This window comes from Bradyrhizobium sp. HKCCYLRH1034 (assembly GCF_051168375.1).
Taxonomy (GTDB): domain Bacteria; phylum Pseudomonadota; class Alphaproteobacteria; order Rhizobiales; family Xanthobacteraceae; genus Bradyrhizobium.
The window spans coordinates 1-54664 of the sequence record NZ_JBNPUW010000009.1 but is presented as its reverse complement, the minus strand read 5'-3'; the positions used below and the strand labels follow the sequence as shown (position 1 = coordinate 54664).

The window sequence follows — 54664 nt, the reverse complement described above, 5'->3', positions numbered from 1 at the left end:
GCTCTGGCCCCCGCAATCGGCCCCATGGGCGTTCGGTCCAGTCGCGCTCCTCCAAGCCGGTGATATCTCCGCGACAGTGTGAGATCGAGATCGCCCCACGCCGCGTCGCCGACCGGGCGCGTGCGACCGGAGCCTCAGCGCCGCGCGTGCTGCCAGCGCAGCAGCCGGCTCTCGGCCGCGCCCATCGCGAGCGCGGTCGTGTAGCCGATGATTCCGAGCAGCATCACGCCGGCAAACAGATCCGCCGAGCGGAACGAGCGCGCCGACAGCAGCACCCATTGGCCGAGGCCGTCGAGACCGGCGAGCATCTCGCAGACGACGGCGAGGATCAGCGCGACCGTGAGGCTCAGCCGCATGCCGGCGAGGATGTCGGGTGCCGCCGATGGCAGCGCGATCTTGAAGATCACGGCGAGCCGCGACATGTGCAGCACCCGCGCGACTTCGTAGAGTCGTGGTTCGACCGCGGCGAAGCCGTGGATCGTCCCGAGCAGCAGCGGCCACAGCGAGCCGAACGCGATCACGAACAGCGCCATGCCCTGGCTCAGTCCAAGAACGGCGATGGCGACAGGAATGATCGCTGAGACCGGCAGCGGCCGCAGCAGCTCCAGGGTCGGTGCGACGTAGATGCGCATCGCCTTCGAGGAGCCGATCATGGCGCCGAGCGCGATGCCGGCGGCGGAGGCGAGCAGCCAGCCATAGGCCATATGCGTGAGGGTGCCCGTGAGCTTGGTCAGGAGATCGCCGCTCGTGAAGCCGCGCAGCAGCGCCGCCCAGGCGCGGTCGGGGCTGGGAAGAAACACCGGTGATATCAGCCGCTGATCGGCGGCGCACTGCCACAGCACGATGATGCCGGCGGCGACGGCGAAGCTGGCGAGGCGCCAGGCGGCGACCGACCACTTCATGCGGGGTCTCCCATCGCGGCCGCGCGCTCGAACAAGCTTTGTTGTGCAGCCATCAGCGCGGTATTGAGCGCAAACCCGGTCACGCCGATCCATACCAGATAGGCCAGCATCAGATCGGGCCGCAACGCCTGCTGCGCGGTCATGATGGCGGCGCCGAGGCCGAGCGGGTTGATCGCGATCTCCACCGTGACCGCGACGATCAGCGCGATGCCGGCGGCGAGCCGGAACGCCAGAAAGATGCGGGGCAGGGCGGCGGGGATGACGATCTTCCTGATGCGATCGCGCTGCGTCAGCCGCAGCACGCGCGCCACCTCGATCAGCCGCGGCTCGATGCCGCCCACCGCGGCACGCGTCACGATCAGCACCGGCCAGACGCAGGCAAAGGCGACGATCGCGATCTCCATGCGATAGCCGAAGCCGAGCGCGATCAGCGCGATCGGCAGCAGCGCCACTGAAGGAATGGGCCTGATCGCCTCGATCGTGACCTCCATCAGCCGGTTGAAGACAGGCGACAGGCCGAGCGCGATGCCCAGCACGAGGCCGATGGTGCCGCCGAGCGCGAGGCCGGCGAACACCGAGGCGAGCGTGTCGCGCGTCGCCGCCAGCAGCGAGCCGTCGGTCAGCGCGCCCAGCAAGGCGAGCGCGATCGCGCTCGGCGGCGCCAGCGAGTCGCTCTGCACGCCGGCGAGCCGCATCCAAGCTTCGAACACGAGCAGTGCCGCGAACGGCAGCAGGACGGGCTTGATGCGATCCGGCATCGTCATTCGCTCGCCTTGATGAAGTCGAACAACTCGCGCCGCAGCCGCAGGAACTCCGGATGCTCGCGCGTCGCCAACTGGTCGCGCGGCCGCGGCAGGCCGATCTTCAATTCCAAGCCGACGCGGCCGGGATGCGGCAGCAGGCCGACCACGCGGTCGCCGAGATAGATCGCCTCCTCGAGATCATGCGTGACGAACACGACGGTGGCGCCGGTCGCCGCCACCAGCGCCAGCATCTCGTCCTGCAGTCCCTGGCGCGTCATCGCGTCCAGCGCGCCGAACGGCTCATCCATCAGCAGCACCTTCGGATCCTGCGCGAGGCAGCGCGCGATCTGCAGCCGCTGCTGCATGCCGCCCGACATCTCGGTCGGATATTTGGCCGCATGGCCGGCGAGCCCGACCTTGGCGAGCAACTCGGCGATGCGCGCCTCGCGCTGTGCGGAGGGCATTCCGATCGTCTCCAAGGCCAGCGAGATGTTGCCGGCGGCGGTGCGCCACGGCAGCAGCGCCTTGCCATAGTCCTGGAACACGACGGCGATCTCGCGCCGCGGCGCGCGCATCGCCTCGCCCTCGAAGCGCACGCTGCCGCCGGTCGGCTGGTACAGCCCGGCCGCCAGCCGCAGCGCCGTGGTCTTGCCGCAGCCGGAGGCGCCGACCACGCACAGGATCTCGCCAGCTCCGACCTCCAGACTGATCGTGTCGATGATCGTCTTGCCGCCGAGCACCAGCGCGACATCGTCGAAGGCGATCTGCGCGCGCGCAGGCGAGGGAGATGATTGCACCAATGCAAGGGCAGGCTCTGCCATCTCAGGCTCCCTTCGGATGCGGATAGACGATATCGACGGTCGAGCACAGATGTGCCTCAAGCCGCGCCTGGGCCGCGGCGGCATTGCGCGCGAGCACGAGGTCGGCGAGCGTCTCGTGCTCCTTGATGAATCCGCTGCCATCCTCGAAGCTGCGCATCATCACGCGGCGGTAGCGATAGGCCTGGTCGTAGAGATCCGAATGAGCGGCGAGCAGGCGCCGTGATCCGCAGGCCGCCAGCAGCGCGGTGTGAAACGCCTTGTGCAAGCGATCGAACTCCGGCGCGCCTTCGCGGAACTCGGTCTGCATGCGCTGGATGTAGCGGCGCATCTGATGGAGCGCGGCGATGATGCCGGCCTCCCATTGGTCGTCGCCGCTCTGCATCGCCAGCCGCAGCGCCTCTTTCTCCACGACAGTGCGCATGCGCGTGATGTCGACGAGATCGTCCCGGCTGACCTCGGCGACGCGAAAACCGCGCTGGCCGATGCCGACGATCAGGCCGCGCGATACCAGCCGCGACAGCCCCTCGCGCAGCGGCGTCGGCCCGATCTCGTAGCGCCTGGCGAGCTCGACGATCCCCAGACGCGAGCCGGGGGCCAGAATGCCGGCGACGATGTCGCGCTCGATCAGCGCGGCGGCGCGCTCGCTGAGCGTGTCGCCGCTCGTCGGCTCAGTCTGCAGGATCGGGTTCGTTGCCGTCATCAGTTGAGGATCAATGTCTTGAGGTCGAGCTTGGTCTGCAGCATCTTCTGCGCCGACATCACGTCGATCCACCACGCCAGCTGCTCGGGCTTCAGCACCGGCTCGGCGTAGTTCGGCGCCGTCAGCTTGACCAGCTCCAGCGGTTGCTTGGTGAACTTGGCGATGGCGGCCGAGGCCTTCTCACGATCATTGTTCACGATTGGGGCGGCCTCCGCGATGGCGGCGCGGAATTTCTTCACCGTCTCCGGGTTCTTCTCGGCCCATTCGCGCGAGGCCGCATAGAAGATGATCGGCTCGGTGCGGGCGAGTTCGGCGGCGTAGCGCGCGCCGACCGTGCCGAGGCTGGCATTGGTCATGCGCGTCACGAACGGCTCGGCCGTCAGCACCGCATCGACGCCGCCCGACTTGATGGTGTCGGCCATGGTCGGAAACGTCACCTCGACGAAGTTGACGCTTCGTGGATCGACGCCCTTCTCGACCAGCCATTTCACGAACAGCACGTGCAGGAAGGCGCCGATGCCGGGGGCGCCGACCTTCTTGCCCTTGAAGTCCTGCGGCCCAGTGATGGTGATGCCGTTGCGCACGAAGGCGGCGACCGCATCGTTCGAGGTCTTGTTCATGATCGAGGCGCCGGAGACCGCGACGAGGTCGAGCCCACCGTCGGCGGCCTGGAGGAACACGGTCGATGTCGGCCCGCCGATCTGGATCGAGTTGGAGAGGATGGCTGCGGGGATGTTCGAGTTGATCCCGATCAGCACCATCTCTGCGTCGAGCCCGTGCTTCTTGAAGAGACCCTCATCGACCGCGACCATCGCCGAGGCGCAGTCCGAGGTGGCGGTGCAGCCGATCTGGATCTTCTCGGCGCGTGTCGCAGATGTGAGCACAAGCGTGGCCAGCACCGATCCGAGCGCAGCGCTGATGATCCGATGACGCATCCTTGACTCCTCCCCGGGCGCCCGTCTCTCGGACGCCTCTTGTTTATCGATATTTTATATGTTTGTATATTTTTAGACAGAACACAAGGGGAGGCCAGCGTGAAACTTGCGACATTTCGGGCGGAAGGCGGGGAGCGGATCGGCGTCGTCCATGGCGGCGATTCCAAGCTTTTCGACCTCGCCGCGGCCGCCGACCGCGCTGGCAAGAGCAATCCGGCGTTCGGCTCGATGCTGTCGTTGATCGATGCCGGCGAAGCCGCGCTCGACGCAGCACGCGCGCTGGTCGAGCGCCATGGCAGCGACGAAAGCCTCTCGCGCGACGTCGGCGGCACCGAGCTGCTGGCCCCGGTGCCGGAGCCGCGGCAGATGCGCGACGGCATGTCGTTTCCGCTGCACATCCTGCAGGCGCCGCGCGGCCAGCGAAAGCTCGCGGCGCGGCAGCGCGGCGACGCGCAGGAGCTCGCGCGCATCGATGCCGAGCCGCTCGGCGAATTGCCCGAGGTCTATCGCAAGGTCCCGATCTTCTACATCACCAACCGCTTCAGCGTGCGTGGCCCGAACACGACGGTGAAATGGCCGCGCTACAGCAAGGTGATGGACTATGAGCTGGAGTTCGGCATCATCACCAGGGGCAAAGGCAAGGATATTCCGGCCGCGAAGGCGCGCGATCACATCTTCGGCTTCACGATCTTCAACGACTTCTCCGCGCGCGACACGCAGCGCATCGAGATGGACGGCCGGCTCGGCCCCTCCAAAGGCAAGAGCTTTGACGGCGGCAACGTGATGGGGCCGTGGATCGTGACCCCGGACGAGATCTGCGACCCCTATCGCCTGAAGATGGAGGCGCGGGTCAACGGCGAGGTCCGCTCGCGTGGCGTCAGCGAGGGCATGCTGTTTTCGTTCGAGGAGCTGATCGCCTATATCAGCAAGGACGAGACCCTGATGCCCGGCGAGTTCATCGGCTCGGGCACCGTCGGCAACGGCTGCGGTCTCGAGCTCGGCTGGTATCTCGAGCATGGCGACGTGATCGAGCTCGAGGTCGAGAAGATCGGCATCCTGAAGAACAAGGTCGAGCGGCAGGACGTCTGATCCTGCTGCCGACGACAACAACCAATAACGACAAAGCGAGAGGACCGCCCATGGCCCGCAGACTGATCGACATCTCCGTGCCCTTGCAGAACGACGTGCCCGCCGATCCGCCCGGCAATCATCCGACCATCACCTATATCGACCATCAGCAGGGCCTGCCGCGCATGCTGCAGTTCTTCGACGGGCTGAAAGCCGAGGATCTGCCGGACGGGCAGGGCTGGGCGGTCGAGCAGGTGAATCTTTCGACCCACAACGGCACGCATCTCGATGCGCCCTGGCATTTTCATCCGACGATGAATCGTGGCGAGCGCGCCTGGACCATCGACGAGGTGCCGCTGGAGTGGTGTCTGCAGCCGGGCGTGAAGCTCGACTTCCGTCGTTTCCCGGACGGCTATGTGGTGACCGCGAGGGATGTCGAGGATGAGCTCAAGCGCATCGGCCACACGCTGTCGCCGCTCGAGATCGTCGTGGTCAATACCTCGGCCGGCGCGCGCTTCGGCCAGGCCAACTACGTCAATTCCGGCTGCGGCATGGGCTATGAGGCGACGATGTATCTGCTCGAACGCGGCGTGCGCCTGACCGGCACCGACGGCTGGAGCTGGGACGCGCCGTTCGTGTTCACCGCGCAGAGATACGCCGAGACCCACGATGCCGCGCTGATCTGGGAAGGCCACAAGGCCGGACGCCACATCGGCTATTGCCACCTGGAGAAGCTGCACAATCTGGAGCAACTGCCGTCGACGGGGTTCATGGTGTCGTGTTTCCCGGTCAAGATCGAGCGCGCCTCGGCCGGATGGACGCGGGCGGTGGCGATCATCGAGGGGTGAGGCGGCTAATCTCCGATTGAAGTCACGACATGGGTTTTGGCGCGTTTGATCTCGCGTCATTCCGGGGCGGCGCGCGCCAGCGCGACGAGCCCGGAATCCATCGAGCCGCGCGACGTGCTGAAGGATGGATTCCGGGTTCGCGCTGCGCGCGCCCCGGAATGACCGAGGAGAGCACTCGGCAAAGCCAAAGAGGGAGCTCGTCGCGCGCCGTGGTGACAGTTGCGAGCCGACCTTGACTGCAAAATCAGGCCGCTCTCTCTCAGCTCGCTTTAGCAACTACACGCCAGCATGACCTCGTTCCGCCGCAGCACCGGCAGGGTCCAGGGCGGATTGTAGAACGCGAGCAGCGGCGATCCGGCGACGGTCAGCCCCTTGCGCTGTGCGTAGTCGCGCAGTGCGCGGGTCTTTTCGGCGACGATGCCGTCGGAGGTGGAGCCTGAGAAGGTGAGTGCGACCATGCGCTGAGCCGGGACGGCCGTCAGCTTGATCCGCGCGTCTTCCGGTGGAGGCAGCTTCTGCAGCGTCCAGCTCGACGGCATCACGAAGCTGACGCTCCAGCGATCGCTGGCGGTCTCGTCGCCCGCCGTCGGCAGCGCGGTCGCCTGCTGCTGCACCGGTGCCGTCATCGCAATCTTGGCTTTCGCACGGTTAGCGCCGAAAATGTAGCCGGCGATGATGCGAAAGCCTTCCTCGATCGCCGGCTTGCGCGCGCCCTGCACCTCGGCCTGCGCGATGATCATCGGTGCATAGGCGCGGATTTCGAAGTCGCCATCGCGCGAAACGACGTCGTATCTGGGATGTTCGACCCGGCTCATAAGCGGCCCTGCGGCAATGGCGGCGCCGGCGAGGACAAGCACGGTGGCGCCTGCGAGCCAGAGCAGCATGCGGCGTCTCCTCGGTGGTGTCGGCTCGGTCATGGCGGTTGCGCCGTCAGGTTTGAATAACGAGGAAACGCCAGCGAAGGTCCGGCAGATCACGTGCCGGGTGCCCGCCTGCGGTCGTCCTTCGCGACGCCTGACTGTAGCGTAGCCCGGGTGAGCGCAGCGATGTCCTGGATCGCACGAGGCGTAGGGGACCCCCAGGATGTCGCTGCGCTCATCCGGGCTACGCGCGTGCCGATGGCGGTGCGTGCCCGTCGGGCGACTCGGGCTCGGGCGCGACAAGATGCGCCGTCCCGCAACCCCTCTCATGATCCAGATCGTGCCTGCGCCGAAAACGAAAATTCCGCAGCGCGCTCAGCGCGATCACCTCTGTCCAGATCTCGGCGCAAAAATTTCCCACTTTCGTTTTATCGGAAAAGATGCTCTCATCCCTCCATCCCGCCTCATGCAGAGGGGCGTACGCGTCGTCACGATACGTTGAGGCGGGGAGCGGTGGCCGCGGGTCTGTCAGGCGCTTTTGCGCAAGACGACTGTCAGCTCGCGGACGTTCAAGCCGTGTGGTCCTGGCGCCCCGATGCTGGCGCCAAGCCTGATGCCGACCTGACGGGTTGCGCAGGTGACGGGGGCAAACAAGCCGGTCCCCGGGGAGAGCTCGGAGCAGACGTTCACCCATCGCGCAGGGAAGGCCGGGTCTGTCCGGCTGAACCTGTGGTTCCTGCCGCCTGCATTTTTTCCGCAGGCGGGCCACGGGCCTCAGTCGAGGTCCGGCCTCCCCTGCGCCCTCGCGTTTCCGGCGAGGGTCTCGAGCATCGCTTCGGGCGCGTGTTGCGCTGCGAGGGCGACGGCGCGTGCGCGCATGGTGGCGCTGGCATACTGGATATGCTTATCAGTTGAGCGGGGCGCCGATGCTGGCGCGCCACCACCAACAAATCAGCCGGCCGCAACGGCTGATCCAGGAGGAACCCCATGGCAGACACCTCACGCCGCGATCTCCTCGTCGCCGGCAGCGCCGCGGCAGCGGCTGCGATCATGACGGACACCTACCCTGCCGCTGCACAGGCCGGGCCGAAGCCGATCTTCGCCGTGCCGGCGACCACCATTCCGATCGCCGGCGAGCAGGGCGTGTTCCCCGTCCGCCGCATCTACTGCATCGGGCGCAACTACGCGGCGCATGCCATCGAGCGCGGCTCCGATCCGAACCGCGAGCCGCCGTTCTTCTTCCAGAAGCCGACCGACGCGATCCAGAACGTCGCGATCGGCGAGGTCGCCGATCATCCTTATCCGTCGCTGACCAAGAACTATCATCACGAGGTCGAACTGGTCGCGGCGCTGAAATCCGGCGGCACCAACATTCCCGCCGAGTCCGCGCTCGATCATGTCTATGGCTACGCGCTCGGCCTCGACATGACCCGCCGTGACCTGCAGAACGGCATGGCCGCCGAGAAGAAGCCATGGGAGATCGGCAAGAGTTTCGATCATGCCGCCGTGCTCGGCCCGATCCATCCGGTGGCGAAGGTCGGCCACTTCACCAAGGGCGCGATCTCGCTCGCGGTCAACGGCACGGTCCGGCAGAACTCCGACCTCACCAAGATGATCTGGAGCGTCGCCGAGCAGATCGCGAAACTGTCCGAGGCGTTCGAGCTGAAGGCCGGCGACATCATCTATTCCGGCACGCCGGAGAATGTCGGCCCGGTCGTCAAGGGCGACGTGCTCTTGTGCAAGCTCGAGGGCCTGCCGGACATGTCGATCAAGATCGTTTGAGAGAGGGGCTGGACCACACGTCGTGTGCAGCACGTTGACGCTGCCGATCGGAACGGACGTCGCCGCCGCAATGCCGGTACGCGCCTTCTCCCCGCGCGCGGGGAGAGACGAGCAGCGAGCGTCGCTACGCGCGCTATCCAACAAGCGCGGCAGCCGCAGCCATCCCTCCGGATGCTGCGACTGACGCCGTGGCGCTCGCGGCGCCGCGCCTCTCATCGCCTGTCGGACGGGAACTATCGTTGTTCCCGCGCAAACAGGCGCTGCCAGCCGTTCGCAAGTTTGTGGCCCGACAAAGAGCCGCCGGGCACCGCCGCCTATCGTTGCCCTGCATCAGCCGAGCGAACGAGGGCAGCCGTGGCCATCACCATCGAGATCGATCACGCCAAGACGCGGCGCATGGCGCAGGGCCAGGGCCCAAGCAGGGGCCAGGGTCAGGCCCGCGGCCCGGCACGGTCGTTGCGCAGCGCTGGCGGCCCGGTGGTTCCGCAGGGCGTCAAGGGGCCAATCCGGCGGCTGAAATGGCTGATTCTCGTTCTGACGCTCGCCGTCTACTACATCACGCCGTTCGTGCGCTGGAACCGCGGGCCGAATGCGCCAGGCCAGGCCGTGCTGCTCGATTTCGCCCACGGAAAGCTCTATCTTGGCCCCGCCGAGATCTGGCCGCAGGATCTCTATCTCATCACCGCGGCGATGCTGCTGGCGACGTTCATCCTCGTTCTGGTCAACGCGCTGGCCGGCCGCCTGTGGTGCGGCTTCGCCTGTCCGCAGACGGTGTGGACCGACCTTTTCCTGCTGGTCGAGCGCCTCGTCGAGGGCGACCGCCGGCAGCGGCTGAAGAATGTCGGCGCGCCGCTGACGGCGCGGCGGATCGCACAGATCGCCACCAAGCACGCGCTGTGGATGGCGATCGCGCTCGGCACCGGCGGCACCTTGATCTTCTACTTCACCGATGCGCCGGAGCTGGTGCGCGATGTCCTGCATGGCGAGATGTCGGCGACCGCGCTGACCTGGACCTTGGTGTTCGCCGGCACGACCTATGGCCTCGCCGGTTTCGCGCGCGAGCAGGTCTGCACCTTCATGTGCCCGTGGCCGCGTCTTCAAGGCGCGATCTGGGATCCGGAAGCCTTCACGGTGAACTATCGCGACTATCGCGGCGAGACCCGGATGTCGGCGAAGAAGGCCGCCGAGGCGCGGTCGCAGGGGCTGCCGGCCGGCGATTGCGTCGATTGCGGCGCCTGCGTCGCCGTCTGCCCGATCGGCATCGACATCCGCCAGGGGCCGAGCTTCGCCTGCATCAATTGCGGCCTCTGCGTCGATGCCTGCGACGGCGTGATGGCCAAGCTCGGCCGTCCGCGCGGCCTGATCGACTACGAGAGCTGGCGCAACATCGAGCGTGGGCGTGTCGGCGAGCCGCGTGTCTCACGGCTGGTGCGGCCGAAGACGATCGGGCTCGCGCTCGCCTGCGTCGCTGTGGCCGGCGTGATCGCTGTGTCGTTCGTCACGAAGACCACCGCCGTGCTGTCGGTGCAGCATGATCGCGATCCGATGTCGGTGCGGCTGTCGGATGGCTCGGTGCGCAACGGCTACACGGTGAAGCTGCTCAACAAGTCGTCCGCCGTGCAGAGCTTCAAGCTCGGCATCAGCGGCATCGATGCGGCGCTCGCCATCGTCGGCCATGCGGCGGCGGGTGCGATCGAGGTCGAGCCGGACGGCTCGGAGGCGCTGCGGGTGACGCTGACCATGCCCGAGTCTGTGGATGCCGATGTCACCTTCCAGGCGGTCGATGCCAACGGCCAGGTCGTGCTGACCGCGCACGACCGCTTCGTGAACCGGTAGAGGAGGGCCTACAGATAGGATTTCGGCAGCAGCATGTAGATGCCCTTGTTGCCGTCGACCAGCTGGGTGACGCGCAGATTGCCGGCCAGCGAGCACAGCATGTAGGCCTGGTTGCGCGACAGGTTGGTGCGGGCGCAGACGTGCTTGACCATCTCGCGCACCGCCTGCTTGGCGGCGTCATCGAGATCCTCGTCGAGGCCGATCGACATCAGGTGGGTGGCGTTCTCGGCGAACGGCCAGGTGATGTCCATGTCCTTGCGCACGGTGAGGCGGAAGGTGCCGGTGACGCCGGTCTCGAGCGCGGTGATGCAAACCTCGCCGTCCGCCGTGATCGGCCGCTATGCCTCGGTGCGCTACGGGCGCTGACTGATCCTGCTTCTTCTGGCGTGGTCATCGGCCGGATCGCTCCGGCCGATGATCTGCTGATTGCTGCAAGCTCAGGTCGCGAGCTGATTGCCGATCGGCAGCGCCCGCAGGCGCTTGCCGGTGGCGACAAAGATCGCGTTGGCGAGCGCCGGCGCGAATGGCGGCACGCCCGGCTCGCCGACGCCGCTCGGCGGCGTGTCGGCATCAACGGGCACGATGTGCACGTTGGTGACCAGCGGCGCCTCGTCGATTCGGACCACCGGATGGTCGTCGAAGTTGCGCTGCTGCACCCGGCCACTCTTGAAGCTGATCTCGCCATATTTGGCGAGGCTCAGCCCCATGATCGCGGCGCCTTCGAGCTGCGAGGCGATGCGCTCGGGGTTGACGAAGGTGCCGCAGTCGATCGCGGTGTCGACCTGATGCACCACGAGCTTGCCCTTGTCGTCGACCGACACCTCCACGATGGTGGCGATGTAGCTGACGAAGCTGCGATGCGCGGCGATGCCGAGGCCGTGGCCCTTGGGCACCGAGCGGCCCCAATTGCCCTTCTCGGCCACGAACTCGACGACGCGGCGCAGCCGGCCGGTGTCGATCGGATAGCTCTCGTAAGGCTCGCCGTAGTTCCAGAGATCCTTCACCGAGGCGAGCTTCAGGACGCGCGGAGTGCCGATCAGATCGAGCAGCATGTCCTTCTGGTCGCGGCCGGTCGCGTGGGCAATCTCGCCGACCATCGACTGCACGGCGAAGGCGCGCGGGATGTTCGAGACCGAGCGGAACCAGCCGATGCGGGTCATCGCCTTGGCGGCGGGATTCTCACATTGGATGTTGGCGATCTCGAACGGCATGTCGACGAGGCCCATGCCGAGCTCGAACGGCGCGGCATGATCGGCGCCCGCCGCGAAGGTCGACAGGATGGTCGGCGCGACGCTGCGGTGGCGCCAGGCCACCACCTTGCCGCTCTTGTCGAGCCCGGCTTCGATGCGCTCCACCGACACGGTGTGCAGGAAATCGTGATGGAGGTCGTCATCGCGTGTCCACTGCACCTTGACCGGTGCGCCCAGCGTCTTCGACAGCAGGGCAGCCTCGAGCGCGAAGTCGCATTTTGACTTCCGCCCGAACCCGCCGCCGAGCAGGGTGACGTTGACGGTGACGTTCTCCGGCGGGATCTGCAGCGTCTTGGCGACATCCTCGTGCGTGCCGCCGGGGCTCTGCACAGGCGCCCAGATCTCGGCCTTGTCGCCCTTGACGTCGGCGACCGCGACCGGCGGCTCCATGCTGGCATGGGCGAAATGCGGCAGATAGTACTCGCCGGTGATCACCTTGTCGGCCGACTTCAGCGCGGCCTCGACGTCGCCTTCCTCGCGTACGACGAGGCCCGGCTGGCGCGCGGCGGCCTCGAGCTCGGCCCGATAGGCGACAGAGTCGTAGCTCGCATTGGCGCCGTCGTCCCACTCGATCTTGAGCACGTCGCGGCCCTTGATCGCGGCGCCGGTGTTGCGCGCGATCACCGCGACGCCGCCAAGCGGCTGGAACTTCGACGGCCAGGGCCAGCCCTTGACCTCGATCACCTGCTCGACGCCGGGCACCTTCAGCGCCTCGGCCGGATCGAACGACTTGACCTTGCCGCCGGTCACCGGTGGCCGGGCGATGACCGCGTATTTCATGCCGGGCAGGCGGACATCGGCGCCGTAGCGCGCCTTGCCGACGGTGATGTCGTGCAGATCGACGATGCTGACCTGACCCTTGCCGAGATAGCGGAAGTCCTTCGGCGATTTCAGCTGCACAGTGTCAACCGCAGGCACCGGCAGACTGGCGGCATCGGCCGCGAGCTCGCCGAAGCCGAGGCGGCGGCCGCTGGCGCTGTGCACGACCTCATGATTGACGGCTTTCACTTCGCTCGGCGGCACGCCGAGGCGCTGGGCCGCCGCGGCTTCGAGCATCGCCCGCGCCATGGCGCCGATCTGTCGCATCGGCAGCAGATAATGCCGCGTGCTGCGCGAACCGTCGGTATCCTGGTTGCCGAACTTCACCTCGTCGCCGGGGGCCTGCACGACGCGCACGCGCGACCAGTCGGCTTCCATCTCCTCCGCCACGATCAGCGGCAGGCTGGTACGCACGCCTGTGCCCATCTCGGAGCGGTGGGCGAGGATCGACACGATGCCGTCGCGGGCGATCGAAACGAAAACCTTGGGATCGACCACGGTGCCGTGCGGCATCTTGCCGGCGCCGGTTTCATAGGCGGCAAACGCCGGGCGCGACAGCAAGGGAGCCGCGAGCACGAACCCGCCCGCGAGGCCCAGCGTCTGCAGGATGGTACGGCGCGAGACGTTCTCGACCTTGAGATGGCGCTCGAAGCCGCGGCGAGACGCGGACTTTGCGATGTCGGGATTTGCGATGATGTTCATGATCACACCCCCGTCGAGGCCAGATGGACCGCATTCTCGATGCGCTGATAGCAGCCGCAGCGGCAGATGTTGCCGGCCATCGCATCCCTGATCTGGTCATGCGACGGTTTGGGATTCTCGTTCAAGAGTGCGGCCGCTTGCATGATCTGCCCGGCCTGGCAGAAGCCGCATTGCGGCACGTTGACCTGCCGCCATGCCTTCTGCACCGGATGATCTCCGGTCGGATGCAGACCTTCGATGGTGGTGACCTCTCGTCCCGCGACATCCGACACTGCGGTGATGCAGGCGCGCGCCGCTTCCTTGTCGACTATCACGGTGCAGGCGCCGCACAGCGCTGCGCCGCACCCGTATTTCGTTCCGGTCAAACCCAGCTCGTCGCGCAGATACCACAGCAGCGGCAGGCTCGGATCGCCATCCCAGCTCTGCTCCTGTCCGTTGATTTTCACCTTGATCATGTTCGCCCTCGCTCTGTCGGACCAATGGTCGCTGGTTCTGATCGTTGGTGGACGCGCGCGGGACCACATGTCCTTACGTGCACGCGCCGGATCAATTGAGAGTTGTCGGAAGACTACTGATGATAGCAGACCGGGACAGGCATCGGTCTACACAGGCGCGTGTGGTGTCAGAGCAGACGAGCGCTGCGCGTGCAGCCCGCTGCAATGCAAATACGGAACAATGGGCGATGCGCCGACGACAATGGCGGCCGCCTGACCAAAGCGGCGACAAAAAAAGAATGCCTCGCCGGCGTGGGGCAGGCGAGGCACCAAGTCTTCAGGAAGGAACGCTTCAGTTGTACGCTTGGTCCGTGGCGGCCGTCAGGCCGCCTTTGCTTTCGCCACGTGGGTGGCAATCGCATCCATCAGGGCCGGCGACAGGCAGTCATAGGGCTCGAGCCCCAGCTCCTTCAATCGCGCCCGAATCTCGCCCATCTGTTCCGGCTTCACGCCCGACTCGATCACCGAGGAGACGAAGGCCGCAAAGCCCGGCGCGGCCGAACCCTGCTCCTGGAACAGCTCGGGGTGAATGAAGTCGAGGCCGTAGAACGGGTGGCCCGTGTTCTCGATGCGGCCATACATATGCGTGCCGCAGCCGGTGCAGGCATAGCGCTGGATGACGGCGGAGGGATCGACGATCTTGAGCTTGTCGCCGTTCTCCAGCACCGTGACGTTCTGCCGCGGCACCACGGCAACGACCGAGAAGGTCGCGCCGGAGGGCTTCCAGCATTTGGTGCAGCCGCACGCGTGGTTATGCGCGACATCGCCCTTGATGCCGACCTTGACCGGCCGGTCGTGGCATTTGCAGACCAGCGTGCCGCCGGCGAAATGGCCGCTTCCCTGTTTGACGCCGTTATCGACGGACGGATGGATGTGGACAGTCATGGCGCAATCCTCCTCAGTTTTGCGTGCTTGGGGTCAGAACACGACGACGGAACGGATCGATTTGCCCTCATGCATCAGGTCGAAGCCCTTGTTGATGTCTTCGAGCTTGAGCGTGTGGGTGATCATCGGGTCGATTTCGATCTTCCCGTTCATGTACCAGTCGACGATCTTGGGAACGTCGGTGCGCCCGCGCGCGCCGCCGAACGCCGTGCCCTTCCAGACGCGTCCGGTGACGAGCTGGAATGGGCGGGTCGCGATCTCCTTGCCGGCCTCGGCGACACCGATGATGATCGATTCGCCCCAGCCGCGATGGCAGGCTTCCAGCGCCTGGCGCATCACCGTGGTATTGCCGGTGCAGTCGAAGGTGTAGTCGGCACCGCCGTCGGTCAGCGCGACCAGGTGCTGGACGATGTCGCCGGTCACCTTCTTCGGGTTGACGAAATGGGTCATGCCGAAGCGGCGGCCCCATTCCTCCTTGCTGTCATTGAGGTCAACGCCGATGATCTTGTCGGCCCCCGCCATCCTGGCGCCCTGAATGACATTGAGCCCGATGCCGCCGAGGCCGAACACCACGACGTTCGAGCCGGGCGTGACCTTGGCCGTGTTGACGACCGCGCCGACGCCGGTGGTGACACCGCAGCCGATATAGCAGCTCTTGTCGAAGGGCGCGTCCTCGCGGATCTTGGCGACCGCGATCTCCGGCAACACGGTGAAGTTGGAGAAGGTCGAGCAGCCCATGTAGTGGTAGATGGCCTGGCCCTTGTAGCTGAAGCGCGACGTGCCGTCGGGCATCAGGCCCTTGCCCTGCGTGGCGCGGATCGCGGTGCAGAGATTGGTCTTGCGGCTGAGGCAGCTCTTGCACTGGCGGCATTCCGGTGTGTAGAGCGGAATGACGTGGTCGCCGGGCTTGACCGAGGTCACGCCCGGGCCGACCTCGCGCACGATGCCGGCGCCCTCATGGCCGAGGATCGAGGGGAAGATGCCCTCGCTGTCGAAACCGTCGAGCGTGTAGGCATCGGTGTGGCAGATGCCGGTGGCCTTGATCTCGACCAGTACCTCGCCGGCCTTCGGCCCTTCGAGGTCGACCTCGACGATCTCCAGCGGCTTCTTGGCTTCGAAAGCGACCGCGGCGCGCGTCTTCATGTCTCAAACTCCTCTTTCATTCTCTTGAGCCCGCGACGCTGCCCAGGGAAACTGTTCAGCCGCGGTCCCCGTCGTCAGTCATTTCTTGCCCATGCAGGAGTTCTCCGCTTCCGTATAGGCTGGCGGTTTGTCCTCGTGCTTGGCCGGGCGAACGCGTCCTACCGCGTCATTGCCGCGGGCACGCAGGTAGATGTAGAGGTCGTCCATGTAGCAGGCCACGTTCGGATTGTCGCCGAAAGCCGGCATGACGTTCTCCTGGGACGTGCTGACATTCTTGCGGCCGCTGGCGATGACACCGATGAAATCGCCGTAGCTCATGGTCTTGACCGAGTCCTTCAGCGCAGGCGCATAAGTCGATCCCATGCCGTCGGGCCCGTGGCAGACGTGGCATTCGGAATGATAGCGGCGGTATCCGGAGTAGGTGTACCAGTCGACCGATCCGTCGGCGCCCACCTTGTAGGTCGGATTGCCATCCTTATCGAAGTACTTCCCGTCCTCGGACTTGACGGCCGCAGGATCTCCCGGACTTTCCGCCCAGGCATTTTCGGCGACAGTCATCCCGCCGGTTGCCAGGAACAGAGCCGTGGCGACCGCAAAACAGATTCTACGCAAGGGCGTCTTCCCTTAATTTTCTGGGGCAGGCGAACCGGCGCATGGACGAGATCCATGCGCCGGAAGCAGGTGCCTAGCTCACTGCTGCGGGAGCGAGAACACGGTGAGCGCGCCGCCCAGGGCGGTGTAGTTGCTCAGCGCTGCGTAGCCGCCGACCGCACCGAGACCGGCGGTCGGATCCGTCAGGCCCGCCGCGAGACCGATGCCGGCCCAGCCACCGACACCCGAGAGCACGGCGACATACTGCTTGCCGCCTGCCTCGTAGGTCGTGACGTTGCCGATGATGCCGGACGGGGTCTTGAACTTGTAGAGCTCCTTGCCCGTCTTGGCATCGACCGCCTTGAGGTAGCCTTCGAGCGTTCCGTAGAACACCACGCCGCCGGCCGTCGCGAGCGCACCCGACCACACCGAGAACGGCTCCTTGTTCGACCAGGCGATCTTGCCGGTCTTGCCGTCCCAGGCGATGAAGTTGCCCATATGGGTCTCACCCGCCGGCGGATACATCGACAGGGTTGCGCCGACATAGGGCTGACCTGCGGTGTAGCTCACCTTGAAGGGCTCGTAGTCCATGCAGACATGGTTGGTGGGCACGTAGAACAGTTGCGTATCCGGCGAGTAGGCCGCCGGCTGCTCGTCCTTGGTGCCCAGCGCCGCCGGGCAGATGCCCTTGGTGTTGACGTCCTCACCCTGCTTGTCGGTCGAATACTGATCGACGACCTTGGGACGGCCGTAGGTTGCAGAGTTCTTGTCCATGTCGACGCCGGTGGTCCAGTTCACCTTCGGGTCGAACTTCTCGGCAACGAGCAACTCGCCCGTGGCACGGTCGAGCGTATAGCCGAGGCCGTTACGATCGAAGTGCGTGAGCAGCTTGCGCGGCTGGCCGTTGATGGACTGGTCGGACAGGATCATCTCGTTGACGCCGTCATAGTCCCACTCGTCGTGGGGCGTCATCTGATAGACCCACTTCGCGACGCCGGTGTCGGCATGGCGGGCGAAGATCGTCATCGACCACTTGTTGTCGCCGGGACGCTGCTTCGGATTCCAGGTCGAGGGATTGCCCGACCCGTAATAGACCATGTCGAGCTGCGGATCGTAGGAGATCCAGCCCCAGGTGCAGCCGCCGCCGGTCTTCCACTGATCGCCTTGCCAGGTCTTCAAGCTCGAGTCCTTGCCGACCGGCTTGCCGAGCGCCGTGGTGTTGGCGTCGAACAGGATCTGGTCATCCGGACCTTCGGAGTACGCCTTCCAGACCTGCTTGCCGCTCTTGATATCGTAAGCGGTCATGCTGCACTGGACGCCGAACTCGCCGCCGGACGTGCCGACCAACACCTTGTCCTTCACCACGAGCGGAGCCGAGGTTCCGGTCTGTCCCTTGCTCGGATCGCCATTGACGGCGGTCCAGACGTGCTGGCCGGTCTTGGCGTCGATCGCCACCAGCTTGTCGTCGGCCTGATGCAGGAAGATCTTGCCGTCCCCATAGGCGACGCCGCGGTTGACGGTGTCGCAGCACATCACCGGAATGACGTTCGGATCCTGCTTGGGCTCGTACTTCCAGACGATCTTGTTGTCCTGCGCGAGATCGAGCGCATACACCTTGTTCGGGAACGGCGTATGCACATACATCAAGTTGCCGATGATGAGCGGTCCGCCTTCGTGGCCGCGCAGCACGCCGGTGGAGAAGGTCCACGCGACCTGCAGCTTGCCGACGTTCTGAGCGTTGATCTGATTGAGCTTGGAGTAACGCGTATTGGCGTAGTCTCCCGCCGGCATCACCCAGTCCTTCGGGTTGGCCGACATCTTGACCAGCTCTTCACTGGCCCACGCGCCACCCGCGGCAAGCGCCGCGACTGACGTCAGACATGTTGCGAGTAGCACTCTTCGCATCGTCTTTCCTCCCGGGTTCAACTGAGGTTCCGCAGCACGCGGCCCAGTATTCGTTTTCGGCATCATTGAATATCCACTTCCCGACCGGGAAACTTGCCCAAAAGAGAAAAGAGCTTGCTCAAGAGTGAAGCGAATAGAAGTTTTTGAAGGAGATTTTGCTTTGCTGGTCCGCAACATGAGCGCCATTCTTGCTGCGGAGCATCAATTTACAGCACCGCGGTTCCACCGAAGGTTGACGTTTCCCTTGACCTTACAGAGACGAAGGCGGAGGATCATGCGAGGGAAGTTATGGAACGAAGTGCGCCGCGAAAGTCGCGGCCTTAAAATGGGAGCAATCTTGCTACAGTCTCGTTCGCCGTCCGGCGGCGGACCCGTTGCGTTTCGATCATGAATCGGTGGATGAAACATGTCCGACACGATCCGCTCGCTTAATACTTCGGGATTCTCACCGAAGAGCCAGATCCAGCGTTGGTCAGATGCACTGACCGACCTGTGCGGACGTTTCGATGTCGATCCGCTGGAGGGCGCCTCATTCGAAGGGCGCATCAATTTCACGACGGTGTCGCGCCTGAAGCTCTGCCAGATCGAGGCCAGCCAGCACCGTATTGCGCATACCTATGCGCGTGCGCAAAAGGCTGCACATCCCTACATCAAGATCTTGTTCCAGACCTATGGAACGTCCTATTTCGAGCAGGATGGCCGCCAGATCGAGATCGGCCCGGGCGATTGCCTCGCCTATGACGTCTCGTTACCGCACACCATCATCAGCCCCGCCCTGACCCGCCATGACGTCGTGATCGTGCCGAAGGAGCTATTGCAGGAACGCGGCTTCCGGTCGGAAAAGATGCCTGCATACAAGCTGTCTGCGCGGAGCGGGACCGGTCGGATTGCGCATGACGTCACCCATGCCGCGTTCGATGAGGCGACCCGGCTTTCGCCCAACTCGGCTGTCAGCGTCGCCGAATCGCTCATCGATCTGTTGCTGTTGCCGCTGCGTGAAGCCGATCGAATGCTGGATCGGGCGGGACCCGAGGCGGTCTATATCCGCGCTCAAGCCTTCATCCGCGAGCATCTGCGCGATCCCGATCTGTGCATCGATCAGATTTCGGCGGCTCTGGGGTGCACCAAGCGCTACCTTCACATGGTGTTCAGCGATCGTGGCATGACGGTCAGCGACTACATCTGGCGGGCCCGGCTTCAGCATTGCCGGCAGGAGCTGGAGACGCAGAGCGGCAAGACCATCACTGATGTCGCGTTCTCGTGGGGTTTCTCGAGTTCGTCGCACTTCAGCCGTGTCTTCCGCAAATATTTCGGCGTCGTGCCGTCGTCGGTTCATAAGACTGCGGCCCGCTGAGCGGTCGTGAGGTAGCCGCGCTAGCGTGCGCCGCTCCGGATGATCCTCTGGAATGCATCACCGAGAATCACCGGCTCGCGCGGTGGAAGATAGGTCAGTCCGGCGGACCGACCAAGATTAGGCAGGGCCCCGGAGGCGTCGAGTTCCGTCAAGGCCTTGTCGACCGATGCGATGAGTTCGGCCGAACTGGTCAGCCCGACATAACCGCGGTTCACGCCGATCGGATAGCTGTAGCCCGACCCGCCGAGCCTGGTGTCGGGATGAGCCGCCCGATACGCATCGAAACGTCTGCCATCGAGCAGGGTCGCATCGAACTTGCCCTGTTCGAGCGCCCCGAGCAGATCATCCCGCGTGGGAATCAAATGCGTGATGTCGTCGATCAGCCGTCCCTTGTCGAACGTCATCAGGATTGCATCCGCCAACGTGCCGCTCTCGATTGCCAGCCGCAGCCCTGCCAGGTCGCCGATGTCGGTAATCGGGCGCTGTTTCGCGGAAGGTCCGAGAACGACGGTCAGTGTTGAGAACATGTACGGCTTGCTCGGCATCAGCGTGCCGAGCGGAACGCGGCGGCGGCGGTCGTCGCGGGTGGCGCCATCGAAGTCCGGCAGCTTGGCTGTCTTGACGCCGGGCGCGACCAATCCGTCCTGGGTGAACGCATAGCTGCCGAGCAGCGAGCAGCGTCCGTCCGAGAGCAGTGCGTTCGCCTCCAGCGCTGGACTGGAATCTTCGTCCAATTTGCTTTCGTACCACTGGATCTCGAGCTTTCTGCCAAGGCGGTCGGCGATTGCCTGACCGAGCAGGACGTCGAAACCGTTGCCGGGCTTGCCACGATGATGGACCGAGAGCGGCGGAAGATTTTCGTCAAGGCAGATGCGCAGCACGTCGTCAGCGGCTAAGGCGGCTGACGACACTGTCGAGATCATCAAGGCAGTCAGCCAACGGCAGAGATGGCGCATCACTGCGCTCTCCGGCTCGAGACATAGGCCCACAGCGCGGTGATCTCGTCATCGCTGAGAATGTCGCCCCAGGGCGGCATGCGACCGTTCTTGCCCTGCTTCACCGTGGTGACGAAACGAGGCTGGTCATCGGGAAACCGACGCAGGTCGGGCGTCACCGTGCCGGAGTTCACCATGTTGGGGCCGTGGCAGTGCGAGCACTTCTGAGCGAACGTCGTCTTGCCGATGTCCACCTGGCTATGTGCGGCGCTGCCATCTTGTTGTTGGGCGAGGGCAGCCGTCGACAGGACGGCCGACATCGCCACGACGGCGGCGAAGGCCGCCGCCGCTTTCATGAACATGTTCTGTCTCACGGGCAATCCGCACTCAGTTCTTGACCGCGAAGACCCACAGCGAGCCGCCTGCCGGAACGTTGGCGAGGCGCTCGTCACCGGAGAACAGTGAGTAGACGCCGCCGTAGCCTGAGGTGACGGCGACATACTGCACGCCATCCTGCTGCCAAGTGACGGGCTGGCCTTCGATGCCGGAGCCGGTCTGGAACTGCCACAGCTTCTTGCCGCTGTCGGCGTCGAAAGCCTCGAACTCGCCGGTCAGCTTGCCCGAGAACACCACGCCGCCTGCCGTGGACAGCACGCCGGAGAAGCGCGGGATGTCGCTCGGCTGCTCCCACTTGGTCTTGCCGGTCATCGGATCGATGGCCTTGAGCTGACCGCGCGGCCCTTCCGGCCAATCCCACAGATCCGTCAGGTCCATGCCCAGGTACCACTCGCCGGCCTTGTAGGTCGCAGGCTCGGTCTTGTAGTGGCCGCCGAACACGAGCGTGTTGGCGTAGGCCAACCCGGTTTGCGGATTGAACGACATCGGCTCCCAGTTCTTGCCGCCGAGAATCGACGGATAGACCGTGACCTTCTTGCCCTCGCGGGCATCGCGCGTCACATCGGTCTCGACCGGCTTGCCCGTCTTCAGGTCGATGCTGGAGGCCCAGTTCACCTTCACATAGGGGTTGGCCGCGAGCAGCTTCCCATTGGTGCGATCGAGCACATAGAAGAAGCCATTGCGGTTGGCGTTCATCAGCACCTTGGTCTGCTTACCCTCGACGTTCATGTCGGCGAGCACCATCTCCGCGACCGCGTCGTAGTCGAACGGATTGTTCGGCGAGAACTGGAAGTGCCACTTCATTTTGCCGGTCTTCGGATCGAGCGCGAGCACCGAGCAGGTGTAGAGGTTGTCGCCCGGGCGCACCGCCGCGTTGAACGGTCCGGGATTACCGACGCCCCAGAACACGGTGTTCTGCTCGGGATCGTAGGAGCCGGTGATCCAGGTCGAGCCGCCGCCCAGCTTCCAGGTGTCGCCCTTCCAGGTGTCGCCGCCGGGTTCATCCGGGCTTGGGACCGTGTGTGTGCGCCACAAATGCTTGCCCGTCGCCGGATCCCAACCATCGATGAAGCCCCGGGTGCCGAACTCGGCGCCGGAGATGCCAGTCAGCACGACGCCGTCGGCGACCAGCGGCGCGACGGTCATCGAGTAGCCTTCCTTGATGTCAGCGGCCTTCTGACGCCACAGCTCCTTGCCGGTCTTGGCATCAAGCGCAATCACGTTGGCATCGAGCGTGGTCCGGAACACCTTGCCGTCGTACAGCGCGGCGCCGCGATTGATGATGCCGCAACAGACCACGCGCGGCGTCTCGGCGGGATAGTCGATCTTGCTTTTCCAGATCTGCTTGCCGGTCTTGGCGTCGACGGCCATCGTCGCGTTGTGGGTCGTGACGTAGAGCACGCCCTGGTACACCAGCGGCTGCGACTCCTCACTGCGGTCATCGGCGAAACTGTAGTTCCAGACCGGCACCAGGTTCTTGGCGGTGTCCTTGTTGATCTGGGTGAGCGGGCTGAACCGCTGCAGATTGTAGCCCATGCCGTAGTTGAGAACGTTCGCCGTATCAGTTGCACCCTTGACCAACTGATCGGCGCTCTGCGCGCTTGCACCATGTGATGCAAAAATAGCGAGGCCTGCGGCCAGCGCGATCCGCTTCATTCATTTCCTCCGAGATTTTTACGCGCGCCTATCCTGACGCTGCGGGAACAACACTCCGCTCGAAATCGGGAACCGTCAATACGAAAAGGTGGCAACCGCCCTCTGCGCATCGGGAAGCCGTCCTCGTTCGATCGGGACAGCGCAGCCGATCCGTTGTCTCTGCTCGAGGATCTGGGTCGGCATGATCGCACCGCTCCGATGTTGCGTTGCGGCACAAACATTGCTTCGCCGCATCATGCCGGGATAACAGAGGAGTAGGCGGATGAGACGAACCATCCTTTGGCTCGGCATGCTTTGTTGCCTTTGGGTGAGTGCGAGTGCGCGTGATCTCGGTCAGTGGGGAGCGGTCGATCCTGCATTGCGTCAATGGTACGAGGCGCTGATGCAGCCCGACGTGCCGACAGCATCGTGCTGCGGTGAGGCTGACGCCTATTTTGCCGATGAGATCCATGTCCGCGACGGCAAGACCTATGTCATCATTACCGATGACCGTCCCGATGAGCCGCGTGGCCGCCCGCATATCGATGTCGGTACCGAGATCGAGGTCCCCGATCACAAGCTGAAGTGGGACAGGGGAAATCCGACGGGGCACGGCATCATCTTCCTGAGCCGCAATCGGTATGTGTTCTGCTACGTGCAGCCGGGCGGTGCGTGAGCGAAGATACCGTCCCGCTCAGGGGCAACGTCCTACGAGGATTGAGGCGGAACGGCGTCCAGCCAGGCGGCTGGATTTTTGTTTCGTTCAATCGATCGACAACCGCTGGGGAAATGCTCCACGGTTGTGGAGCCTTGCGTTCCCCCTGATGCGGTCCTAGCTTCGATGTTGGCGCGAGCAATGCGTCAGTCAATGATAGTCGAACTTGGGAGCTTGAAATGGCCTGGAAGACACCGAAGATCGTCGAAGTGCCGGTTGGCATGGAAATCAACATGTACGCCTGTGCTGCGCGCAAGTAACGCGTAGCGATCTGCCAAGCCACGAGGAGCGCAATTCGCTTCTGACTGGCTTGGCGGATCCATTCGATGGACGGTCCGCGAGATCGTCCCGGCGACCGGCCTCTCGGCCGATCGGGTATGACGGGCACACCGCCGAACGTTGGTGACGATCAAACGTCCTGCGTGTCGAAGATATACAGGTCGACGCCGCCATCGGCGAAGTTGGGCAGATCGCCCGCCGCCGCCTTGCCTTCGGCAGAGCCCATTCCCGCCTGCAGCGCCTGCATCGAATCGAATATCAGGGTGGCAACGAGGTGGATGTTGGTGGCTCCCGCCGGCCCATTCACCGGGCCCCGGCTGATATCGTAGCTCTTCAGACCGGGAATCTTCTTCGCCAGCGGCACATGGACGTTCATATAGTGTTTGTCGAACGCCTCGGCGCTCTTGGGGGTCTTGTAGAGTACGAGAACCTTGGGCATCTGCTTCCTCCGCATTCGCTCTTTTGAGGTCGATCGACCGCTTCCATTGCAGCCGATCTGCCGGTTCGGATCAAGCGTCAGGGGCGGATTCGCCCAGGGATAGTCGTTCCAGCCTTGGTTCCGCTGCATAATTTGTTGCGCGAGGAGAAACTGATGCAGCCGGATGTCGTAGTTTCAGTTAAGCTGTTTCAGGCTTATCGAAGGACAACGAGCCATGAGCTCCATCGATCTCGTCATCACCGTCTGCGCAGTCCTGTCTCCGGCCACCTGCGAGGAGCAGCATCTCGTTTTCGCGGATGGCGGTGCCTCGCTGCAGCAATGCGCGATGAAGGCGCCGCCCTACATCGCCCAGTGGATCGGCGAGCACCCGAAATGGACTGCAGTGCGATGGCGCTGCGAATATCCCCACAGCAACGACAAGGCCTGAGGCCGGCTTGGCCGTCGGCACGCTGGCTGCTTACTTCGTGCACTCCTTGAGGTCCTTGTCGGCGACCGAAACCACGGCGTCGGCCTTGATCTCGAGGCCGCGAACAATGCACTGCCGCTCGCCGGCATAGCTCACCTTGGCGTCGTAGCGCCCAGGCTCGACTCCGGTGAGCTTCAGCCGTTCGTCGTGATCGAGCTCCTTGTCCTTGTCGTTCAGCGTCTGATTCGGTCCCCAATTGTTCTGGCCGGCCGGCGAGAGCTGAAAGCCGGTCATCGTTGCGGTCGTCAGATTCCAGAGCCGGATGCCCTTGCTTTGTGCGGCGGCCGCGAGCGGGATGCCGAACAGAATGATCGCCGTCACGGCGGATGCGCGTCTCATGGCGTTTTCCCTGGGGTCCGATGTCCTTTGCCATGACTATGACACGGAAAAATCCAGTCGCGCCACATCGGCCTTGATTACCGCGACCACGTCGTTGTTGCGCTGCGCGCGCGGCAGGTCGATCGGGACTGAATGAAGCAGACGGGCAGGGCGTGAGGACAGCAGGAAGATCCGGTCGCCGAGCCGTGCCGCGTCGTCCATGCTGTGCGTGACCAGCAGCGTGATCATGGGGCGCGAGGCCACGAGCGTCGCGATCTCCTCGCGCAGCCGCGCGGCGAGCGCGTCGTCGAGCGAAGCCAGCGGCTCGTCGAGAATCAGGAAATCCGGCTCGACCGCAAAGGCGCGCGCCAGCGCGACACGGCGGGCGAGGCCGAGCGACAACTCGCCTGGAAAATGGCTGCGATGTCCCTCGAGCTCGAGCACGCCGAAGATGGCGGCCAGCCTGTCCTCCGCGACACCGGGCGCTGCCAGCCGGACGTTGGCCTCGACGGATCGCCACGGCAGCAGCCGCGGCTCCTGGAACACCATTGCCAGCCGGGCTCCCTCGGGCCGCGATACATGGCCCTGATAGTCGTTGTCCAGACCGGCGAGGATCCGCAGCATCGTGCTCTTGCCGCAGCCGGAGGGGCCGACGACGACGCCGACCTCGCCCCGCTCCAGCGAAAAGGCAATGCCAGCAATCACCTCCTGGCGCTTGCCATTGGCGGCGCTGGTGTAGCTCTTGGACCTGATATCGACCTCAAGCCGCACGGAGCCGCCACCTCGATGCACGCTGCTCGAACGGCTGGACGATAACGGCCTCGATCACCAGCACCACGGCAGCAAAGCTGAGCGAGTAGGCGAGCAGCAGCGGAATGTCGAACAGCTGGAAGGCGACGCCGATCTCGAAGCCGATGCCGTTGGGCCTCCCGAGCAACTCGGCGACCAGCACGATCTTCCACACCAATGACAGGCCGGAGCGCGCGGCCGCCGCAATATAGGGCGCAAGCTGCGGCAGCAGGACGTGGCGGAGGATGCGTCCGCGCGAAAAGGCAAACACCTTGGCCATCTCGTCGAGCGATGGATCGAGCGCGCGGGCGCCTTCGCGCAAGGTGACGACGGCGGTCGGCAGCTTGTTGATCGCGATCGCCGTGATCGCAGCGACCTCGGTGAGACCGGCCCAGATATAGGCGAGCACGATCACCACCAGCGCGGGCAGATTGAGCAGCAGGATCAGCCAGGGATCGCCAAGGCGGTTGGCGAGCTGGCTGCGCCCCATCAAAAAGCCGATTGCCGAGCCGAGTGCCATTGACAGAGTGAAAGCGAGGGCGACGCGGGCGAGCGTTGCGCCGAGATGCAGAAACAGCGCGCCGGACCGCGCTTCCGTCACCGCAACCGCAAGCACGGCCGATGGCAATGGCAGCTTGGCGCTGCCGGCGACAGCCGCGGCAATCCACCAGGTGGCCAGCAGAAGCGCAAAGGACAACAAGCGCAGCACTAGTCCCTCGCATCCGCCCTGTAGTAGGTGCCGGGACTGAGCTCCGGAGACGGGCCGACCAGATCGCGGCCGCCGATCGAAGCCAGCACGCCGTAGAGGATGCGGGCGTCGGCCTCTTCCTCGGCGATCGGCCGGTGCGGAATGCCCTCGCGATAGCGGTCGCGATAGGCGCGCAAGGTGGCGTCGTCCTGTGCGCCGGTCAGCGGGGCGATCGTTTGCCAGTCGGCGTCGGAAGTCGCCAGGATCTCCTTGGCCTTGGCCGTGACGGTTAGGAAGCGTGCGACGAGATCGCGATGCTTGGCGGCCCAGTCCTCGTCGAAGACATAGCCGATCATCGCGGTGCGGCCCTTGGCGCCGAACGGCGGCAGCAGGTCCTCGACGCCGGCAAGCCGGCGGAAGCCCTTGGCTTCCAGCGCCGCGCAGAAATTCCAGTAGTTCAAGCCCGCATCCATCTCGCCGTCGGCCAGCTTGGCGGCCAGCAGCGGCGGCGCGCCGTAGGTGATCGTCGCCTGCGATTTCAGATCGACGCCGTCGCGCTTGAGCGTGGCCTGCAGCAGCAGCCAGCTCTTGTCGAGCGGGCCGCCGGCCACCGCGAGCTTGCGTCCCTTCAGATCGGCAAGCGTCTTGATCGGTGAGGTCGCCGGCACCATCACGGCGCCGAGCGCGCTCGAATAGGGATAGAAGGTGAGCTTGGCGCCGAGCGCACGCTCGCGCGACACCCATAGCCAGTCCGACACCATGATGTCGGCGTTGCCGGCCCGCAGCGCGATCTTGCCGGCCTCCGGGCTCGCGAGCTCGACCGCATCGATCGCGATATCCGCCTGCTTGTCGAGCTGGCGGGCGCGGATCACGGCCAGCTCCCAGGCGAAGGTGCCGGTCTTTTGCACCGCAACCTTGACGGTCTCGGCGGCGCAGCATGCCGTGACCGGCAGCAGGGCGCAGGCGACAATCGCCATCAACAAACGACCGATCTGCGTCATGAGCCCGTCTGCATTTCCTCGAGAGGTGTTCTTTTCAGCCTCATTCCCTTAGCATAGCTTCGGCTGCGATGCCGCGGAGGACTGTGATGCGTAGTGCTGTTCCGGTAGGACCGATTGTCGCCACCCTCATTGCCATGATTGCGCCGTGCGGGCCGGCTCGTGCCGAGGAGCTCAACGACTATCCGACCTCGGCGCGGGCCGAATATGTGTTCGGCTGCATGAAGGCGAATGGCGAGACCAGGGAGGCGATCGCGCAGTGCTCCTGCTCGATCGACGTGATCGCTTCGATCATTCCCTATGAGCGCTACGTCACGGCCGAGACCGTCCTCAGCATGTCCCAGGTGCACAGCAATCTCGGCACCCAGTTCCGCACGTCCGAGCAGGCCGCCAACGCGCTGAACGATCTCCGCCGGGCGCAGGCCGAAGCCGAAGTGAGATGCTTCTGAAGCGCTGCCGCTCTGCCGCATCAAGTTCCTGAACCGTCGGCCGGCCAATCGTGCTCGAACACGTGGCCCTGCGTATCCTTCGCCTCCGCATGGAATTGCTTGGCACCGTTCGACACGTAGGTGAAGCGGATGTTGGGATCCTCAGAGATCGAGATGCCGCCTTCGACCGACAGCACCAGACTGCCGTCCTGCGACAGTGTCAGCCGGTCGATGAAGAAGGCCGGAATGTAGAGCTGCGTCACCTGATCCATCTGGAGCCCGGAATTGTTGGGATGCCCGACCATGACCTGCGCTTCGCGGATGCCGCTCGTGGCGCCGTCGCTGCTTTGCGTGAACTGCCGGTAGCGCATCTGGCCGATGCGCGCCTTGGCCTCGTCCGGATTCTTCGCCGCCGGCGCCGAGCAGCCTCCGGACGCCTTGACGAAGGTCTTGACCACATAGAGCTGACCATCCGTCAGCTCGGCCACGGCATGCACATCCGTGTAGTTGTTGACGCGGACCCGCGTCGAGATCGCGGTCACATTGGCGTCCGCGCCAAGCGTGAACTTGGCCGCCATCGGCGCGGGATTCTGGTCGATCACCAGCGTGATGGTCTTGATACGGCGCTCGTCGGCGGGCGACAGCTTGCTGCGCAGGGTGACCGGAACGACCGAGGCATCCTCGGCGCGCGTCGGCATCTCGATCGACAGCACATTGGTGCCGTCCTGCATCGCCTTGTTGTTGAAGATGTCCTGGACCAGTCCCGGCCAGGGATCGTAACCATCAGCGGCCTTCGCAGGTGCGAACGCAAACGCGAGGCAGGCCCCGAGAAGCAGGGTGGACGGCAGGTGGAGCCGGATCATGGCGCAATCCTCCTCGGGCAGTCGGGTGAATTAACAATCATAGCGCGTTGCCGCCCTCATTCCCATTCCATTTCCGAGAATGCCGCCGTTGCGTTGCGGGCATTGTAGTCGTCGAACAGCTCCCATTTGCCGCGCTCCGATCCCGCGGCCCCAGCGGCGTCCGCGATCGGCCTGCCTGCCTTGATCAGCCCGCGAACGTCGTGGGCCAATGTATCGAGGTAGCGACGCTCGTCACTGAGCGCCAGTGGCCACGGGCTGACAGGGCCATGGCCGGGAACGACGCGCTCGGCCGGGATGGTCGCGAGCGCGGCCATGTCGGCGATCCAGCCGCGCAGGCTGCCATCCATCACCGGGATGTGACGCAGGAATACGAGATCGCCGGCGAACAAGGTCCGGCTGCGGTCATCATAGACGGACAGGTCGCAGTCGCTATGAGCGGTACTCCAGGCCTTGAGCGTGAGGGTACGGCCGCCGAGGTCGAGCATCATCTCGTCGTCCACGAGGATCGACGGGGGGACGAGACGGACCTCGTCGATCAGCTCGGCGCCCATCAGGCGCCGGAACGCCTCGATGTAGTGCGGTCCGCGCATTGCAAGCGCGCGCGGCAGGTTCTTGGCGCCGACGAAGCGCGTGCCGTCGCCCTCGAATGCCGCGTTGCCGAATGCGTGATCCGGATGGGCGTGAGTGTTGATGACGTAGCGCACGGGCTTGGCGGTACGGGCGCGGATCGCTGCCAGCAGCGCGCGGCCTTCGCGGACGCTGCCGCCGGTGTCGATCACGGCGACCGCGTCGTTGCCAACGATGAAACCGACATTGGCGATGGCGCCCTCGTTCGCCGCGTTCATCAGCGCGGTCTGGCCGATGTGAACGAACACGCCGGGCGCGATCTCGCTCACCTCGAGTTCCGGCGGCATGGCAAGAGCGGCGCTGCCGAGCGCCAGCGCCCCCCAGGCGGTGATCGCGATGATCAGTTGTCTCACCATCGGCTTGCCTTGCTCGCGTGAGAGGTGTGCGTCAGGCGATGGACGTTGCGGTGCAGCAATGGGTCAACTCTTCGCGATGACGGCGGCTGTTGCACCGGAGCGGCCGGCGGCCTAGCATTTTCAAAAATACCACGATGCGTTCGATAGGGATGAAAATACGGATGACGAAGCGTCACAACCTTGCCTGCTCGCTGGCCGTTGCCGCGGGGCTCAGTCTGCTCGGACCGGCCGCCGCTTTCGCGCAGAGCAATGATGGCCTGGACCTGTCGATCGAGCTGGTCGATCCCAAGGTGCTCAGGGTCTGCGCCGATCCGCGCAACCTGCCGTTCTCGAACGAGAAGGGCGACGGCTTCGAGAACAAGCTGGCCGAGCTCTTTGCCGCCAAGCTGCAGAAGAAGGTGGACTACACGTTCTTCCCGCAGGCCACCGGATTCGTGCGCATGACGCTCGGCTCGCACCGTTGCGACGTGATCATGGGCTTTCCCCAAGGGGACGACCTGGTGCAGAGCACCAGTCCCTATTACCGGACGGCCTATGCGATCGTGACCAAGCCGGGCTCCGATCTTGCCGATGTGACGACGCTGGAGGATGCCAAGCTCAAGGGCAAGCACATCGGCATCGTGGCGGGCACGCCGCCGGCAACCAATATGGCGCTGGCCGGGCTGATGCCGACCGCAAAGCCCTATCCGCTGATGATCGACACCCGCGTCGATTCCTCGGCAGAGGCGATGATCAACGATCTGAAGTCCGGCGAGATCGATGCCGGCGTGCTGTGGGGGCCGATGGCCGGCTACTATGCCAAGCAGGCGAGCCCGCAACTGCATGTCACGCCGCTGGTGAAGGAGACCAGCGGGCCGAAGCTGATCTATCGCATCGCCATGGGTGTCCGTGGCGCGGACCAGAACTGGCGCCGTCAGCTCAACAAGCTGATCCAGGAGAACCAAGGGGAGATCAACAAGATCCTGCTGGACTTCGGGGTGCCGCTGCTGGACGAGAGCAATCATCTGATCACCGCCGAGGCTGCGGCGAAGCCATGATCGGTCGGCTCAGCGCTGCGGCATTGGCAGGCGTGCTGCTGATCGCCGTGGCGGTGCGGGCCGATGATCTCGTGCCGGAGCCGGACAGCTATCGCACCGAGAACTATCGCGCGCCGGTGCCGACGACCCTGAGCGGGGCGCGCGTGCTGTCGACGCGGGAGACCGAGGCGATCTGGCGCGCGAAGTCCGCCGTCTTCGTCGATGTGTTGCCGCGGCCGCCCAAGCCGAAGAACCTGCCGGCCGGCACGGTGTGGCGCGAGCAGCCGCGCCTGGACATTCCCGGCAGCATCTGGCTGCCCGACACCGGCTACGGGGTGCTGGCGCCCCAGACCGAGGACTATCTGAAGCGCGGCCTTGCCCGCGCTTCCGAGGGCGATTTGAGTCGTCTGCTCGTGTTCTACTGCCTCGAGGACTGCTGGATGTCGTGGAATGCCGCCAAGCGCGCGCTGACCTATGGCTACCGCAATGTCGCGTGGTATCCGGACGGGACCGACGCCTGGAGCCGCGCCGACCTGCCGCTGCAGCAGACGCAGCCCGAGCCGCGGCCTGAGGAGTGAGCGGAGAGGGCGGCGGTAGCGCATCAAATCAGCTACTCCATGTCCTGCTGGATCTCGCGCGCCAGGGCGAACAGGCGCTGGTCGATCGCGGTCGGGACCTCGCAGACGAACTTCATCACGCGACGCCGGTCCTCGAAGATGCGCGTCTCCCAGTTCAACTGGTTGGTCATCTCCTCGACCTTGGCCTGATCCGGGTTGGGGCCGCTGTGCATCTCCTGCAGGGCGATGGTGTCGCCGCGCACCTTGTCGACGGCCTCGCGCTGCTTGCGCATGACGCGCTCGAGGCCGTTCATCACCGATGTCCGCTGCGCGTTCAGCGTGTCGAACAGCCCGGCGAACAGCAGCTTGCCCTTGCGCATCTTCTCCTCGGCCGTACCGGTGAGAAAATCGGCGATGTCCTTCTGGGCCTGCTCCAGCGGGATACGGCGCGCGGCAAGCTTGGCGACGAGCTCGGCCACCTTCGCATCCTCCTTCCAGCTCGCGCCGACATCGTCGATCGGCGGGCCGGACCACACGGCGGCGATCGAGATCTCCGGCACCTTGGCCTGCGGGCAGGGCCAATCCGGATAGCGCGGATCGGCGGCCTGCGCAGCACCTGCCGACGCAGCGATGGCGACGGCCGCCAGTGTCGTTCTGAACCTCATGCCTCGCCTCCGGGACCGCGCCTGACAAACCCCCGCGACGGATCGTAGGCCAGGATCGCGCCGATCATGAAGACGGCGGTGCAGCCGCCGACCACCGCGAGCGAAACCCAGTTCAGCTTGCCATATAGCGCGAAGCGGATGAGCTCGACCGCGTGGGTGAAGGGATTGGCTTCGCAGAGATAAGCCAGCCAGGGACTGCCTTCCTCGACCCGCCAGAGCGGGTAGAGCGCCGATGAGGCGAAGAACATCGGGAAGATCACGAAGTTCATGACGCCGGCGAAATTCTCGAGCTGCTTGATGCCGGAGGAAATCAGCATGCCCAGCGCGCCGAGCATCAGGCCGGACAGGATCAGCGCCGGCAGCACCGTCAGATAGCCCATCGGCGGCGGGGTGATGTCCCAGAACCAGGCGATGGCGAGAAACGCATAGACTTGCAGCACCGAGACGGCGGTGCCGGCGAGCAGCTTGCAGAACAGCAGATAGCCGCGCGGCAGCGGGCTCACCAGCAAGGTGCGCATGTTGCCCATCTCGCGGTCGTAGACCATCGACAGCGACGACTGCATGCCGTTGAACAACTGGATCATCGCCATCAGGCCGGGCGCGATATAGACCTCGTAGGGGATATAGGTCTCGTAGGGCGGGATGATCGAGATGCCCAGCACCTGGCGGAAGCCGGCGGCGAAGATGAACAGCCAGACCAGCGGTCGCACCAGCGCCGAGACGAAGCGCTCGCGCTGATGCAGAAAGCGCAGGCCCTCGCGCCAGACGATGCCGGTGAGGCAGGTGATGTATTCGCCGGCCGAGAAGCCGCTGCGTGTGGGTGTGGGCGCGTGCACGGTGGTGACGGTCATGGCTCGGAGCTCCGCGCCGGACTGGCCTGGGTCGTCAGCCGCGCGAACGCCGCGTTGACGTCGGTCGCACCGGCCTTGGCGATGACCTGCGGGACGGGCCCGCGCGCCAGCACGCGGCCCTGATGCAGCACGACGAGATCGTCGGTCGCGGCGATCTCATCGAACAGATGCGTCGCCCAGAGCACGCCGATGCCCTGCTCGGCGACGAGCTGACGGACGTGACCGACGATGTCGGCGCGGGCCTTGACGTCGAGGCCGACGGTGGCCTCGTCGAGCAGCAGCAGGCGCGGCCGGTGCAGCAGGGCGCGGGCGATTTCAAGGCGGCGCATCTGGCCGCCGGAGAGGTCGCGCACCTTGTTGCCGGCGCGGTCGGCGAGGCCGATCCGGGCCAGCAGCTCCTCGCTGCGGGTGCGGGCCTCGCGGCGCGAGATGCCGTGCAGCGCGGCGTGGTAGAGCAGGTTCTGCGTCAGCGACAGATCGAGGTCGAGCGTGCGCGGCTGGAACACGACGCCGAGCAGCCGCAGCGCCTCGCCCGGCGTGCGGCCGATGTCATGGCCGAAAATGCCGATCTGGCCGGTCTGCACCGCGAACAGTCGGGTGATGAGCGAGAACAGCGTGCTCTTGCCGGCGCCGTTGAGACCGAGCAGGGCGGTGAAGCTCGCAGGCTGGACGGCGAAGCTGACGTCGTTGAGCGCCTTGCGTGCACCGTAGGAATGGCTGACGCCGGCGACCGACAGCGCCGGCACCTGGTCGGAGGCCGGCTGCGGGGTGGCGCCTGTGGCGTCGAGAGCGGGTGCGTTCTGCGTCGTCATGGCTGTGCAATCGTGATGCCCCAGGGCAGCTCGCCGACCTGGATGGTCTTGATCACCTTCTGCGCGGCGACGTCGATCACCGAGACATCGTTGGAGACGCCGTTGGTGACCAGAAGATATTTCTCATCCGGCGTGAACTCCATGTGCCAGACGCGCTGGCCGACCAGGAGATATTTCTTCACCTCGTGGGTGGTGCCGTCGACGATGGCGACGCGATTGGCGGGGCCGAGCGCGACGAAGCCGGTCTTGCCGTCCTTGGTCAGGGCGATTCCGACCGGCTGGATCGCCTCGCTGCGCAGGCCGGGCACGGCGAACTTGATCTTGCCGGTGACCTCGCGCTTGGCGGGGTCGATGATCGAGACGGTGCCGCCAATCTCGGCCGAGACCCACAGCTCCGAGCCGTCGCTCTTGAACTCGGCAAAGCGCGGCCGCGCATCGACCAGCACGTTGGCGACGATCTTGCGGGTCGCCGTGTCGATGAAATGCGCCATGTTGGTGGTTTCGGAGGTGCAGATCAGGATCTTGCCGTCCGGGCTGAGCATCATGCCCTCGGGCTCGACGCCGACCTGGACGTCGCCGATGCGGACGCGCTTCTCGAGGTCGAGCACCGTGACCGTGTTGTCGTTCTCGTTGGCGACGTAGAGCGTCTTGCCGGCGGCGTCCTGCGCGAACAGCTCGGGATCGGGGCCGGAGGGCAGGGTATCCACCACCTCCATCTTCTTGGCATCGATCACCTGGATGGTGTCGTCATCGCCGACCGCCACCATCACGAACTTGCCGTCGCGGGTGAACGCGATCCCGCGCGGCCGCTGGCCGACCTTGATGGTCTTGGTCACGGTCCAGGTGTCGGTGTCGATCACGGAGACCGTGTTGCCCTTCTCGTTGGAGACGAAGGCGACGAAGGCAGAGGCGGGAGCGGCGGAGGCCAGCGACAGCGCGGCGGCGAGCAGGCCGGCTGCCAGGGCCGGGCGCTTTGGAAGCTGATCGCGCCATTTCCTCCTTCGCCCCTTTGCCCAATGGACTCGATTTGTCGCGGCGCAGACGGTGCGCTCCCTCTCCCCGTTCTTCGCGGGGAGAGGGTTGGGGTGAGGGGTTCTCTCCACGAGCACGGTGCTTGAAGAGTCCCCCTCACCCGGATTGCATCTGCGATGCAATCCGGCCTCTCCCCGCACGCGGGGAGAGGCTGGCGCCGTCTGTGTCGGACTAAACACTTTCATCAACATCATCCAATCCGACATCATTGCAGCTTGCACTTGGTTTCGGGGCGGTCGACGCCGAGCGTGTCGAGTTCGGAGACCTGGTGCAGAAAGCCCTCCTGCGGCGAGACCGAGACGATCATGCGGCCGTCGGCCAGAAGGATCGGCTGGCGCAATTGCAGGTTCCAATCGCGCAGGGAGAGGCGGGTGCCCTTGAAGGCGGCGATGGTGAAGTTCGGGCCCTTGAGGTAGTCGGCCATCGTCTTGGCGTCGCCGGAGTTGGTGCGCGAGGCGGCCTCGCCGACCATGCGCACGGCCATCCAGGCCTGCATGTCCAAGGCGTGCATGCGGCGCGAGGCGAGCTTCATGAAGCGGTTCTGCAACTGCGTCGCCCCCCACTGGTCCTGCGCCGGATCCCAACTCGTCGGCCGCAGGCCGGCGGAGCCCGCGACGGGGCGCGGATCCCAGGTGCGGTAGGGCAGATAGTTGGCGAACACCTCGCTCTCGTCGGCGGTGACCAGCACGTCATAGGCCGGCGCCTTCTGCGTGAACACCGGCATCTGGCGCTGGATCAAGGTCACGCCGCTGTCGGTGCGGCGCGCGCCGCCGGTGTCCTCGAAGGTCCGCTCCTCGACGATCTTGGCGCCGAAGCGGGTGGCGGCGCGGCGCAGCGCGTCGGCGAACAGTCTGTCGCTGTCGTGCGAGCCGGTGACGAGCAGCCAGCGCTTCCACTGCTTCCAGACCAGATATTGCGCCAGGCCGTCGGCCAGCATCGAGCGCGTCGGTGCGACATGGATGACGTTGGCGCGGCAGTCCTGCTCACGCAGGCGGTCGTCGGTGGCGCCGACATTGAGCAGGGTGACGCCGCGGCCCCGCAACGCATCTGCGACCTTCAGCACCGCATCCGCCGGCAGGTCCACGAGGACGAATCCCGTCTTGCCGGCGAGCTCATTGGCGGCCTGCGCGGCGTCCTCGTCATCCTTGACGCGGCGGTCGATCAAAGTGAAGCGCTGGTTGAGGAACTTGCCGGTGGTGTTGTTGTCCTCGATCGCGAGCTTCGCGCCGGCCACGCCATCATCGGCCGCAGGCTGGTCGAGCGGCGACAAGGTCTGCGGCAAGCTCGCGCGGCCGAGATAGCCGATCGCGATGTCGACCGGATCCGCCGCGCTGGCGGCGGTTGCGGCGGCGATGAGGCCGATCGCGCCCATCAGAGATCGGGCCAGAACTCCCAGGACCACACGTCCTCCCATTGTTCCCTCGTCCTTGTCCGGCGAGGTTTCGCCTTGCAAGATGAACGAATTGGCCTAGCTTTCAACCCCACTTTTGGCCGCTGTCGCGTCATTTCGGATCACGACCTTGAAACCTGCCGTTCTCCCCGCGTTCCTGATCCTGATGTCTGCGACATCAGTGCATGCCGAGCCGACCAAGGTGGCGGTGTTCGACTTCGAGCTGATCGACACCAGCCTGCAGGGCGAGGTGCAGGGCCCGCGCCAGGACGAGCAGAACAGGCTGGCGCATGCGGCCGAGCAACTGCGCGCGGCGCTGCAGGACTCCGGACGTTTTCGCGTGCTCGACATCGCTCCCGTCAACGATGCGGCGCACCACAGCAATCTGCAGGCTTGCGGAGGCTGCGACGTCAAGCTCGCGGGCGACATCGGCGCCGATCTCGCCATCACCGGGACGGTGCAGAAGGTCTCCAATCTCATCCTCAACATGAACATCTATCTGCGCGACGTTCACACCGGCAAGCCGGTCGCGGCGATGACTGCGGATATGCGCGGCAACACCGACGAATCCTGGACGCGCACCATGGCTTGGCTCGTCCGCAACCGCCTGCTGGCGCCGAACTACGGTGCGCCGCAGGCGCAGTAGCCGACGAGATATGACGGTGCATTCTCGCGGCGGATGACGCCCGAGCTTTGCGTGCCGGTCGCCCCTTGGAAAACAAGAGGCGCAGGGAAGGCCGGGAGCCTGCCGCCCCCATGGCCCGCCTGCGACAAGAAATGCAGGCGGCAGGTACCACAGGTTCGGCTGGGACATCCCGGCCCTCCCTGCGCGGATGGTCTTAACGGTTGCTTCGCGTTCTCCCCGGTGCGCCGGGCGTTCTGGTCACCGTGCGCGACGACACGCTGTGAGCGCGCCGCCGCGGGGGCATCGGCATCGGGATGCCAGGACCACGCGACTTGGCCGTACGCCGTGACGCGTTCGTCCGCACGCTCTCACGGGGCATGTGATGCCCTGAGCATGCTGCGCGCCGCCGGCGTCCACCGCATCCCACCTCCACGTTCGTGACGACCGCGATACGCCCTCTCGACGAGGCGGGATAGGGCTAAACAATCATGATTTCCGGAAAAACGAAAGTAAAATTTTTGTCGCCGCCGGGCTGGACACTGGAATCGCCTTGTGGCGCCGAGCGAAATCCCCGTTGTCGCGCACGTGGAATCCGGGCGCCGGGCACGACAAGATCGCCTCGACGGGCGCGTCATCGCACCCGTCGGGCAAATCACGTCCGCGGCTGATATCAGCGTGCGAGCCGCGCCGCGTGCCAGCGCAGATGATCGGCCATATAGGTCGAGATGAAGTAGTAGCTGTGGTCGTAGCCCTCCTGCTTGCGCAGCAGCAGCGGGATGTGGGCCTTGTCGCACGCCGCCTTGAGCAGCTCCGGGCGCAACTGCTGGGTCAGGAACTGATCGGCGGTGCCGACATCGACCAGCAGGTCGGAGACGCGCGCGCCGTCCTCGATCAGCGCCACCGCATCGTGCTTGCGCCACGCCGCCTTGTCGGCGCCGAGATAGCCGCCCAGGGCCTTCTCGCCCCACGGCACCTGCGAGGGCGCGACGATCGGCGAGAACGCGCTGGCCGCGCGGTAGCGGTCCGGGTTGCGCAGCGCCACCGTGAGCGCGCCATGACCACCCATCGAGTGGCCCATCACCGACTGGCGGCGCGGATCGACCGGGAAGTTCGCCGCGACCACGCTCGGCAGCTCCTCGGTGATGTAGCTCCACATCCGGTAGTTCTTCGCGAACGGCGCCTCGGTCGCGTCGACATAGAAGCCGGCGCCGAGACCGAAATCATAGGCATTGTTGGGATCGCCCGGCACGCCGTCGCCGCGCGGCGAGGTGTCGGGCGCCACGAAGACCAGGCCGAGCTCGGCGCAGGCGGCACGAAACTCGCCTTTCTCGGTGACGTTGGCGTGGGTGCAGGTCAGGCCGGAGAGATACCAGACGACCGGCAGCTTCGCGCCGTCGGCATGCGGCGGCACGAACACCGAGAACGTCATCTCGGTCTTGGTCTCCTGGCTGGCGTGGCGGTAGACGCCCTGGACGCCGCCATGGGACTTGTTCTGGGAGACGGTCGTGAGGGTCATGGGATCACCTGTTCGGCAATGATGTCGGGCCGCTGGCGCGCGTGCCGCCAACGCGTGTCAGGCTGCGTCGTTCAATCGGGACGAGTCAAGCGACGCCGTTCTCGATCGCCAAACGCACCAACTCGCCGGATGTTCGCACGCCGAGCTTCTGGCGGATGATCGAGGAGGTGTTGGCGACGGTCTTGTAGGACGAGTGGATCAGCCAGGCAATCTCCGACAGGCTCTTGCCGGCGCTGAGCAGGCGAAGGATCTCGAGCTCCCGCGAGGTCAGTTTCGCCAGCGGGCTCTGCGCGACCGCGGCGCCCGCGAAGGCGATGCTGCGCGCGATTGCAGGCGGCAGATAGCTGCCGCCGCGGGCGACCTCGCGGATCGCCTCGGCGAGATCGTTCGGATCGCCGCTCTTCGAGACGTAGCCCTTGGCGCCGATGTCGATGGCGCGCGCGGCGAACACCGGATCGTCGTTCATGCTGAACATGATCAGCCGGGCATTGGCATCATGGGCGAGGATGCGCCGCGCGAGCTCGAAGCCGGAGACGGTCGGCAGGTTGATGTCGACGACGCAGACGTCCGGCCGGCGCGCGATGAAGCTGGCTTCGCCGCTCTCGGCATCGGCGGCTTCGAGCAGCTCGAGGTCCGGATCGGTCGAGAGCAGGGCCCGGCAGCCTGATGCCACAATGGGATGGTCATCGACGATCAGTACGCGCATGGCCTTGGGGTCCCGGACTTCCAACTCGCGTCATTGTTGCGATGCACCATGGATGCATGCTGCGCGATATTGCATGATGTTGCAATTAGATCGCCGGCGGATTTGTCTGTCAATGTGAGTGCGTATGAAACACGGTGGCCGTGGGGCGGAGAGAATGTGGCAGAATTGGTCGTTGCGGACCCGCATCAACGTGCTGCTGGCGCTGCTGCTGACGCTGGGCCTCGCCATCAACATCGGCCGTCTCGTGCTGGAGGCGGCGCCGCGCGTGCTGGCGGAGGACCAGAGCGTCATCCGCCTGACGCGGGCCTTTGTCGAGACCATCATGGACGAGGTCAACGACGCGCCGGATCCGAGCGCGCGCCTCGATCGGATCGTCGGCGATCTCCGACAGCTTCGTCACGTCAGCGTGAGACGGCAGGGCATGCCGGTGCAGACCCCGCCCTCTCCGGGCGTCGGCCGCGCGGCGCCGGCATGGTTCATCGCACTGGTGCATCCCGACAAGACCTCGGTGAGCATGCCGGTCATCGTCGCGGGGCGGAGCGAAACGCTGGTGATCACGTCGCACCCCGACGATGAGATCGCGGAAATCTGGGACGGCATCGTCACCCAGCTCGTCGTCGGCTCGCTGGTCGGGCTGGCGCTGTTTGCGATCACCATGCTCGTGGTCGGTCGCGCGCTGGCGCCGCTTTCGGATCTGTCGGACGCGATGAGCCAGATCGAGGCCGGCGCCTACGATACCCGCGTCAAGCCGGGCGGCGCGCCCGAGCTCGCGGCGCTCTGCGCCAAGCTCAACCATCTCGCCGGCGCGCTCGGTGAGGCGGTGGAGGAGAAGCGCCGCCTGGCCGAGCGCACGGTGTCGCTGCAGGACCACGAGCGCAAGGAGATCGCGCGCGAGCTGCACGACGAGTTCGGGCCGCATCTGTTCGCGCTGCGCGCCCATGCCAGCGCGCTGATGCGATTGCCGGACGCTGCGACGCTCGACGTCGCGGCGATGCGCCGTCACGGCCAGGCGATCCTCGACCAGGTCAACGCCGTGCAGCAGTTCAACCGCCGCATCCTCGAGCGGCTGCGGCCCGTGGGTCTCGCCGAGCTGGGCCTGCGCGAAGCGCTCGGCGCATTGGTGCGGCTGTGGCGGGAGTCGCGGCCCGAGGTCGCGATCGAGACCAGGTTCACCGACACGGTCGCGCGCAGCAATGAGACGGCGGAGCTGACGATCTACCGGGTGGTGCAGGAAGCGCTGACCAACGTGTTCCGCCACGCCGAGGCCACCACGGTCGACGTCACCATCGAGCCGCTGCAGCAGACGACGGCCGGTCATCGCCGCAGCTACACGCGGGTGCGCGTCCGCGACGACGGCCGCGGGTTCAGCCCGGAGCACAAGCTCGGATTCGGCCTCACCGGCATGCGCGAGCGGCTGCTGGCGCTCGGCGGCACGCTGACGGTGGCTTCTACCGGCACGGGCGTCACGATCGAGGCCATGGTGCCGGCGGATGCAGCGTGAGCCGTGGGCTAGGAACCAACGATCGGACGGCGCATTCAACGAGCTACTTGCAAGGGGCGTGAGCCGCAATCCGGAGCACGCGCCGGCAGCTCGCGGTGATCAGATGTCCAGAACCTTGCCTGTGCTGAGCGGCGCAGCCCTGCTGGCCGCGCTGTCGTTCCACAATGCCGTCGCGCGTGACGACGGCCGCTACGCCGACTCGCCGCTCAAGGGCTGGTTCGACAGCCTCAAGAGTGGTCGCGGCCCGTGCTGCTCGGACGCCGACGGCTTCGCGGTGTCCGATCCGGATTGGGACCTCGAAGGCACGCATTACCTGGTGCGGCTCGACGGTCAATGGATCGTCGTGCCGGACGATGCGGTCATCACGGAGCCCAACCGTGCCGGGCGCACCATGGTGTGGCCGATCAAGGGATCGCTCGGCACTTCCATCCGCTGCTTCATGCCGGGCAATCTGAGCTGAAGAGGCGGTGCGCCGCTTTCTCTCGCGCGCCGCTGCGGCGGATCGCCCGTGCGCGCCGTGCCTTGGAACTTCGTCTCGTTCGGATGATTGCCACGCAAGGTCATGCCACCGAGGCAGCCTCATGCGAGGGAGAACCATGGACCGGACCAGCGACACTGAACTTCAGGAGAGGATTCGCAGGCGCGCTCACCAGCTCTGGGAGCAGGCCGGCCGGCCCGACGGCCGCGAGGATGAGTTCTGGTATCAGGCCGAGCGTGAGATCGGCGAGATGAGCGAGCTTCACGACGAGGCGACGGCGCCGCCGCCGACAATCCTGCCGGGGTGAGTGCGAGCAGAAAAAAGGACGAACTGATGAGCAAGGAAACGCCGAAGGACGATCCGCGCCAGGAAAGCGACTGGGGCTCGATGAAGCAGACCGACAAGCCCTGGGCCGAGAAGCCCGAGAAGGAGCAGCGCTCGGAAGCGGCGAAGGACCTCGAGAAGTGGGGCGAGAGCAAAACGCATTGAGGTGGGCGGAGGTGGGCCGCTCTCGCGCGATCGATGAACTCCGGCAGGGTTGAGGAAGGCCTCGTTCAACCCGGCCGTCGTTGCGGGCCGCAGCGCTCCCTCTCCCCCCCTTCAAGGGAAGGAGGGAGGGGCGGCCGCAGCCGGGACCATGGCCCGTATTGCCTCAGCAAGGATGAGATGAACAAGGAGGAGATGAAGGCGTCTCTCCGTTGACGGGGACCCGTGCCGTCACGCGGTGTGACCCGGATCGACATCATCCGGCGTCTTCTTGTCGCGCTGCGGTGTCATCTTCGCCGGATCCGCTGCGCCCGGCACGCCGCGCGGGCCGAGCCGATCGCGCTGGATGTCGTCCTCGGAGCGGTCGGGCTCGCGTCCGTTGATGGGGAGGTCTTTTGCCGTCGCCTGATCCTCTCGCTGTTCGCATCAGGGCAATGCGCGCGGTGTGCTCACGTTCCGCGCGATCCGCGCGCCGCGGCAGCAGGAACGCCGCCGCGGCGCTGCGATTGAAGCTGCAGCAACCTGCAGGAGATCAAGATGTCCGATCATCATCCCAAACCGCCGTTTCCGCCGCAGTCACAGGCCATGCCGGGAACGACCGCGGCGATGCAGCCGCGGCCCGACCATGGCGAGGCCAGCTACAAGGGCTCGGGAAAACTGACCGGCAAGAAGGCCGTCATCACCGGCGGCGACAGCGGCATCGGCCGTGCGGTCGCGATCGCCTATGCGCGCGAGGGCGCCGACATCCTGATCGCCTACCTGCAGGAGCACGATGATGCCAGGGAAGTGAAAGCGCTGGTCGAGAAGGAGGGCCGCAAGGCGGTGCTGATGCCCGGCGACATCCAGGACCCCGCGCATTGCAGGGCCATCATCCGGCGCGCCGTCGATGAGCTCGGTGGCGTCGACATTCTCGTCAACAACGCCGCCCATCAGGCGACGTTCAGCGACATCGGCGACATCTCGGACGAAGAATGGGAGATGACGTTCCGCACCAACATCCATGCGATGTTCTATCTCGCCAAGGCGGCCGTGCCGCACATGAAGCCGGGGAGCGCGATCGTCAACACGGCCTCGGTCAATTCCGACATGCCCAATCCGACGCTGCTCGCCTACGCCACCACCAAGGGCGCGATCCAGAACTTCACCGCGGGTCTCGCCCAGATGCTGGCCGAGAAGGGCATCCGCGCCAACGCGGTGGCGCCTGGTCCGATCTGGACGCCATTGATCCCCTCGACCATGCCGGAGGAAAAGGTGAAGACGTTCGGCCAGCAGGTGCCGATGAAGCGCCCCGGCCAGCCGGCCGAGCTGGCCACCGCCTATGTGATGCTCGCCGATCCCCTGTCGAGCTACACGTCAGGGACGACGGTCGCCGTCACCGGCGGCAAGCCGTTCATCTGAGGACCAGTGCACATCGTCTGCTGTCGCATTTGTCCGATATCCGACAAGTCCGTGCGTCGGCACGTCATACGCATGCCGGTGCTACGCGGCGGACATCATCGCGCACGGCGCGGGCTCGGCCTGCACCGGCCACACCGCCGCAGCGGCCGTATCACCCTGCCGCTCGTCGAGAATCCGCTTCACCGAGCGCGAGCAGAGGCCGCATTGGACCGTGCAGCCGAGACAATCATACACTTGCGCCGGCGAGCCGAAGACGATGTCGGCCGCCGTGACGATGTCGCGAATGGCCGTGTCGCTGATGACGTTGCAGGAACAGATGATCATGGCTGTTGCTCGCTCCTGCAAACGATAAGCAACCGGGATGCCAAGGTCGGCGCGCACGGCGCGGGCTAGTCAGAATCGTTCGAAGCGACCTGATGCGCGGGCACGCTTGCGGTCGTCCCGATGCGGTTCGCGGCGTGCAGCCGTATTGCGGCCAACGTCGCCTGGGCGAGCGCCTGTCCCTGCGCATCGATCCCGGTCCACTGCGCATGACGGCCGCGGGAATCGATCTCGGCGAGCGCGACGCCGGCCGGCACGTCGCTGCCGTCGCGGACGATGCCGCGCAGGATGCCGTCATAGGGGGCCGTGACCGGTGCGCCGGAGAGATGGCCGATCACGAAGCCCTTGTAGATGCGCGTGCCGATCTCGATCGGGGTATGCCATCGGCCCTCATGCGGCGAATGCACCAGGCGCTCGACACCGACGAGCGCGCCGACGTCATCCGTTGCCAGCGTCCAGCCCTCGCGCACGATCTGGCCGAGCCGGCCCGGCCGAGTCTCGATTGCGATATCGCAATTGGCTGATGGCGAGAAGCCCGGACCGATGCCGATCGAGAGCCGCGTCATGCCGCGCAAATTCGGGGTCACCGCGCGCCGCTGCATCCGCGCGTCGATCAGGACGTCGATGGTACGGACCGGCAGGAGATCGAGCAACCCGAGTGGAGTGACAAGGACGTGCCGGGGATTGCCGAGCGCCTTGAACACCTCCATCGTGCTCTCGATGCGCTCGCCCGTCACGTTCTCGATGCGGACCGTGTCGCCGAACAGGGCGTCGTGAAACGCCATCTTACGGCGCATGACCGGCGGATTGGGATCATGCGACAGCACCACGCAGAAGCCCGCACGATGCAGATGCACGCCGATCGCCGACGCGACATCGTTGGTCCCGAGGACCACGGCGAAGCGCACTGCATTCGTCCCCATGTCCTGGTCCATACGGTGTTGGCGTCTCGTGGCTGTCGGTCGTGCGACTGACAAGCGGTCTTCCAGTTCGAATGATCAGATCCGTGGAGCAAGAGTTGGACCATCAGGCATCGTTCTGAAAACGATCGCTCTGTGAAGGTCCTGCAAAGGACGCGGCACAAAAGCCGACGCTGGATGTGTCCAGAACCCGCCAATCTGTCGCGAACCCGACAGGAAAAGCTGCTTTGCCCGCCGTTTTCGCTGGCCCGGAATCTGCACAACCAGCGCATGGCGATACCCCTGGTATTTCCGATCGTTACGGAGCCTGCGCCCAGATCACGTCTGCGGCAAAGGCAGCAGCCGAAGCTTGGCAGCCGGCGTCCTGGTGGCGTTGCGGCGCAGGATCAGGACGGATGAGGTGAGCCTCGATCTCGACCAGGACGTCCGCGATCCCGCCATGGAGGCGGCTCAGACCATCACGGCGTGCCCGTTCCATCGAGACGTGGCGGCCGCCGAGCGGCCCGCGCGCGCCGAGCAGAAAACGCTCGTGCTGACCGGCGGCTCGCGCGGCATCGGTCATGCGACCGCAAAGCTGTTCTCCGACGCCGGCTGGCGCATCATCACCTGCTCGCGCCAGCCGTTCGACGGCGGCCGCTGTCCGTGGGACGCCGGTCCCGACAACCACGTCCAGGTCGATCTGAGCGATCGCAAGGCGATCCCGCGTGCGATTGCCGACATCAAGCAGCGGCTCGACGGCGCGCCGCTGCATGCCCTGATCAACAATGCGGCGATCTCGCCGAAGGCCGAGGACGGTGGCCGGCTGGATTCGCTCGCGACCTCGGTCGAGACCTGGATGACCGTCTTTCACGTCAACTTTCTCGGACCGATCCTGCTCGCGCGCGGGCTGTTCGAGGAGCTGAAGCGCGGGCAGGGCGCGGTCGTCAACGTGACGTCGATCGTCGGCACCCGCGTCCATCCGTTTGCGGGCACTGCCTATGCGACCTCGAAGGCGGCGCTCGCCTGCCTGACCCGCGAGATGGCGCACGATTTCGCGCCGCATGGCATCCGCGTCAACGCCATCGCCCCAGGCGAGATCAAGACCGAGATGGTGTCGCCGGAGACCGAGGCGCGGTTCTCGCCGCTGATTCCGATGCGCCGGATCGGCGCGCCGGAAGAGGTCGCCAAGGTGCTGTTCTTCCTGTGCTCGGATGCGGCGAGCTACGTGACCGGCGAGGAGATTCAGATCAATGGGGGGCAGCACCTCTAGGTTGATCACCGCCGCGCGCGGCCGACACGCGGATGTGAACGCGTCATGCCGTGGCTGGCCGCAAGGAGACGAGCGGCGGGCCGCAAGTGGAAAGTTGGTGTTCAGGTGTCGTCCGTTGCGATCCGGTCGCAAACAGGCCGGCGGATGCGCAGCTATCAGGTGTCGAGTAGACAACGCGAAATCGTCAGGCGCACCGTTTTGCCGCCCGTGCGGACGTGCAATGCACGCATCGCGACGGGTGTAAACTAATTTGTTAACATCATGAAAGCCTGCAGCTTTTCTAGCCTGTCCGTTGCACACTACTTCTGCGGCAATGCAGCAAAGTTAGGCACGACAATCATCTGCAGTTAAGGGAGGATGTTAGAACACCTACAATCACGGGCGGCTTCACCAAGGCGTTCGTGACGATCAGAGAAGCGACCATGGTCCAAACGGAAGCACGTCAGGTCGAAGCTCAGGACGTCAGGTCCAACGCCGCGCCGATCCCGCTCAGCGAGATCGCGCTGACCGGAATTTTCGAAATCTCGAAAATCCTCGCCGCGCCGACGCGGCTGGAGATCACCCTCGCCAACGTCGTCAACCTGCTGCAGTCCTTCATGCAGATGCGCCACGGCGTGGTGTCGCTGCTCGCCGATGACGGCATTCCCGATCTCGCAGTCGGGGCCGGGTGGAGCGAAGGCAGCGATCAGCGCTATCGCGAACGTCTGCCGCAGAAGGCGATCGACCAGATCGTCGCCACCGCCGTGCCGCTGATCGCGGAGAACGTCGCCGATCATCCCGCCTTCAGCGCCGCCGACGCGGTCACGCTCGGCGCCTGCGCCGACACCCGCGTCTCCTTCCTCGGCGTTCCCATCCGCATCGACCAGCGCGTCGTCGGCACGCTGACGATCGACCGTGTCTGGGACGGCCGCGCCGTGTTCCGGCTCGATTCCGACGTCCGCTTCCTGACCATGGTCGCCAACCTGATCGGCCAGACCATCAAGCTTCATCGGGTCGTCGCGCGGGACCGCGAGCGGCTGATGGCGGAAAGCCACCGGCTGCAGAAGGAGCTGTCGGAGCTGAAGCCGGCGCCGAAGGATCGCAAGAAGGTGCTGGTCGACGGCATCGTCGGCGACAGCCCGGCGCTGCGCGCGTTGTTGGAAAAGATCAACGTCGTCGCCAAGTCGAATGCGCCGGTGCTGTTGCGGGGCGAATCCGGCACCGGCAAGGAGCTGGTGGCGAAGGCGATCCATGAACTGTCCAATCGCGCGAAGCGGCCGTTCATCAAGATCAACTGCGCCGCATTGCCGGAGACGGTGCTGGAGTCGGAGCTGTTCGGCCACGAGAAGGGCGCCTTCACCGGTGCGATCAACGCGCGCAAAGGCCGCTTCGAGCTGGCCGACAAGGGCACCTTGTTCCTCGACGAGATCGGCGAGATCTCGCCGGCGTTCCAGGCCAAGCTCTTGCGGGTGTTGCAGGAGCAGGAGTTCGAGCGCGTCGGCGGCAACCAGACCATCAAGGTCGATGTCCGCATCGTCACCGCCACCAACCGCAACCTCGAGGAGGCGGTGTCGCGCAACGAGTTCCGCGCCGACCTCTACTACCGGATCAGCGTGGTGCCCATCAAACTGCCGCCGCTGCGCGAGCGTCGCAGCGACATTCCGCAGCTGGCGCGCGAGTTCCTGCGCCGCTTCAATTGCGAGAACGAGCGCGATCTGACGTTCGACGTCAGCGCGATCGAGGTGCTGATGCATTGCGGCTTCCCCGGCAACGTGCGCGAGCTGGAGAACTGCGTGCAACGGACCGCGACCATGGCGACGGGCTCGGCGATCGGTATGGACGACTTCGCCTGCAGCCGCAACGAGTGCATGTCGGCGATCCTGTGGAAGGGCAACACGGTGACCCCGCCGCCGCCGCGCGGCCAGCCGATCGTGCCGCTGCCGATCCTGCCGCGGACCTCGGCGCCGGTCGAGGCTCCCGTCGAGTTGCCGGCGATCGATGCCGATGACGGCGAGTATTCCGATAGTTCGGAGGGCGGCGCCGTGCCGGAGCGCGACCGAATCGTGCAGGCGATGGAGCGGTCCGGCTGGGTCCAGGCCAAGGCCGCCCGCCTGCTCGGCCTCACGCCGCGTCAGATCGGCTACGCGCTGAAGAAGCACAACATCGAGGTCAAGCGGTTCTGAGCGGCGCGGCTTGATGGGATCGAAGGGCGCGCAGTAGCGCGCCCTTCTTCGTTTGGACTTTGACGCTCCGGCGTTGCCCCAATCTCCTCCGTCATTCCGGGGCGACGCACGCGCGAAGCGCGACGAGCCGGAATCCATTTCGCCGCGCGATCTGCCGCACGGTGGATTCCGGGCTCGTGCTGCGCACGCCCCGGAATGACGGAGGAGCGACCTGGGTCACGACCGGCGTTCGCGCGCGAGGTGACATCGGACAATTGCGCAGTGAGACCTCGACTCCGACGACACGCTGCTCCCGCCCTGTCGCACTTGCGACATGCTGTCGGGAGAGCGACAGCTCGCCGCGACCTGCGACGTTTAGAATCCTCCTTAGAAATCAACCAAATGCTCTCTGGCACGGCGCTTGAAAGATATCGCGCGAATGACATCGCTCGATGTCGCACGGATCGCGGGGAGCTGCACATGGCCTACAAGATCATCGCCTCACAATGCACGGTCTGCGGGGCCTGCGAGTTCGAGTGCCCGAATGCGGCCATTCGGCTCAAGAACGACATGTACATCATCGATCCGAAGAAGTGCACGGAGTGCGAGGGCCACTTCGATGCGCCGCAATGCGCCGCCGTCTGTCCGGTGCCGGACACCTGCGTCCCCGCTTGACGCGGGCCGCGGCGGAAACATTGCAAGCGGAGTGAGAGATGGCAGCGGTTCAGGAGACCATTGATCGGGTCAAGGGCATCGACGTCGATCAATATCGCTACGGGTTCGAGACCGTCATCGAATCCGAGAAGGCTCCGAAGGGGCTGTCGGAAGACACCATCCGCTTCATCTCGGCCAAGAAGAACGAGCCGGCCTGGATGCTGGAATGGCGGCTGGAGGCGTATCGCCGCTGGCTGACCATGACGGAGCCGAGCTGGGCGCGTGTCGGATACCCGAAGATCGACTATCAGGATCTCTATTACTACGCGGCGCCGAAGCCGAAGAAGAAGGTGGCCTCGCTCGACGAGATCGACCCGGAGATCCTCAAGACCTACGAGAAGCTCGGCATTCCCCTGCGCGAGGTCGAGATCCTCGAAGGCGTCGAGCGCCCGGCTGGAGGCGCGGAAGCCGACGCCGATGGCGAGGCGGCCACGCCGCGCAGCAAGATCGCGGTCGATGCCGTGTTCGATTCGGTCTCGGTGGCGACGACCTTCAAGGAGGAGCTGAAGAAGGCCGGCGTGATCTTCATGCCAATCTCCGAGGCGCTGCGCGAGCATCCGGACCTGGTGCAGAAATATCTCGGAACGGTCGTGCCGACGACCGACAATTATTTCGCGACGCTCAACTCGGCGGTGTTCTCCGACGGTTCGTTCGTCTACATCCCGCCGGGCGTGCGCTGCCCGATGGAGCTGTCCACGTATTTCCGCATCAACGAGCGCAACACCGGCCAGTTCGAGCGCACGCTGATCATCGCCGACAAGGGTGCCTACGTCTCCTATCTCGAGGGCTGCACGGCACCCCAGCGCGACGAGAACCAGCTGCACGCCGCCGTGGTCGAGCTGGTCGCGCTGGATGATGCCGAGATCAAGTACTCGACGGTGCAGAACTGGTACCCTGGCAATTCGGAGGGCGTCGGCGGCATCTATAATTTCGTCACCAAGCGCGGCGACTGCCGCGGCACCAATTCCAAGATCTCCTGGACCCAGGTCGAGACGGGATCGGCGATCACGTGGAAATATCCGAGCTGCATCCTGCGCGGCGACAATTCCAGCGGCGAGTTCTACTCGATCGCGATCTCCAACGGCTTCCAGCAGGTCGACAGCGGCACCAAAATGATCCATCTCGGCAAGAACACGTCGAGCCGGATCATCTCCAAGGGCATCGCCGCCGGAAAGTCGCAGAACACCTATCGCGGCCTCGTCAGCGCCCATCGCAAGGCCTCTGGCGCCCGCAACTTCACCGCCTGCGATTCGCTGCTGATCGGCGACAAATGCGGCGCGCACACCGTACCCTACATCGAGGCCAAGAACTCGTCGGCGGTGTTCGAGCACGAGGCGACGACGTCCAAGATCTCTGAGGACGTGCTGTTCTACTGCATCCAGCGCGGTCTGTCGCAGGAAGAGGCGGTTGGGCTCGTCGTCAACGGCTTCGTCAAGGACGTGCTGCAGCAGCTGCCGATGGAGTTCGCGGTCGAGGCGCAGAAGCTGATCTCGATCTCGCTGGAAGGTTCGGTTGGATGACGGCGTCGCGCGGCGACAACATCACAAGGAGTGTTCGATGACGGCCTTGCTCGAAATCAAGGGGCTCCATGCCGAGATCGCCGGCGGACGGAAGATCATCCAGGGCCTGGACCTGACCGTGAACAAGGGCGAGATCCACGCCATCATGGGGCCGAACGGTGCCGGCAAGTCGACGCTGTCCTACGTGCTCGCCGGCAAGCCCGGCTACGAGGTCACCGCCGGTGAGGTCTATCTCAACGGCGAGGACCTCTTGGCAATGGAGGCCGATGAGCGCGCCGCCAAGGGCGTGTTCCTGGCGTTCCAATATCCGCTGGAGATCCCGGGTGTCGCGACCTTGACGTTCCTGCGGGCCGCCTTCAACGCCCAGCGGAAGGCGCGCGGCGAAGAGGAGCTGTCGTCGCCGGATCTTATCAAGCGCGTGCGCGAGATCGCCAAGACGCTCAACATCGACGCCGACATGCTGAAGCGGCCGCTCAATGTCGGCTTCTCCGGCGGCGAGAAGAAGCGCAACGAGACCCTGCAGATGGCGCTGCTGCAGCCCTCGCTCTGCGTGCTCGACGAGACTGACTCCGGTCTCGACATCGACGCGCTGAAGGTGGTCGCCAGCGGCGTCAATGCGCTGCGCTCGGCCGAGCGGGGCATGATCGTCATCACCCACTATCAGCGGCTGCTCGACTACATCGTGCCCGACATCGTTCACGTCTTCGCGGCGGGCCGCATCGTCCGCACCGGGACCGCGGACCTCGCGCGCGAGCTCGAGGCGACCGGTTACGCCCAGTATCAGAGCGAAGCGGCGTAGGGCGGAGCACGAGCATGGGCGTCGCGATCCGCAAGACCAAGGCCGAGCTCGGGCTGGCCGATCTGTACCAGGGCGCCCGCCGTTATCTGCCGGGCGGCGAGGAGATCACGGCGGTGCGCGCCGCCGCTTTTGACCGCTTCAACGCGGTCGGCCTGCCGCATCGGCGCGTCGAGGCGTGGCGCTACACCGATCTGCGCACGCAGATGAAGGAGGCCAAGCGGCTGGCCTCGCTGCCCGATGACGCCGCCAAGACCAAGGCGCGCGAGGCGAGCGACCTGTTCGCGGGCACTGGCTTCCGCAAGCTGATGATCGTTGACGGTGCCTTCGTGCCCGAGCTGTCCGACCTCGCCGATCTCGGGCCCGGCCTCACCATCCAGCCGATGGCCGACGCGCTCGCGGCCGACAAGCCGCTGCTGTCGCAGCGGCTCGGTCCGGTCGTGCCGGACGACGATCCGGCGCTGGCGCTCAACACCGCGCTGGCTGCCAATGGCGTCGTGATCCTGGTGGCGCCGGGCACGGCGCTGAGCCGGCCAATCCACGTCGCGTTCGTCACGACGAACTGGGTCGCAACCTCGATGTACACGCGGTCGCTGGTCAATATCGGAACTGGGGCCAGCGCCACCATCGTCGAGTCGCATCAGGGGCCCGACGGCAGCGAATATCAGGTCAACACCGCGATGCAGCTCGTCGTCGGCGACGAGGCGCGGATCGACCATGTCAAGGTGACCCGGGAGGGCAACAGCGCGCTGCACATCTCCTCGCTGCTCGCCAATATCGGCGCGCGCGCGACCTTCAATCAGCTCGGCTTCGTCGCCGGCGGCAGCCTGGTGCGCAACCAGCTGTTCGTGCACATCGCGGGCGAGGGCACCGTAGCCGACATCCGCGGCGGATCGCTGCTGTCCGGCGCCCAGCATGCCGACACGACCTTGGCGATCGAGCATGCCGCCGAGAACTGCCAGAGCCGCGAGACCATCAAGGCTGTCGTCGGCGACACCGCGCGCGCGGTGTTCCAGGGCAAGATCACGGTCAGCCCCGGCGCGCAGAAGACCGACGCCAAGATGATGTCACGGGCGCTGCTGTTGTCCGACGAGGCCGAAGCCGACAGCAAGCCGGAGCTCGAAATCTTCGCCGACGATGTGCAATGCGGCCACGGCACCACGACCGGCGCGATCGATGACGAGCTGCTGTTCTATCTGATGGCGCGCGGCATTCCGCCGAAGGAAGCCAAGGCGCTGCTGATCCAGGCCTTCGTCGGCGAGATCATCGAGGGCGCCGCCAATGAGAGCGTGCGGGCGGCGCTGACGGAGGCGATGCTGGGCTGGCTCGGACAACGGGAGTAGGTGATGCATGCAGCGGTGCAGGGAAGCGGCTACGACGTTGGCCGCATCCGCGCGGATTTCCCGATCCTCGGCATGCAGGTCCACGGCAAGCCGCTGGTCTATCTCGACAACGCCGCGTCAGCGCAGAAGCCGCAGGCGGTGCTTGACCGGATGAACCAGGTCTACACGTCCGAATACGCCAACGTGCATCGCGGCCTGCATTATCTCGCGAACGCCGCCACCGAGGCCTACGAGGGCGCCCGCGCCAAGGTCGCGACGTTCCTCAATGCCGAAAGTCCGGAGCAGATCATCTTCACGCGCGGCGCCACCGAGGCGGTCAATCTGGTGGCGCAGACCTTCGGGCGCGAGCGGATCGGGCCGGGCGACGAGATCGTGCTGTCGATCATGGAGCACCACGCCAACATCATCCCCTGGCATTTCCTCCGGGAGCGGCAGGGCGCCGTGATCAAATGGGCTCCCGTCGACGGCGACGGCAACTTCCTGCTCGACGAGTTCGAGAAGCTGCTGACGCCGCGCACCAGGATGGTGGCGATGACGCAGATGTCGAACGTGCTCGGCACGGTGGTCCCGGTCAAGGAGGTCATCCGCATCGCGCATGACCGCGGCATTCCGGTGCTGATCGACGGCTCCCAGGCCGCCGTGCACATGGAGGTCGACGTCAGGGATCTCGACGCGGACTTCTACTGCATCACCGGGCACAAGATCTATGGCCCGACCGGCATCGGCGCGCTCTACGGCAAGCGTGAGCTGCTGGCGGCGATGCCGCCGTTCAACGGCGGCGGCGAGATGATCCGCGAGGTGTCGCGGGACCGGGTCACCTACGGCGATCCGCCGCACCGCTTCGAGGCGGGCACGCCGCCGATCGTGGAGGCCGCCGGGCTGGGCGCCGCGATCGACTACGTTGCCTCGATCGGCAAGCAGCGCATCGCGGCGCATGAGCATGATCTCGTCACCTACGCCACCGAGCAGCTGCGCGAAATCAACTCGCTGCGCATCATCGGCAACGCCGCCGACAAGGGGGCCATCGTCTCGTTCGAGATGCAGGGCGCCCACGCCCACGACTTCGCCACCGTCATCGACCGCTCCGGCGTCGCGGTCCGCGCCGGCACCCATTGCGCCATGCCGCTGCTGGAGCGTTTTGGCGTCACCGCAACCTGCCGCGCGTCGTTCGCGATGTACAACACGCGCGACGAGGTGGATGTGCTGGTCCGTGCGCTGAAGAAGGCACAGGAGTTTTTCTCTTAAGAGCACTCGCTCCGTCCTGGCAGAGTTCCTACTGACTCGCATCTGGCGAGTTGGAATCGAGCATTCGCCAAGCTGGCGGTGCGCTCCCTCGCCCCGCTTGCGGGGAGAGGGTTGGGGTGAGGGGGACTCCCCACACGCACCAGACTCGCGGAGAGTCCCCCTCACCCGGATTGCATCTTCGATGCAATCCGGCCTCTCCCCGCACGCGGGGAGAGGCGAAGACTGAGTGTGCCGCGCTATAGCGGCTTCATCAAAGCAACAAATCAAAACCTACGCCGCCGCAGCCATCGCCGCCTGCGCATCGGCCTTGATGCGGCTGACCATCGAGCGGAAGCCGTTGGAGCGCTGGGGCGTGAGATGCTCGCGCAGGCCCAGCTTCTCGAACAGGGCGATCGGATCGGCGGCGAGAACGTCCGGCGCGGTGCGGCCGGAGACCATCGCCAGGAGGATCGCGACCAGGCCACGCACGATGTGCGCGTCGCTGTCGCCGACGAAATGCAGCACCGGCGTTGCGGCGTCGTGCCGCACGGTGGTGGCGAGCCAGACCTGGCTGGTGCAGCCTTGCACCTTGTTGCCATCATTGCGGTCGATGTCAGGCAGCGGCGGCAGGCCGCGGCCGAGCTCGATCACGTAGCGGTAGCGGTCGTCCCAGTCGTCGAGCAGCGCGAAATTCTCGACGATGTCCTCGATGTCCGGTATCCCCGGCGTCGCAGTCTGGGTCATCCTCAACATCATCCTCTCCTCGTCATCGGCCGATCTCCGTAGATGCGGGGCCAGCTATGCCGTCATGTCCGGCTCGCTGCCGCGCCGCGCCAGCACGGAATCGACCGCGTGCGTGACGCCGTCGAAGGTGATTGGCTTGGCGATGATGGCTTCCGCGCCATGCCGCAGGCCGGCCAGCGCGAGCGGCGACCGGGTCGATCCCGCGACCACGATGATGCCGGCCTGATGCATCTTCCGGGCGAGCATGCCGACCGTCTCGGCGCCGTCGTCCTCCAAGATGCTCATCCCGATGAGGACGGCGTCGGGCGAGGTCCGTGCCGCCTTGGTCAAAGCATCGGCGGTCTCCGCGAAGGTGAAGGTCTCGTGACGCTCACTGAGAATGTAGCCGAGCGCCGAGCGGATCACCTGATCGGCTTCAATGACAAAGACGCGCGCCTTGCTCGCCATCAAAAGTACTCCTGCTGGCCCGTTCGAAAGCGGGTTTGATCTGCATCAAGCAAACTCCGTACCGCCGCTCCTGACCGGCCCCCCGCGAGCGCTCCGCGGTGTTCTCTACGGAAGCGCCGCTCGGAGCCGCGGCGGCATGTGTCGTTTCGGACAGCACGGCGCGGGAGCGTCGGGTGAAAACCCCCGATGTCGGATTTGCAACAAGTCCATCCTAGCGCCGAGCTTGGCCGCATCTCTTTCAAAACATGGCCTTTTTAACGATTCCAAAGCTCTGGCACAGCCGTTGCAAAACTGGGCTCAGGCAATGGTTGAGGGCTGAGTGCACGCCGACGCTTCGGACGAGCGATGCTCTCCTTCCCAATAACCCGTCTGCCGGTTCGGACACACAGAGGACGCGGTCACGCCTCGCGAGCAGCGCGGGCGCGACATTGGCAATCGGTTGATGGAGAGCAGAATGTCATCACTTCGACAAATCGCATTCTACGGCAAGGGCGGCATCGGCAAATCGACGACGTCGCAGAACACGCTCGCGGCGCTCGCCGAGATGGGTCATCGGATCCTGATCGTCGGCTGCGACCCCAAGGCGGATTCGACCCGCCTGATCCTGCACGCCAAGGCGCAGGACACGATCCTGAGCCTGGC

Annotated in this window: 58 protein-coding genes and 1 pseudogene; 25 read left to right on the top strand and 34 right to left on the bottom strand. The window is 65.5% G+C overall.

What is annotated here, in order from left to right; all coding sequences use genetic code 11:
- Positions 1-134: 134 nt before the first annotated feature.
- From ACQR0W_RS21790 to ACQR0W_RS21770, 5 genes are read right to left on the bottom strand one after another with little or no spacing between them, the layout of a single operon-like run.
- Complete coding sequence (locus tag ACQR0W_RS21790) at positions 135-902, bottom strand: ABC transporter permease (protein WP_315752795.1); 768 nt, start codon at positions 900-902, stop codon at positions 135-137.
- Positions 899-1666: an ABC transporter permease gene (locus tag ACQR0W_RS21785; protein WP_316187019.1), complete on the bottom strand. Its 768-nt coding sequence runs from the start codon at positions 1664-1666 to the stop codon at positions 899-901. The genes ACQR0W_RS21790 and ACQR0W_RS21785 overlap by 4 nt, the downstream gene beginning before the upstream one ends.
- Positions 1663-2466, bottom strand: a complete 804-nt coding sequence (locus tag ACQR0W_RS21780; protein ID WP_315825203.1) for an ABC transporter ATP-binding protein — start codon at positions 2464-2466, stop codon at positions 1663-1665. The genes ACQR0W_RS21785 and ACQR0W_RS21780 overlap by 4 nt, the downstream gene beginning before the upstream one ends.
- A gap of 1 nt (position 2467) precedes the next feature.
- Positions 2468-3166: a GntR family transcriptional regulator gene (locus ACQR0W_RS21775; protein WP_316187018.1), complete on the bottom strand. Its 699-nt coding sequence runs from the start codon at positions 3164-3166 to the stop codon at positions 2468-2470.
- Positions 3166-4101 (bottom strand): ABC transporter substrate-binding protein, encoded by a 936-nt coding sequence (locus tag ACQR0W_RS21770; protein ID WP_315825201.1) that lies wholly within the window; start codon positions 4099-4101, stop codon positions 3166-3168. The genes ACQR0W_RS21775 and ACQR0W_RS21770 overlap by 1 nt, the downstream gene beginning before the upstream one ends.
- 99 nt (positions 4102-4200) lie before the next feature.
- Here ACQR0W_RS21770 and ACQR0W_RS21765 point away from each other — a divergent pair, with 99 nt between their 5' ends.
- Together ACQR0W_RS21765 and ACQR0W_RS21760 are read left to right on the top strand one after the other, a co-directional pair.
- Entirely contained in the window at positions 4201-5190 is a 990-nt protein-coding gene (locus tag ACQR0W_RS21765; RefSeq protein WP_316187017.1) for a fumarylacetoacetate hydrolase family protein, read from the top strand.
- A 50-nt stretch (positions 5191-5240) separates the two neighbouring features.
- A complete protein-coding gene (locus tag ACQR0W_RS21760) occupies positions 5241-6017 on the top strand; it encodes a cyclase family protein (RefSeq protein ID WP_315713232.1) in 777 nt (258 codons plus the stop codon).
- Between the two features lie 269 nt (positions 6018-6286).
- On the opposite strand, the gene ACQR0W_RS21755 is transcribed toward ACQR0W_RS21760, so the two are convergent.
- Positions 6287-6901 carry an SOUL family heme-binding protein gene (locus ACQR0W_RS21755; RefSeq protein WP_316187016.1) on the bottom strand — a complete coding sequence of 205 codons (615 nt, stop codon included), beginning with the start codon at positions 6899-6901 and terminating at the stop codon, positions 6287-6289.
- Between the two features lie 963 nt (positions 6902-7864).
- Between ACQR0W_RS21755 and ACQR0W_RS21750 the strand changes: the two genes are divergently transcribed.
- Both ACQR0W_RS21750 and ccoG read left to right on the top strand, forming a co-directional pair.
- Positions 7865-8659, top strand: a complete 795-nt coding sequence (locus ACQR0W_RS21750; RefSeq protein WP_315752802.1) for a fumarylacetoacetate hydrolase family protein — start codon at positions 7865-7867, stop codon at positions 8657-8659.
- A gap of 354 nt (positions 8660-9013) precedes the next feature.
- Positions 9014-10495, top strand: a complete 1482-nt coding sequence (gene ccoG, locus ACQR0W_RS21745) for a cytochrome c oxidase accessory protein CcoG (protein ID WP_316169759.1) — start codon at positions 9014-9016, stop codon at positions 10493-10495.
- Between the two features lie 8 nt (positions 10496-10503).
- Here ccoG and ACQR0W_RS21740 read toward each other — a convergent pair.
- The 7 genes and pseudogenes from ACQR0W_RS21740 to xoxF5 all read right to left on the bottom strand — a co-directional run.
- Positions 10504-10827: pseudogene (locus ACQR0W_RS21740) on the bottom strand (acetamidase/formamidase family protein); the annotation flags it as partial.
- A gap of 105 nt (positions 10828-10932) precedes the next feature.
- Positions 10933-13266: a xanthine dehydrogenase family protein molybdopterin-binding subunit gene (locus ACQR0W_RS21735; RefSeq protein WP_316169758.1), complete on the bottom strand. Its 2334-nt coding sequence runs from the start codon at positions 13264-13266 to the stop codon at positions 10933-10935.
- Positions 13267-13268: 2 nt separating this feature from the next.
- Entirely contained in the window at positions 13269-13721 is a 453-nt protein-coding gene (locus ACQR0W_RS21730) for a (2Fe-2S)-binding protein (RefSeq protein ID WP_315741262.1), read from the bottom strand.
- 360 nt (positions 13722-14081) lie between these two features.
- Positions 14082-14645: an S-(hydroxymethyl)glutathione synthase gene (gene gfa / locus ACQR0W_RS21725; RefSeq protein WP_315713222.1), complete on the bottom strand. Its 564-nt coding sequence runs from the start codon at positions 14643-14645 to the stop codon at positions 14082-14084.
- 33 nt (positions 14646-14678) lie between these two features.
- Entirely contained in the window at positions 14679-15788 is a 1110-nt protein-coding gene (locus ACQR0W_RS21720; protein ID WP_315752806.1) for an S-(hydroxymethyl)glutathione dehydrogenase/class III alcohol dehydrogenase, read from the bottom strand.
- 78 nt (positions 15789-15866) lie between these two features.
- Positions 15867-16346, bottom strand: a complete 480-nt coding sequence (locus tag ACQR0W_RS21715) for a c-type cytochrome, methanol metabolism-related (protein ID WP_315713645.1) — start codon at positions 16344-16346, stop codon at positions 15867-15869.
- Positions 16347-16478: 132 nt separating this feature from the next.
- Positions 16479-18284: a lanthanide-dependent methanol dehydrogenase XoxF5 gene (gene xoxF5 / locus ACQR0W_RS21710; RefSeq protein WP_315713218.1), complete on the bottom strand. Its 1806-nt coding sequence runs from the start codon at positions 18282-18284 to the stop codon at positions 16479-16481.
- A 406-nt stretch (positions 18285-18690) separates the two neighbouring features.
- Between xoxF5 and ACQR0W_RS21705 the strand changes: the two genes are divergently transcribed.
- Positions 18691-19638, top strand: a complete 948-nt coding sequence (locus ACQR0W_RS21705) for a helix-turn-helix domain-containing protein (RefSeq protein ID WP_315713217.1) — start codon at positions 18691-18693, stop codon at positions 19636-19638.
- A gap of 20 nt (positions 19639-19658) precedes the next feature.
- Here the strand turns inward: ACQR0W_RS21705 and ACQR0W_RS21700 are convergent, their stop codons facing one another.
- From ACQR0W_RS21700 to ACQR0W_RS21690, 3 genes are read right to left on the bottom strand one after another with little or no spacing between them, the layout of a single operon-like run.
- Entirely contained in the window at positions 19659-20594 is a 936-nt protein-coding gene (locus tag ACQR0W_RS21700) for a substrate-binding periplasmic protein (protein WP_316169867.1), read from the bottom strand.
- Complete coding sequence (locus tag ACQR0W_RS21695) at positions 20594-20935, bottom strand: c-type cytochrome (RefSeq protein ID WP_315713215.1); 342 nt, start codon at positions 20933-20935, stop codon at positions 20594-20596. Before ACQR0W_RS21695 ends, ACQR0W_RS21700 begins: the two co-directional genes overlap by 1 nt.
- 25 nt (positions 20936-20960) lie before the next feature.
- On the bottom strand, positions 20961-22625 hold the full coding sequence (locus ACQR0W_RS21690; protein ID WP_315825194.1) for a methanol/ethanol family PQQ-dependent dehydrogenase: 1665 nt from the start codon (positions 22623-22625) through the stop codon (positions 20961-20963).
- A 262-nt stretch (positions 22626-22887) separates the two neighbouring features.
- Here ACQR0W_RS21690 and ACQR0W_RS21685 point away from each other — a divergent pair, with 262 nt between their 5' ends.
- Together ACQR0W_RS21685 and pqqA are read left to right on the top strand one after the other, a co-directional pair.
- Positions 22888-23280: a hypothetical protein gene (locus ACQR0W_RS21685; protein WP_315713211.1), complete on the top strand. Its 393-nt coding sequence runs from the start codon at positions 22888-22890 to the stop codon at positions 23278-23280.
- Positions 23281-23498: 218 nt separating this feature from the next.
- Positions 23499-23579 (top strand): pyrroloquinoline quinone precursor peptide PqqA, encoded by an 81-nt coding sequence (gene pqqA / locus ACQR0W_RS21680; protein WP_009031067.1) that lies wholly within the window; start codon positions 23499-23501, stop codon positions 23577-23579.
- 149 nt (positions 23580-23728) lie between these two features.
- Here the strand turns inward: pqqA and ACQR0W_RS21675 are convergent, their stop codons facing one another.
- The gene (locus tag ACQR0W_RS21675; protein WP_315713209.1) at positions 23729-24037 is read right to left on the bottom strand and encodes an EthD family reductase; all 309 of its coding nucleotides are present in this window, start codon (positions 24035-24037) and stop codon (positions 23729-23731) included.
- A gap of 214 nt (positions 24038-24251) precedes the next feature.
- On the opposite strand from ACQR0W_RS21675, the gene ACQR0W_RS21670 reads away from it, so the two are divergent.
- Positions 24252-24464, top strand: a complete 213-nt coding sequence (locus tag ACQR0W_RS21670) for a hypothetical protein (protein WP_315713207.1) — start codon at positions 24252-24254, stop codon at positions 24462-24464.
- Between the two features lie 30 nt (positions 24465-24494).
- Here the strand turns inward: ACQR0W_RS21670 and ACQR0W_RS21665 are convergent, their stop codons facing one another.
- The 4 genes from ACQR0W_RS21665 to ACQR0W_RS21650 are packed head-to-tail and all read right to left on the bottom strand — an operon-like array spanning position 24495 to position 27299.
- A complete protein-coding gene (locus ACQR0W_RS21665; RefSeq protein WP_315752809.1) occupies positions 24495-24842 on the bottom strand; it encodes a hypothetical protein in 348 nt (115 codons plus the stop codon).
- Positions 24843-24878: 36 nt separating this feature from the next.
- Entirely contained in the window at positions 24879-25592 is a 714-nt protein-coding gene (locus ACQR0W_RS21660; RefSeq protein WP_315713203.1) for an ABC transporter ATP-binding protein, read from the bottom strand.
- A complete protein-coding gene (locus ACQR0W_RS21655; RefSeq protein WP_315810548.1) occupies positions 25582-26319 on the bottom strand; it encodes an ABC transporter permease in 738 nt (245 codons plus the stop codon). Before ACQR0W_RS21655 ends, ACQR0W_RS21660 begins: the two co-directional genes overlap by 11 nt.
- Positions 26319-27299: an ABC transporter substrate-binding protein gene (locus ACQR0W_RS21650; protein ID WP_316187015.1), complete on the bottom strand. Its 981-nt coding sequence runs from the start codon at positions 27297-27299 to the stop codon at positions 26319-26321. The genes ACQR0W_RS21655 and ACQR0W_RS21650 overlap by 1 nt, the downstream gene beginning before the upstream one ends.
- 86 nt (positions 27300-27385) lie before the next feature.
- Between ACQR0W_RS21650 and ACQR0W_RS21645 the strand changes: the two genes are divergently transcribed.
- A complete protein-coding gene (locus tag ACQR0W_RS21645; protein WP_316187014.1) occupies positions 27386-27745 on the top strand; it encodes a hypothetical protein in 360 nt (119 codons plus the stop codon).
- A 20-nt stretch (positions 27746-27765) separates the two neighbouring features.
- Here ACQR0W_RS21645 and ACQR0W_RS21640 read toward each other — a convergent pair whose 3' ends face one another.
- Positions 27766-28587 (bottom strand): quinoprotein dehydrogenase-associated SoxYZ-like carrier, encoded by an 822-nt coding sequence (locus tag ACQR0W_RS21640; protein ID WP_315825190.1) that lies wholly within the window; start codon positions 28585-28587, stop codon positions 27766-27768.
- Between the two features lie 56 nt (positions 28588-28643).
- Entirely contained in the window at positions 28644-29570 is a 927-nt protein-coding gene (locus ACQR0W_RS21635) for a quinoprotein relay system zinc metallohydrolase 2 (protein WP_316174172.1), read from the bottom strand.
- A gap of 161 nt (positions 29571-29731) precedes the next feature.
- Between ACQR0W_RS21635 and ACQR0W_RS21630 the strand changes: the two genes are divergently transcribed.
- Positions 29732-30607 carry a substrate-binding domain-containing protein gene (locus ACQR0W_RS21630; RefSeq protein WP_316187013.1) on the top strand — a complete coding sequence of 292 codons (876 nt, stop codon included), beginning with the start codon at positions 29732-29734 and terminating at the stop codon, positions 30605-30607.
- Positions 30604-31164: a PQQ-dependent catabolism-associated CXXCW motif protein gene (locus ACQR0W_RS21625; RefSeq protein ID WP_315713190.1), complete on the top strand. Its 561-nt coding sequence runs from the start codon at positions 30604-30606 to the stop codon at positions 31162-31164. The genes ACQR0W_RS21630 and ACQR0W_RS21625 overlap by 4 nt, the downstream gene beginning before the upstream one ends.
- Before the next feature lie 32 nt (positions 31165-31196).
- Here ACQR0W_RS21625 and ACQR0W_RS21620 read toward each other — a convergent pair whose 3' ends face one another.
- The 5 genes from ACQR0W_RS21620 to ACQR0W_RS21600 form a co-directional block, all read right to left on the bottom strand.
- Positions 31197-31808, bottom strand: coding sequence for a hypothetical protein (locus ACQR0W_RS21620; protein WP_316187012.1), 612 nt, complete (start codon positions 31806-31808; stop codon positions 31197-31199).
- Positions 31805-32659 carry an ABC transporter permease gene (locus ACQR0W_RS21615; protein WP_315825186.1) on the bottom strand — a complete coding sequence of 285 codons (855 nt, stop codon included), beginning with the start codon at positions 32657-32659 and terminating at the stop codon, positions 31805-31807. The genes ACQR0W_RS21620 and ACQR0W_RS21615 overlap by 4 nt, the downstream gene beginning before the upstream one ends.
- Positions 32656-33471: an ABC transporter ATP-binding protein gene (locus ACQR0W_RS21610; RefSeq protein ID WP_316187011.1), complete on the bottom strand. Its 816-nt coding sequence runs from the start codon at positions 33469-33471 to the stop codon at positions 32656-32658. The genes ACQR0W_RS21615 and ACQR0W_RS21610 overlap by 4 nt, the downstream gene beginning before the upstream one ends.
- Positions 33468-34433: a YVTN family beta-propeller repeat protein gene (locus tag ACQR0W_RS21605; RefSeq protein WP_316187042.1), complete on the bottom strand. Its 966-nt coding sequence runs from the start codon at positions 34431-34433 to the stop codon at positions 33468-33470. Before ACQR0W_RS21605 ends, ACQR0W_RS21610 begins: the two co-directional genes overlap by 4 nt.
- 275 nt (positions 34434-34708) lie before the next feature.
- The gene (locus ACQR0W_RS21600; protein WP_316187010.1) at positions 34709-35917 is read right to left on the bottom strand and encodes an ABC transporter substrate-binding protein; all 1209 of its coding nucleotides are present in this window, start codon (positions 35915-35917) and stop codon (positions 34709-34711) included.
- 142 nt (positions 35918-36059) lie between these two features.
- On the opposite strand from ACQR0W_RS21600, the gene ACQR0W_RS21595 reads away from it, so the two are divergent.
- Positions 36060-36539, top strand: coding sequence for a DUF3280 domain-containing protein (locus ACQR0W_RS21595; protein ID WP_315752900.1), 480 nt, complete (start codon positions 36060-36062; stop codon positions 36537-36539).
- A 649-nt stretch (positions 36540-37188) separates the two neighbouring features.
- Here the strand turns inward: ACQR0W_RS21595 and fghA are convergent.
- Positions 37189-38034 carry an S-formylglutathione hydrolase gene (gene fghA / locus ACQR0W_RS21590; protein WP_316166062.1) on the bottom strand — a complete coding sequence of 282 codons (846 nt, stop codon included), beginning with the start codon at positions 38032-38034 and terminating at the stop codon, positions 37189-37191.
- A gap of 85 nt (positions 38035-38119) precedes the next feature.
- Positions 38120-38740: a response regulator transcription factor gene (locus tag ACQR0W_RS21585; protein WP_315713180.1), complete on the bottom strand. Its 621-nt coding sequence runs from the start codon at positions 38738-38740 to the stop codon at positions 38120-38122.
- A gap of 154 nt (positions 38741-38894) precedes the next feature.
- On the opposite strand from ACQR0W_RS21585, the gene ACQR0W_RS21580 reads away from it, so the two are divergent.
- The 5 genes from ACQR0W_RS21580 to ACQR0W_RS21560 all read left to right on the top strand — a co-directional run bounded on the left by ACQR0W_RS21580 (position 38895) and on the right by ACQR0W_RS21560 (position 42603).
- A complete protein-coding gene (locus tag ACQR0W_RS21580) occupies positions 38895-40241 on the top strand; it encodes an ATP-binding protein (protein ID WP_315825182.1) in 1347 nt (448 codons plus the stop codon).
- Positions 40242-40344: 103 nt separating this feature from the next.
- Positions 40345-40701, top strand: coding sequence for a hypothetical protein (locus tag ACQR0W_RS21575; protein WP_316187009.1), 357 nt, complete (start codon positions 40345-40347; stop codon positions 40699-40701).
- Between the two features lie 136 nt (positions 40702-40837).
- Positions 40838-41026, top strand: a complete 189-nt coding sequence (locus ACQR0W_RS21570; protein WP_315713177.1) for a DUF2934 domain-containing protein — start codon at positions 40838-40840, stop codon at positions 41024-41026.
- 26 nt (positions 41027-41052) lie between these two features.
- Positions 41053-41208 (top strand): hypothetical protein, encoded by a 156-nt coding sequence (locus ACQR0W_RS21565; protein ID WP_008961662.1) that lies wholly within the window; start codon positions 41053-41055, stop codon positions 41206-41208.
- Positions 41209-41742: 534 nt separating this feature from the next.
- Complete coding sequence (locus ACQR0W_RS21560) at positions 41743-42603, top strand: SDR family oxidoreductase (protein WP_315713174.1); 861 nt, start codon at positions 41743-41745, stop codon at positions 42601-42603.
- Between the two features lie 81 nt (positions 42604-42684).
- Here ACQR0W_RS21560 and ACQR0W_RS21555 read toward each other — a convergent pair whose 3' ends face one another.
- The gene (locus ACQR0W_RS21555; RefSeq protein ID WP_315752825.1) at positions 42685-42927 is read right to left on the bottom strand and encodes a (2Fe-2S)-binding protein; all 243 of its coding nucleotides are present in this window, start codon (positions 42925-42927) and stop codon (positions 42685-42687) included.
- A gap of 65 nt (positions 42928-42992) precedes the next feature.
- Positions 42993-43847 carry a xanthine dehydrogenase gene (locus ACQR0W_RS21550; RefSeq protein WP_315752826.1) on the bottom strand — a complete coding sequence of 285 codons (855 nt, stop codon included), beginning with the start codon at positions 43845-43847 and terminating at the stop codon, positions 42993-42995.
- Positions 43848-44244: 397 nt separating this feature from the next.
- On the opposite strand from ACQR0W_RS21550, the gene ACQR0W_RS21545 reads away from it, so the two are divergent.
- The 7 genes from ACQR0W_RS21545 (at position 44245) to ACQR0W_RS21515 (ending at position 52852) form a co-directional block, all read left to right on the top strand.
- Positions 44245-45093 carry an SDR family NAD(P)-dependent oxidoreductase gene (locus ACQR0W_RS21545; RefSeq protein ID WP_315752827.1) on the top strand — a complete coding sequence of 283 codons (849 nt, stop codon included), beginning with the start codon at positions 44245-44247 and terminating at the stop codon, positions 45091-45093.
- A 422-nt stretch (positions 45094-45515) separates the two neighbouring features.
- Positions 45516-47255 (top strand): nif-specific transcriptional activator NifA, encoded by a 1740-nt coding sequence (nifA, locus tag ACQR0W_RS21540; RefSeq protein WP_316169753.1) that lies wholly within the window; start codon positions 45516-45518, stop codon positions 47253-47255.
- Positions 47256-47714: 459 nt separating this feature from the next.
- Complete coding sequence (locus tag ACQR0W_RS21535; protein WP_008961670.1) at positions 47715-47909, top strand: 4Fe-4S dicluster domain-containing protein; 195 nt, start codon at positions 47715-47717, stop codon at positions 47907-47909.
- A gap of 38 nt (positions 47910-47947) precedes the next feature.
- On the top strand, positions 47948-49468 hold the full coding sequence (gene sufB / locus ACQR0W_RS21530; RefSeq protein WP_315768880.1) for a Fe-S cluster assembly protein SufB: 1521 nt from the start codon (positions 47948-47950) through the stop codon (positions 49466-49468).
- 37 nt (positions 49469-49505) lie between these two features.
- Complete coding sequence (gene sufC / locus ACQR0W_RS21525) at positions 49506-50267, top strand: Fe-S cluster assembly ATPase SufC (RefSeq protein ID WP_315752830.1); 762 nt, start codon at positions 49506-49508, stop codon at positions 50265-50267.
- 14 nt (positions 50268-50281) lie between these two features.
- Positions 50282-51607 carry a Fe-S cluster assembly protein SufD gene (gene sufD, locus ACQR0W_RS21520; RefSeq protein WP_316169752.1) on the top strand — a complete coding sequence of 442 codons (1326 nt, stop codon included), beginning with the start codon at positions 50282-50284 and terminating at the stop codon, positions 51605-51607.
- A 3-nt stretch (positions 51608-51610) separates the two neighbouring features.
- Positions 51611-52852, top strand: coding sequence for a cysteine desulfurase (locus ACQR0W_RS21515; protein WP_316169751.1), 1242 nt, complete (start codon positions 51611-51613; stop codon positions 52850-52852).
- Between the two features lie 270 nt (positions 52853-53122).
- Here ACQR0W_RS21515 and ACQR0W_RS21510 read toward each other — a convergent pair whose 3' ends face one another.
- Both ACQR0W_RS21510 and ACQR0W_RS21505 read right to left on the bottom strand, forming a co-directional pair.
- Positions 53123-53584 (bottom strand): SufE family protein, encoded by a 462-nt coding sequence (locus ACQR0W_RS21510; RefSeq protein ID WP_316169750.1) that lies wholly within the window; start codon positions 53582-53584, stop codon positions 53123-53125.
- Between the two features lie 45 nt (positions 53585-53629).
- The gene (locus tag ACQR0W_RS21505) at positions 53630-54022 is read right to left on the bottom strand and encodes a response regulator (RefSeq protein ID WP_316169749.1); all 393 of its coding nucleotides are present in this window, start codon (positions 54020-54022) and stop codon (positions 53630-53632) included.
- A gap of 454 nt (positions 54023-54476) precedes the next feature.
- Here ACQR0W_RS21505 and ACQR0W_RS21500 point away from each other — a divergent pair.
- Positions 54477-54664: AAA family ATPase (locus tag ACQR0W_RS21500; protein WP_434840757.1), on the top strand; the 188-nt coding region annotated here is incomplete at its 3' end.

Bases quoted from the DNA above. Each gene is read 5' to 3' on its own strand.
- ACQR0W_RS21775 (WP_316187018.1), bottom strand. From the start codon at position 3,166: ATGACGGCAACGAACCCGATCCTGCAGACTGAGCCGACGAGCGGCGAC.
- ACQR0W_RS21735 (WP_316169758.1), bottom strand. From the start codon at position 13,266: ATGAACATCATCGCAAATCCCGACATCGCAAAGTCCGCGTCTCGCCGC.
- sufB (WP_315768880.1), top strand. From the start codon at position 47,948: ATGGCAGCGGTTCAGGAGACCATTGATCGGGTCAAGGGCATCGACGTC.
- ACQR0W_RS21685 (WP_315713211.1), top strand. From the start codon at position 22,888: ATGAGACGAACCATCCTTTGGCTCGGCATGCTTTGTTGCCTTTGGGTG.
- ACQR0W_RS21665 (WP_315752809.1), bottom strand. From the start codon at position 24,842: ATGAGACGCGCATCCGCCGTGACGGCGATCATTCTGTTCGGCATCCCG.
- ACQR0W_RS21705 (WP_315713217.1), top strand. From the start codon at position 18,691: ATGTCCGACACGATCCGCTCGCTTAATACTTCGGGATTCTCACCGAAG.
- nifA (WP_316169753.1), top strand. From the start codon at position 45,516: ATGGTCCAAACGGAAGCACGTCAGGTCGAAGCTCAGGACGTCAGGTCC.
- ACQR0W_RS21625 (WP_315713190.1), top strand. From the start codon at position 30,604: ATGATCGGTCGGCTCAGCGCTGCGGCATTGGCAGGCGTGCTGCTGATC.
- ACQR0W_RS21565 (WP_008961662.1), top strand. From the start codon at position 41,053: ATGAGCAAGGAAACGCCGAAGGACGATCCGCGCCAGGAAAGCGACTGG.
- ACQR0W_RS21720 (WP_315752806.1), bottom strand. From the start codon at position 15,788: ATGAAGACGCGCGCCGCGGTCGCTTTCGAAGCCAAGAAGCCGCTGGAG.
- ACQR0W_RS21730 (WP_315741262.1), bottom strand. From the start codon at position 13,721: ATGATCAAGGTGAAAATCAACGGACAGGAGCAGAGCTGGGATGGCGAT.
- ACQR0W_RS21750 (WP_315752802.1), top strand. From the start codon at position 7,865: ATGGCAGACACCTCACGCCGCGATCTCCTCGTCGCCGGCAGCGCCGCG.
- sufC (WP_315752830.1), top strand. From the start codon at position 49,506: ATGACGGCCTTGCTCGAAATCAAGGGGCTCCATGCCGAGATCGCCGGC.
- ACQR0W_RS21670 (WP_315713207.1), top strand. From the start codon at position 24,252: ATGAGCTCCATCGATCTCGTCATCACCGTCTGCGCAGTCCTGTCTCCG.
- ACQR0W_RS21650 (WP_316187015.1), bottom strand. From the start codon at position 27,299: ATGACGCAGATCGGTCGTTTGTTGATGGCGATTGTCGCCTGCGCCCTG.
- xoxF5 (WP_315713218.1), bottom strand. From the start codon at position 18,284: ATGCGAAGAGTGCTACTCGCAACATGTCTGACGTCAGTCGCGGCGCTT.
- ACQR0W_RS21585 (WP_315713180.1), bottom strand. From the start codon at position 38,740: ATGCGCGTACTGATCGTCGATGACCATCCCATTGTGGCATCAGGCTGC.
- ACQR0W_RS21780 (WP_315825203.1), bottom strand. From the start codon at position 2,466: ATGGCAGAGCCTGCCCTTGCATTGGTGCAATCATCTCCCTCGCCTGCG.
- ACQR0W_RS21570 (WP_315713177.1), top strand. From the start codon at position 40,838: ATGGACCGGACCAGCGACACTGAACTTCAGGAGAGGATTCGCAGGCGC.
- sufD (WP_316169752.1), top strand. From the start codon at position 50,282: ATGGGCGTCGCGATCCGCAAGACCAAGGCCGAGCTCGGGCTGGCCGAT.
- ACQR0W_RS21695 (WP_315713215.1), bottom strand. From the start codon at position 20,935: ATGTTCATGAAAGCGGCGGCGGCCTTCGCCGCCGTCGTGGCGATGTCG.
- ACQR0W_RS21635 (WP_316174172.1), bottom strand. From the start codon at position 29,570: ATGGTGAGACAACTGATCATCGCGATCACCGCCTGGGGGGCGCTGGCG.
- ACQR0W_RS21620 (WP_316187012.1), bottom strand. From the start codon at position 31,808: ATGAGGTTCAGAACGACACTGGCGGCCGTCGCCATCGCTGCGTCGGCA.
- ACQR0W_RS21715 (WP_315713645.1), bottom strand. From the start codon at position 16,346: ATGACTGTCGCCGAAAATGCCTGGGCGGAAAGTCCGGGAGATCCTGCG.
- ACQR0W_RS21510 (WP_316169750.1), bottom strand. From the start codon at position 53,584: ATGTTGAGGATGACCCAGACTGCGACGCCGGGGATACCGGACATCGAG.
- ACQR0W_RS21615 (WP_315825186.1), bottom strand. From the start codon at position 32,659: ATGACCGTCACCACCGTGCACGCGCCCACACCCACACGCAGCGGCTTC.
- ACQR0W_RS21785 (WP_316187019.1), bottom strand. From the start codon at position 1,666: ATGACGATGCCGGATCGCATCAAGCCCGTCCTGCTGCCGTTCGCGGCA.
- ACQR0W_RS21645 (WP_316187014.1), top strand. From the start codon at position 27,386: ATGCGTAGTGCTGTTCCGGTAGGACCGATTGTCGCCACCCTCATTGCC.
- fghA (WP_316166062.1), bottom strand. From the start codon at position 38,034: ATGACCCTCACGACCGTCTCCCAGAACAAGTCCCATGGCGGCGTCCAG.
- ACQR0W_RS21760 (WP_315713232.1), top strand. From the start codon at position 5,241: ATGGCCCGCAGACTGATCGACATCTCCGTGCCCTTGCAGAACGACGTG.
- ACQR0W_RS21600 (WP_316187010.1), bottom strand. From the start codon at position 35,917: ATGGGAGGACGTGTGGTCCTGGGAGTTCTGGCCCGATCTCTGATGGGC.
- ACQR0W_RS21560 (WP_315713174.1), top strand. From the start codon at position 41,743: ATGTCCGATCATCATCCCAAACCGCCGTTTCCGCCGCAGTCACAGGCC.
- ACQR0W_RS21535 (WP_008961670.1), top strand. From the start codon at position 47,715: ATGGCCTACAAGATCATCGCCTCACAATGCACGGTCTGCGGGGCCTGC.
- ACQR0W_RS21505 (WP_316169749.1), bottom strand. From the start codon at position 54,022: ATGGCGAGCAAGGCGCGCGTCTTTGTCATTGAAGCCGATCAGGTGATC.
- gfa (WP_315713222.1), bottom strand. From the start codon at position 14,645: ATGACTGTCCACATCCATCCGTCCGTCGATAACGGCGTCAAACAGGGA.
- ACQR0W_RS21640 (WP_315825190.1), bottom strand. From the start codon at position 28,587: ATGATCCGGCTCCACCTGCCGTCCACCCTGCTTCTCGGGGCCTGCCTC.
- ACQR0W_RS21700 (WP_316169867.1), bottom strand. From the start codon at position 20,594: ATGCGCCATCTCTGCCGTTGGCTGACTGCCTTGATGATCTCGACAGTG.
- ACQR0W_RS21790 (WP_315752795.1), bottom strand. From the start codon at position 902: ATGAAGTGGTCGGTCGCCGCCTGGCGCCTCGCCAGCTTCGCCGTCGCC.
- ACQR0W_RS21755 (WP_316187016.1), bottom strand. From the start codon at position 6,901: ATGCTGCTCTGGCTCGCAGGCGCCACCGTGCTTGTCCTCGCCGGCGCC.
- ACQR0W_RS21555 (WP_315752825.1), bottom strand. From the start codon at position 42,927: ATGATCATCTGTTCCTGCAACGTCATCAGCGACACGGCCATTCGCGAC.
- ACQR0W_RS21770 (WP_315825201.1), bottom strand. From the start codon at position 4,101: ATGCGTCATCGGATCATCAGCGCTGCGCTCGGATCGGTGCTGGCCACG.
- ACQR0W_RS21595 (WP_315752900.1), top strand. From the start codon at position 36,060: ATGTCTGCGACATCAGTGCATGCCGAGCCGACCAAGGTGGCGGTGTTC.
- ACQR0W_RS21690 (WP_315825194.1), bottom strand. From the start codon at position 22,625: ATGAAGCGGATCGCGCTGGCCGCAGGCCTCGCTATTTTTGCATCACAT.
- ACQR0W_RS21575 (WP_316187009.1), top strand. From the start codon at position 40,345: ATGTCCAGAACCTTGCCTGTGCTGAGCGGCGCAGCCCTGCTGGCCGCG.
- ACQR0W_RS21675 (WP_315713209.1), bottom strand. From the start codon at position 24,037: ATGCCCAAGGTTCTCGTACTCTACAAGACCCCCAAGAGCGCCGAGGCG.
- pqqA (WP_009031067.1), top strand. From the start codon at position 23,499: ATGGCCTGGAAGACACCGAAGATCGTCGAAGTGCCGGTTGGCATGGAA.
- ACQR0W_RS21515 (WP_316169751.1), top strand. From the start codon at position 51,611: ATGCATGCAGCGGTGCAGGGAAGCGGCTACGACGTTGGCCGCATCCGC.
- ACQR0W_RS21550 (WP_315752826.1), bottom strand. From the start codon at position 43,847: ATGGGGACGAATGCAGTGCGCTTCGCCGTGGTCCTCGGGACCAACGAT.
- ACQR0W_RS21630 (WP_316187013.1), top strand. From the start codon at position 29,732: ATGACGAAGCGTCACAACCTTGCCTGCTCGCTGGCCGTTGCCGCGGGG.
- ACQR0W_RS21580 (WP_315825182.1), top strand. From the start codon at position 38,895: ATGTGGCAGAATTGGTCGTTGCGGACCCGCATCAACGTGCTGCTGGCG.
- ACQR0W_RS21610 (WP_316187011.1), bottom strand. From the start codon at position 33,471: ATGACGACGCAGAACGCACCCGCTCTCGACGCCACAGGCGCCACCCCG.